This window comes from Actinomycetota bacterium (genome assembly GCA_040757835.1).
Classification (GTDB): Bacteria; Actinomycetota; Geothermincolia; order Geothermincolales; family RBG-13-55-18; genus SURF-21.
The window spans coordinates 1-57,291 of the sequence record JBFLWJ010000012.1; the positions used below are offsets into that span (position 1 = coordinate 1).

Annotated in this window: 51 protein-coding genes and 2 pseudogenes (1 of these 53 only partly in view); 16 read left to right on the top strand and 37 right to left on the bottom strand. The window is 63.0% G+C overall.

The window, feature by feature from the left end; translation table 11 throughout:
• Positions 1–91 precede the first annotated feature (91 nt).
• Both AB1384_10275 and AB1384_10280 read left to right on the top strand, forming a co-directional pair.
• Complete coding sequence (locus AB1384_10275) at positions 92–214, top strand: nucleotidyltransferase domain-containing protein (GenBank protein MEW6554658.1); 123 nt, start codon at positions 92–94, stop codon at positions 212–214.
• 144 nt (positions 215–358) lie between these two features.
• Positions 359–679: pseudogene (locus tag AB1384_10280) on the top strand (DUF86 domain-containing protein).
• A 25-nt stretch (positions 680–704) separates the two neighbouring features.
• Here AB1384_10280 and AB1384_10285 read toward each other — a convergent pair.
• Both AB1384_10285 and AB1384_10290 read right to left on the bottom strand, forming a co-directional pair.
• A complete protein-coding gene (locus AB1384_10285) occupies positions 705–1,049 on the bottom strand; it encodes a DUF86 domain-containing protein (protein ID MEW6554659.1) in 345 nt (114 codons plus the stop codon).
• Positions 1,046–1,339 carry a nucleotidyltransferase family protein gene (locus AB1384_10290; GenBank protein ID MEW6554660.1) on the bottom strand — a complete coding sequence of 98 codons (294 nt, stop codon included), beginning with the start codon at positions 1,337–1,339 and terminating at the stop codon, positions 1,046–1,048. The genes AB1384_10285 and AB1384_10290 overlap by 4 nt, the downstream gene beginning before the upstream one ends.
• 207 nt (positions 1,340–1,546) lie before the next feature.
• On the opposite strand from AB1384_10290, the gene AB1384_10295 reads away from it, so the two are divergent.
• The 5 genes from AB1384_10295 to AB1384_10315 all read left to right on the top strand — a co-directional run bounded on the left by AB1384_10295 (position 1,547) and on the right by AB1384_10315 (position 4,991).
• A complete protein-coding gene (locus AB1384_10295) occupies positions 1,547–1,840 on the top strand; it encodes an AbrB/MazE/SpoVT family DNA-binding domain-containing protein (GenBank protein MEW6554661.1) in 294 nt (97 codons plus the stop codon).
• Entirely contained in the window at positions 1,837–2,229 is a 393-nt protein-coding gene (locus AB1384_10300; protein MEW6554662.1) for a type II toxin-antitoxin system VapC family toxin, read from the top strand. The genes AB1384_10295 and AB1384_10300 overlap by 4 nt, the downstream gene beginning before the upstream one ends.
• A gap of 295 nt (positions 2,230–2,524) precedes the next feature.
• Positions 2,525–3,367: a pirin family protein gene (locus tag AB1384_10305; protein MEW6554663.1), complete on the top strand. Its 843-nt coding sequence runs from the start codon at positions 2,525–2,527 to the stop codon at positions 3,365–3,367.
• A gap of 217 nt (positions 3,368–3,584) precedes the next feature.
• The gene (locus AB1384_10310) at positions 3,585–4,499 is read left to right on the top strand and encodes a hypothetical protein (protein ID MEW6554664.1); all 915 of its coding nucleotides are present in this window, start codon (positions 3,585–3,587) and stop codon (positions 4,497–4,499) included.
• Between the two features lie 9 nt (positions 4,500–4,508).
• The gene (locus AB1384_10315; GenBank protein ID MEW6554665.1) at positions 4,509–4,991 is read left to right on the top strand and encodes a peroxiredoxin family protein; all 483 of its coding nucleotides are present in this window, start codon (positions 4,509–4,511) and stop codon (positions 4,989–4,991) included.
• 132 nt (positions 4,992–5,123) lie between these two features.
• On the opposite strand, the gene AB1384_10320 is transcribed toward AB1384_10315, so the two are convergent.
• Positions 5,124–6,221: a hypothetical protein gene (locus AB1384_10320; GenBank protein MEW6554666.1), complete on the bottom strand. Its 1,098-nt coding sequence runs from the start codon at positions 6,219–6,221 to the stop codon at positions 5,124–5,126.
• Positions 6,222–6,571: 350 nt separating this feature from the next.
• Here AB1384_10320 and AB1384_10325 point away from each other — a divergent pair, with 350 nt between their 5' ends.
• A complete protein-coding gene (locus AB1384_10325) occupies positions 6,572–7,657 on the top strand; it encodes a hypothetical protein (GenBank protein MEW6554667.1) in 1,086 nt (361 codons plus the stop codon).
• 62 nt (positions 7,658–7,719) lie between these two features.
• On the opposite strand, the gene AB1384_10330 is transcribed toward AB1384_10325, so the two are convergent.
• The 12 genes from AB1384_10330 to AB1384_10385 form a co-directional block, all read right to left on the bottom strand.
• Entirely contained in the window at positions 7,720–8,901 is a 1,182-nt protein-coding gene (locus tag AB1384_10330; GenBank protein ID MEW6554668.1) for a lipid-transfer protein, read from the bottom strand.
• Positions 8,902–9,100: 199 nt separating this feature from the next.
• Positions 9,101–9,664 (bottom strand): SCP2 sterol-binding domain-containing protein, encoded by a 564-nt coding sequence (locus AB1384_10335; GenBank protein ID MEW6554669.1) that lies wholly within the window; start codon positions 9,662–9,664, stop codon positions 9,101–9,103.
• 200 nt (positions 9,665–9,864) lie between these two features.
• Positions 9,865–11,001, bottom strand: a complete 1,137-nt coding sequence (locus AB1384_10340; GenBank protein ID MEW6554670.1) for an RnfABCDGE type electron transport complex subunit D — start codon at positions 10,999–11,001, stop codon at positions 9,865–9,867.
• Positions 11,001–11,687, bottom strand: a complete 687-nt coding sequence (locus AB1384_10345; GenBank protein MEW6554671.1) for a hypothetical protein — start codon at positions 11,685–11,687, stop codon at positions 11,001–11,003. The genes AB1384_10340 and AB1384_10345 overlap by 1 nt, the downstream gene beginning before the upstream one ends.
• A 206-nt stretch (positions 11,688–11,893) precedes the next feature.
• Entirely contained in the window at positions 11,894–13,300 is a 1,407-nt protein-coding gene (locus tag AB1384_10350; protein MEW6554672.1) for an SEC-C domain-containing protein, read from the bottom strand.
• Positions 13,301–13,480: 180 nt separating this feature from the next.
• Complete coding sequence (locus AB1384_10355) at positions 13,481–14,581, bottom strand: hypothetical protein (GenBank protein MEW6554673.1); 1,101 nt, start codon at positions 14,579–14,581, stop codon at positions 13,481–13,483.
• Positions 14,582–14,776: 195 nt separating this feature from the next.
• Positions 14,777–15,214, bottom strand: a complete 438-nt coding sequence (locus tag AB1384_10360; GenBank protein MEW6554674.1) for a peptidylprolyl isomerase — start codon at positions 15,212–15,214, stop codon at positions 14,777–14,779.
• Between the two features lie 147 nt (positions 15,215–15,361).
• The gene (locus tag AB1384_10365; protein MEW6554675.1) at positions 15,362–15,859 is read right to left on the bottom strand and encodes a C-GCAxxG-C-C family protein; all 498 of its coding nucleotides are present in this window, start codon (positions 15,857–15,859) and stop codon (positions 15,362–15,364) included.
• 2 nt (positions 15,860–15,861) lie between these two features.
• Complete coding sequence (locus AB1384_10370; protein MEW6554676.1) at positions 15,862–16,380, bottom strand: hypothetical protein; 519 nt, start codon at positions 16,378–16,380, stop codon at positions 15,862–15,864.
• A gap of 68 nt (positions 16,381–16,448) precedes the next feature.
• The gene (locus AB1384_10375) at positions 16,449–17,570 is read right to left on the bottom strand and encodes a glycoside hydrolase family 3 N-terminal domain-containing protein (GenBank protein MEW6554677.1); all 1,122 of its coding nucleotides are present in this window, start codon (positions 17,568–17,570) and stop codon (positions 16,449–16,451) included.
• Positions 17,571–17,576: 6 nt separating this feature from the next.
• Positions 17,577–19,022 (bottom strand): radical SAM protein, encoded by a 1,446-nt coding sequence (locus AB1384_10380; GenBank protein MEW6554678.1) that lies wholly within the window; start codon positions 19,020–19,022, stop codon positions 17,577–17,579.
• 112 nt (positions 19,023–19,134) lie between these two features.
• Entirely contained in the window at positions 19,135–19,806 is a 672-nt protein-coding gene (locus tag AB1384_10385; GenBank protein ID MEW6554679.1) for a GNAT family N-acetyltransferase, read from the bottom strand.
• A gap of 176 nt (positions 19,807–19,982) precedes the next feature.
• Between AB1384_10385 and AB1384_10390 the strand changes: the two genes are divergently transcribed.
• On the top strand, positions 19,983–20,993 hold the full coding sequence (locus tag AB1384_10390; GenBank protein MEW6554680.1) for a glycosyltransferase family 2 protein: 1,011 nt from the start codon (positions 19,983–19,985) through the stop codon (positions 20,991–20,993).
• Here AB1384_10390 and AB1384_10395 read toward each other — a convergent pair.
• Complete coding sequence (locus AB1384_10395) at positions 20,990–21,658, bottom strand: GNAT family N-acetyltransferase (GenBank protein ID MEW6554681.1); 669 nt, start codon at positions 21,656–21,658, stop codon at positions 20,990–20,992. The genes AB1384_10390 and AB1384_10395 overlap by 4 nt on opposite strands.
• Before the next feature lie 225 nt (positions 21,659–21,883).
• Here AB1384_10395 and AB1384_10400 point away from each other — a divergent pair, with 225 nt between their 5' ends.
• Positions 21,884–23,224 carry an acetyl-CoA hydrolase/transferase C-terminal domain-containing protein gene (locus AB1384_10400; protein MEW6554682.1) on the top strand — a complete coding sequence of 447 codons (1,341 nt, stop codon included), beginning with the start codon at positions 21,884–21,886 and terminating at the stop codon, positions 23,222–23,224.
• Positions 23,225–23,296: 72 nt separating this feature from the next.
• On the opposite strand, the gene AB1384_10405 is transcribed toward AB1384_10400, so the two are convergent.
• Positions 23,297–25,855: a cation-translocating P-type ATPase gene (locus tag AB1384_10405; GenBank protein ID MEW6554683.1), complete on the bottom strand. Its 2,559-nt coding sequence runs from the start codon at positions 25,853–25,855 to the stop codon at positions 23,297–23,299.
• A gap of 135 nt (positions 25,856–25,990) precedes the next feature.
• Entirely contained in the window at positions 25,991–26,344 is a 354-nt protein-coding gene (locus AB1384_10410) for a metalloregulator ArsR/SmtB family transcription factor (protein MEW6554684.1), read from the bottom strand.
• A 235-nt stretch (positions 26,345–26,579) separates the two neighbouring features.
• Between AB1384_10410 and AB1384_10415 the strand changes: the two genes are divergently transcribed.
• Both AB1384_10415 and AB1384_10420 read left to right on the top strand, forming a co-directional pair.
• Complete coding sequence (locus AB1384_10415) at positions 26,580–27,440, top strand: methyltransferase domain-containing protein (protein MEW6554685.1); 861 nt, start codon at positions 26,580–26,582, stop codon at positions 27,438–27,440.
• Positions 27,441–27,674: 234 nt separating this feature from the next.
• Positions 27,675–28,040, top strand: coding sequence for a cupin domain-containing protein (locus AB1384_10420; GenBank protein MEW6554686.1), 366 nt, complete (start codon positions 27,675–27,677; stop codon positions 28,038–28,040).
• A 286-nt stretch (positions 28,041–28,326) separates the two neighbouring features.
• On the opposite strand, the gene AB1384_10425 is transcribed toward AB1384_10420, so the two are convergent.
• From AB1384_10425 to AB1384_10435, 3 genes are all read right to left on the bottom strand, one after another.
• Positions 28,327–30,078 (bottom strand): DUF2207 domain-containing protein, encoded by a 1,752-nt coding sequence (locus AB1384_10425; protein MEW6554687.1) that lies wholly within the window; start codon positions 30,076–30,078, stop codon positions 28,327–28,329.
• A gap of 214 nt (positions 30,079–30,292) precedes the next feature.
• On the bottom strand, positions 30,293–31,537 hold the full coding sequence (locus AB1384_10430) for a 2-hydroxyacyl-CoA dehydratase (GenBank protein MEW6554688.1): 1,245 nt from the start codon (positions 31,535–31,537) through the stop codon (positions 30,293–30,295).
• 145 nt (positions 31,538–31,682) lie between these two features.
• Positions 31,683–32,816, bottom strand: coding sequence for a 2-hydroxyacyl-CoA dehydratase family protein (locus tag AB1384_10435; GenBank protein ID MEW6554689.1), 1,134 nt, complete (start codon positions 32,814–32,816; stop codon positions 31,683–31,685).
• 321 nt (positions 32,817–33,137) lie between these two features.
• On the opposite strand from AB1384_10435, the gene AB1384_10440 reads away from it, so the two are divergent.
• Positions 33,138–34,952, top strand: coding sequence for an IPT/TIG domain-containing protein (locus AB1384_10440; protein ID MEW6554690.1), 1,815 nt, complete (start codon positions 33,138–33,140; stop codon positions 34,950–34,952).
• Between the two features lie 244 nt (positions 34,953–35,196).
• On the opposite strand, the gene AB1384_10445 is transcribed toward AB1384_10440, so the two are convergent.
• From AB1384_10445 to AB1384_10505, 13 genes and pseudogenes are all read right to left on the bottom strand, one after another.
• Entirely contained in the window at positions 35,197–35,808 is a 612-nt protein-coding gene (locus tag AB1384_10445) for a 4Fe-4S dicluster domain-containing protein (protein ID MEW6554691.1), read from the bottom strand.
• On the bottom strand, positions 35,796–36,704 hold the full coding sequence (locus AB1384_10450; protein ID MEW6554692.1) for a 4Fe-4S binding protein: 909 nt from the start codon (positions 36,702–36,704) through the stop codon (positions 35,796–35,798). The genes AB1384_10445 and AB1384_10450 overlap by 13 nt, the downstream gene beginning before the upstream one ends.
• Positions 36,701–37,687 carry a DUF362 domain-containing protein gene (locus AB1384_10455; GenBank protein ID MEW6554693.1) on the bottom strand — a complete coding sequence of 329 codons (987 nt, stop codon included), beginning with the start codon at positions 37,685–37,687 and terminating at the stop codon, positions 36,701–36,703. The genes AB1384_10450 and AB1384_10455 overlap by 4 nt, the downstream gene beginning before the upstream one ends.
• A 166-nt stretch (positions 37,688–37,853) precedes the next feature.
• The gene (locus tag AB1384_10460; GenBank protein ID MEW6554694.1) at positions 37,854–38,315 is read right to left on the bottom strand and encodes a 4Fe-4S binding protein; all 462 of its coding nucleotides are present in this window, start codon (positions 38,313–38,315) and stop codon (positions 37,854–37,856) included.
• 242 nt (positions 38,316–38,557) lie between these two features.
• Positions 38,558–39,190: a response regulator transcription factor gene (locus tag AB1384_10465; protein ID MEW6554695.1), complete on the bottom strand. Its 633-nt coding sequence runs from the start codon at positions 39,188–39,190 to the stop codon at positions 38,558–38,560.
• Positions 39,191–39,244: 54 nt separating this feature from the next.
• Positions 39,245–40,501 carry a PAS domain S-box protein gene (locus AB1384_10470; GenBank protein MEW6554696.1) on the bottom strand — a complete coding sequence of 419 codons (1,257 nt, stop codon included), beginning with the start codon at positions 40,499–40,501 and terminating at the stop codon, positions 39,245–39,247.
• Positions 40,502–40,722: 221 nt separating this feature from the next.
• Positions 40,723–42,057 (bottom strand): NAD(P)/FAD-dependent oxidoreductase, encoded by a 1,335-nt coding sequence (locus tag AB1384_10475; protein MEW6554697.1) that lies wholly within the window; start codon positions 42,055–42,057, stop codon positions 40,723–40,725.
• A 24-nt stretch (positions 42,058–42,081) separates the two neighbouring features.
• Entirely contained in the window at positions 42,082–43,191 is a 1,110-nt protein-coding gene (locus AB1384_10480; protein MEW6554698.1) for an FAD-dependent oxidoreductase, read from the bottom strand.
• A 9-nt stretch (positions 43,192–43,200) separates the two neighbouring features.
• The gene (locus AB1384_10485) at positions 43,201–44,328 is read right to left on the bottom strand and encodes an NAD(P)-binding protein (protein ID MEW6554699.1); all 1,128 of its coding nucleotides are present in this window, start codon (positions 44,326–44,328) and stop codon (positions 43,201–43,203) included.
• Between the two features lie 970 nt (positions 44,329–45,298).
• A pseudogene (locus tag AB1384_10490) lies at positions 45,299–45,412 on the bottom strand (FAD-dependent oxidoreductase).
• Between the two features lie 312 nt (positions 45,413–45,724).
• Entirely contained in the window at positions 45,725–47,368 is a 1,644-nt protein-coding gene (locus tag AB1384_10495; protein MEW6554700.1) for an FAD-binding oxidoreductase, read from the bottom strand.
• A 4-nt stretch (positions 47,369–47,372) separates the two neighbouring features.
• Positions 47,373–48,593, bottom strand: a complete 1,221-nt coding sequence (locus AB1384_10500) for a (Fe-S)-binding protein (protein MEW6554701.1) — start codon at positions 48,591–48,593, stop codon at positions 47,373–47,375.
• Between the two features lie 3 nt (positions 48,594–48,596).
• Entirely contained in the window at positions 48,597–49,997 is a 1,401-nt protein-coding gene (locus AB1384_10505) for an FAD-binding protein (GenBank protein ID MEW6554702.1), read from the bottom strand.
• Between the two features lie 270 nt (positions 49,998–50,267).
• Here AB1384_10505 and AB1384_10510 point away from each other — a divergent pair, with 270 nt between their 5' ends.
• The 3 genes from AB1384_10510 (at position 50,268) to AB1384_10520 (ending at position 54,457) form a co-directional block, all read left to right on the top strand.
• Positions 50,268–51,326: an FAD-dependent oxidoreductase gene (locus tag AB1384_10510; protein ID MEW6554703.1), complete on the top strand. Its 1,059-nt coding sequence runs from the start codon at positions 50,268–50,270 to the stop codon at positions 51,324–51,326.
• Between the two features lie 157 nt (positions 51,327–51,483).
• Positions 51,484–52,986 (top strand): NAD(P)/FAD-dependent oxidoreductase, encoded by a 1,503-nt coding sequence (locus tag AB1384_10515; GenBank protein ID MEW6554704.1) that lies wholly within the window; start codon positions 51,484–51,486, stop codon positions 52,984–52,986.
• A 376-nt stretch (positions 52,987–53,362) separates the two neighbouring features.
• Entirely contained in the window at positions 53,363–54,457 is a 1,095-nt protein-coding gene (locus AB1384_10520) for a hypothetical protein (protein MEW6554705.1), read from the top strand.
• 121 nt (positions 54,458–54,578) lie between these two features.
• On the opposite strand, the gene AB1384_10525 is transcribed toward AB1384_10520, so the two are convergent.
• The 3 genes in view from AB1384_10525 to AB1384_10535 are tightly spaced (at most 17 nt apart) and all read right to left on the bottom strand, a layout consistent with a single transcriptional unit that may run on beyond the window.
• Positions 54,579–56,399, bottom strand: a complete 1,821-nt coding sequence (locus tag AB1384_10525) for an aldehyde ferredoxin oxidoreductase family protein (GenBank protein ID MEW6554706.1) — start codon at positions 56,397–56,399, stop codon at positions 54,579–54,581.
• Between the two features lie 17 nt (positions 56,400–56,416).
• On the bottom strand, positions 56,417–57,253 hold the full coding sequence (locus AB1384_10530) for a methyltransferase domain-containing protein (GenBank protein ID MEW6554707.1): 837 nt from the start codon (positions 57,251–57,253) through the stop codon (positions 56,417–56,419).
• Between the two features lie 8 nt (positions 57,254–57,261).
• Positions 57,262–57,291, bottom strand: partial view of an SCP2 sterol-binding domain-containing protein gene (locus AB1384_10535; GenBank protein ID MEW6554708.1) — the end only. Its footprint extends 405 nt past the window's final position; only the last 30 of its 435 coding nucleotides appear in the window; its start codon lies beyond the right edge, outside the window; its stop codon occupies positions 57,262–57,264.

A 57,291-nucleotide genomic window follows, 5' to 3' on the forward strand; every position in this document is an offset into this window, starting at 1 on the left:
TCGACGGAAACGTTATCGAGAAAGTAGAGAAGGAGGTGAAGGAGCTCATACCGGCAGCCGTTTAGGCTGCCACCAAGAGAGGGATGGTCCGATGGAGCTTAATACACCACTTGACGGGGCTTGGCCGTCAGGGGTCAAGAAGATCGCCCTATTCGGCTCTTTCGCCAGATGCCAGGAAGGTCCTGAAAGTGACATAGATATTCTCGTAGTTTAAAAATAGTGTAAGCCTCCTGGGTCTTGCAAGACTAGAGAGGGAGTTATCAGATAGGCTGTCCTCGCATGTTGATTTGCTTACACCCGCTTCTATCAGCCCATACATAATGGAGAATATTAGGGATGAGATGGAGGTTATCTACGAGTGAGCAAGGATGAAACCGTTTATATAAGGCATGTTTTGGATGCCATCGCCAGGATAGAGCGCTATCTGGCTGGAATAAGCTACGAACAGTTCGATGAGGATACATTGATTCAAGACGGTGTCATACGTCAGTTAGAGATTATTGGAGAAGCGTCCAAGAGGATATCAAATAACACCAAGGCCAGCCATGAAGATATTCCTTAGAAGGATATTACGGGGATGCGGGATAAATTGATCCACGACTACCTTGGGACTGACATAAGGGCGGTCTGGGACACGGCAAGAGATGATATTCCTAAACTTAAGAGAAATCTAATGTGAAGCCCCGGGGCGGCTGGTAATCTGGTTAGCTTTCCTTGTCCATTATCTCTTGTATTTGGTCTTTCAACGGGGGTATGTCCTCATGTAGAGTCTGCCAAACCGTATCAATATCAACTCCATGGTATTCATGAATCAGTTTGTCTCTCATTCCGGTCATCTTCCTCCACGGAACCTGTGGATATTGTGCTCTGATCCCTTCAGGAATCTTCCGCGAAGCTTCTCCCATCACCTCGATACTTCTCAGAACAGCATTAATCGTCTTCTTATCGGCGGCAAAATCGCCCAATGACATCCCTTCAACGAAGTCGCTGATCTCATCTATGGAATCAAGGATATCTTGCAGGTAATCAGCAATATTTCTATCCCTCATACTGCTACCAGCTCGCTTAGGATGTTCTTGCCGATATTGGGCTTTAATGCTTTTCTGGAAACAAGGTCTACTTTTAATCCAAGAATATCCGAAAGGTGGTCTTCAAGATCTATAAACCTGAAGAAACCGATCGGCTCCGAGAATTCTACAAGGATATCGATATCGCTCTCTTCAGCTTGCTCGCCTCTTGCAAACGAACCGAATATCCCGATCTCCTTCACTTTATATTCTTGTTCTAGAAATGGCTTATGCTCCAGCAATTTCGCCTTAATTGACTCTATGCTTTCCATCGCTATCTCCATGCGTTTCTATACTGACCATATGAAGAATTATAGCTTATGCAGATGACCTTTACTCCATTCGGCCATAGGTGGGATGGATAACAATAGCTGGCAATACGATGCATTGAGATGGTATCAAGCTCTTGCTACCGACAGTTGATAGTATTACTATAGATATATAGTAATACTATTCTATATTAGAAAGGATATATTCAAATGTATTACTCTACCATGAGCAAGAGAGCGCGATCCAATTCGCGGGTCACCCAGAAGGGCCAGGTTACCATTCCAAAAGAAATAAGAGACAGCCTGGGGATCAAAGAAGGAAGTGTTCTACATTTCTTCGCGGATGGAGAAAGGGTCGTCGGGGTGAAGATCAATGATGATCTCGAGAGCGTATACGGAGCAGTGGAGCACAAGAAGGGGCCAATAGATTTCGGGGAATTGAGGAAACGGACGAAGGGAGCGGTAGCAAAACGGGTGGTAAAAGACCTTGAGGAGACCAAATGAAACTCGTCGATGCGAACGTGCTCCTGAGATATCTGACGAAAGACGATAAGGCAAGGGCAGAAAGGTGTAGGGATCTACTGGTTGCATCCGGTGAAGAGCTCCTGATAACGGACCTTGCTTTGGCTGAGGTGGTGTGGGTTCTGGAGAGTCAGTATGATATGACGCCAGAAGATATTTTCAAGGTCGTGTCGCCTATTGTCTCCGCACCACAATTAACCATTATAGACAGGGATATCCTCCTTGATGCCCTCTACCTGTATAAGGCTAATGACGTTGACTTCATTGATGCTTACCACGCAGCTCTCGGTAATTGGATAGCAGCAGAGCCGATCTATTCATACGATGAAAAAGACTTCCCGAAGCTTGGGTTCCCGAGGGAAGAGCCATGACGGGCAGCCAGCTATCCTCTTTCTGCAGAATCCTCAACAGCCAGGTCGTGTAGTACAGATGACCACAGGATAGACGCCCTTTCGGCCGCCCAAGGCTTTTCTGAGATTCCTTTAGTCTAGTTGATCATACCCTCTGGCAGCGGATACCCCTTGCAAGTGGACATGATGGTTCGGTAATCCACATCATTGTGTAAGCTGACCTGGTAACACATGCTGAGCTAGAGGGAAGAATGATCCCTGTAAAGGCAGCTCAGCAATGAAAGCCGGAGGCTCGTTGAATCGGGAGGTTAGCGCAATGGCCACCGTAAGAAGAATAGAGACAGTACTGGAGAGCAGGTACACCATGGAGGGCGCGGGGGTGCGGCTGCGCCGCGTCTTCGCCAACAGGGAGGCGCGCCTTATGGACCCCTTTCTGCTCCTGGACCATTTCGGCTCCGCCAACCCGGATGATTATCTCGCCGGCTTTCCCTGGCACCCCCACCGCGGCATCGAGACCATAACCTACATGCTCGAGGGCGAGGTGGAACACGGGGACAGCTTGGGCAACCGCGGCACCATCGGTTCGGGCGACATCCAGTGGATGACCGCAGGGAGCGGCATCATCCACCAGGAGATGCCCCAGAGGTACGAGGGCACCCTGCGGGGGCTGCAGCTGTGGGCCAATCTCCCCGCTGCGCAAAAGATGATGTCCCCCCGCTACCGGGACATCTCCGCTGCACAGGTGCCGGAGGTCGACCTGGGGGGCGCCCGCATTAAGGTGATCGCGGGTGAGATCCAGGGTACCCGTGGTGCCGTGGGCGATATCGTCATCGACCCCACCTATCTCGATGTGGATATGCCGCCGGACACCTCGCTGGACCTGCCGGTGAAAGAGGACCATAACGCCTTCGCCTTCGTCCTCGAGGGGGAGGGATTCTTCGGGGGTGCTCAGCCGGTGAGCGCAAACCACCTCGCTCTCTTCGTGGACGGCGACACGGTCTCCGTCTCCACCCGCTCAAACCCAGTGCGCTTAATCTTCGTCTCCGGAAAACCCCTGCGGGAGCCCATCGCCTGGGGTGGGCCCATCGTCATGAACACCGAGGAGGAGCTGGAGCAGGCCTTCCGAGAATACCGTGAGGGCACCTTTATCAAAAGCTGACCCGCTTACGCAGAGGGCTCCGGCTTTGCCTTGATGATGTAATGGTCGGGGCCGGAATCCCTGATCGATGCGACCATAAATCCCGCGTCCGCGATCAACCTGGATGCCGTATCCTCGTCGAAGCGGATACCCAGGGGCGCAGACCCTCGGTTGAGGCGTGGGCACAAACGACCGATACAACAGTGGATAAGTACGTGTTCAAGATAAAGAGGAGAGGATGGTGCTTTCTCTGAACACCCCCCGCTTGGTGGCGTTGACGGTGCTGGTTGCGGCCGTCGCCCTGCTGGTGCCCCTGGTGGCCGGCGGCTGCGGCTCGGAGACGCCCGCGCCGGAGCCGCAGGCCGAGCCGGTGGTCAAGAAGGTGGACCACGTCACCATTATGTGCGCAGACCCGGCGGCGCTGTTCAACACCTTCACCCAGACCCTGGGGCTGCCGGCGGCCTGGCCCCTCTCGTCCTACCCCGGCTTCACCACCGGCGGCACCTACGCCGGCAACGTGAATATCGAGACGCTGCGGTTCGGCGAGCCTGGGGACGCCTCGGGCGGTGCTCCGGATTTCACCTTCATCTACGGCATCGTCTTCGAGTCCTACCCCCTCGACCAGGTGATGGACGAGTTCCAGCAGCGCTGCGCGTACCCCGGCGAGCCCACCGACCAGATGCGCGAGATGAACGGGCAACAGGTGAAGGTATGGACCAACGTCACCCTCAACGCGCTGTGCACGGATGACTACATCGTCTATCTCTGCGAGTACACCGAACAGATGGAGCAGGCCCTGGCCGAGCGGGCCCAGGCCAGCCCCGTGCCCCTGGGCGGGATCGGCCTCGTGGGGGTGAAGGAGATCACCGTCCTCGGCACGCAGTCCGACCAGACGCTGGACCTGTGGGAGACGGTCTTCGCCCCCGTGACCGCGACCGATGACGGCGCCCTCGCCTTCGGGTCAGGCCCCGCCGTCATCATCACCGACGGAGACATGGACGTCATCGCGGGGCTGACGCTCGAAGTGGAGAACCTGCAGGTGGCCGAGGACTTCCTCGCAGTCAACGGCATGCTGGGCGAGGTGGGCGACGAGGAGATAAGCATCGACCCCGCCGCAGTGCAGGGGTTGGACATAAGACTCGTCGAGAAGTAGGGTTATGGTATGTCCAGAGAGAACAAGGTCCTGAGCGTAGGCGACAGGGCCCCCGATTTCGAGCTTCCGGAAGCGGTTACGGGCAAGCCGGTGAAGCTGGCCGACCTGCTGGGGCAGCCCCTGATGATCTACTTCGGCCGGGGCACCTGGTGACCGCACTGCCGTGAGTATGTGGGCCACATACGCGACATGTACCAGGAACTGGAGAAGTGCAACACCAGGGTGGTGGTGATCCTGGCGCAGAAGCGGGAGCCCATCAGGGAATACGTGGAGGCGCACGACTTCCCCTACCCCTTCCTGGCTGACACAAGGCGCCAGGTGGTCAAGGACTACGGGGTCTATGTACGGGCGAACTTCGAGTCGGTGCACATCGCGCGGCCGGCCCTCTTCATCCTCGACGCGGAAGGCATCATCAGGTACAACCATATCGCCAGCATCCAGACGGAGTACCCCAAGGACGCGGACATCTTCGCCGTCCTCAACACCCTCTAAGCGGTACGGGCCGGGGTTAGCCCCAGCGTGCCTCCGCCGCCCCCAACGCCAGCGGGGAGAAGAACGAGGGCCCCCTTTCCGGGGGGCCCCTCACTATCTCCGCGGGATGATGCGCAGCTTACATCCGGTTCTCTATTTCTTCGGGGTGACCTGGATCTGCAGGTCCCCTTCCTGCGAGAGCTCCCACTCCACCTCGGAGTCGACGCCGCGGGCCAGCTCGAAGATGCCCTGCATCAGGCCCACCATCATCAGGTAGCAGTCGGCGTTCTCTATGCGCATGCGCAGCCCCTCCGGGCCCAGCTCCAGCTCGCGCAGATTGCCCATGCCCTTGAGAGCAAGCTCGGCGCGGAAAGCGTCGAAGTCGCGCACCTCGTCTACGGAGTAGAAACCGCTCTTGACGAAGCGCCGCTGTGATTCCACCACCGCGCGGGGGATGGCGTCGCCCAGTTCCTCTTCCAGTTCCTTGAAGAGGGGGTCCATCACGTACGGACCGACTCCGACCATGCGCCTCCCCTTGCGGGTATCGGTGATGGTGCCCTGATCGTCGTCCCACTTGTATGCGGCCAGAGCCCTGGGCAGCCCGCAGGTCGAGCACGGCTCGAGCACGATGTCCCCTTCCCGGTAGTCGTATGCGTGCGCCTCCAGTCTCTCGCCGCTCTCTATCGCATGCTCTCCCACGCTGATCTTGATGTCGTAGGTGTTTGCGCCTGTCTCCTGGTAATCGGCCCTGAAAGGCAGCCCCGTCACCGCCTCGGTGGCTCCGGTGAAGACGCCCACCACCGGCGCTATCGAATAAGGGTTCTCTATACGCAGGGTAACGAAGTCGCCGGCGTGGGCTTCCAGGCTGAGCTCGGCGCCCGTGTCGTAACGGAGGCCGACCTGCTCGCATCTGCCGTATCCGGAGACCTCGGCGGTGGCCAGGAGGACGGCGATGATCGGCTCCAGCGCCAGCGACCCGTCCCGTACCGCCTCCTGGATCTGTGGCGGCAGTATCCCGCGCACGTAACGCCCTCCCCCCTTGCGCGTGCTCTCGACGATGAGGTTGTCTATGGGGATGCCGATGATCTCCGCGATCCCGGCGTAAAGCGGCCCCAGGTTCGCCGACTCTATGAAGCCCGTGCGCTGCATGATATTGCCGCGCTGTACCACCACGCCGCTGTTGAGCCACTGGCGCTCGACGGCTATCTGCTCCGGCACCCCGCATTCCTCGCACCGCTTGAAAGTGGCCATCTCTTCAATACCCTCCATTTTTTCTTGTCCATCCGGCGCTAAGCACTCTCTCAAGAATAGAAATCGACATCAGCGCGGAAAGGCTTAATAAGTTGAGGTGCCCGCGGGATGATCGCGTGCAACGCTTCAAGCAAGCACTTACCGCACTTTTTTGTACACTGCAAGCAAGGCATGTATGGATACGGCTGGATAAAGTGCACCTTTACCCAATTAACGCTAAAGTCCGCCGACCAGATATCGATAGAAAAGTATACTCGGCTGAAGGCTGCATCAGCTGAAATATGAAGGCGCGAAAGCCTGCTCTCGCGCGAACGGCGTGGGGCGGCAAGCACGAGAAGCGAGGTGGCGACATGGCAGAACACATGCTTTGCCCCGAGTGCGGGGTGCCAGGGGACTTCAACCGGGAGCACGCGTGGCTGGACAACGGGGACCTGGTACAGTCCAGGGACCACGGCCACCGCCTCACCTTCTTCGAGAGCGACAACCTCGACCCCCTCTTCGCGGGCATCAGCTATATCATCGGCATGTCCATCGAGCCCATCATAATCGAGACCGTGCGCAGGAACCTGCGCCCTTACCTCAAGCGTTTCGTGACCGATGATGTGCGCGAGAGGATCCGCGCAAAAAAACTGGACCCCATGGATATAGACCGCGGGTTCATGTCCCTCGCCAACCAGAACGGGTACGGCCGCTACGAGGTGGTGGAATCCCGCTTCGAGGACGACCCCGACGACTATTTCACCGTGAGCATCACCGAGCCGTTCTCCCTTCCCATCTGCGCGGGAACCCACTGCGGTGCCATGGAGGCCATCCTGGGGCACGACCACGCCGTCACTTATACCAAGTCGGGACCGCAGACCTACAACATCGTTGCCTACCCCTACCAGCAGCCCCGCGCCTTCGTGGGACGGCTGCCCGCTATCCGCTACGAGCCTGCCGCGGGAGACCTGGTGCTGGAGCGTTGCCCCTCCTGCGGGTGCCCCAGGGCACTGTCGGAGTGCGAGTGGCACCTGGAGCGCGGGGTGGTCATGAACCGACGCCTGGGCCGGCGCATGGCCATGATCGGGCAGATGGAACTCGACCCTATCTTCGTGGAGCTGGAGAATGAACTGGGAGACACCATCCCCCAGACCGTGGTCGAGGCCCAGCGCCGCTTCTCGAAGACCGGCTTCTATTCCATCCGGGACATAAAGGACGCGGGCCGGTTCCGCACCGCCCTGGCCATGCGCGGCCTGGGCAACCTGCGCGAGCTGAAAATAAACCGGCGCGGCCTGCACATGCTGGTGGAGAACGCGGCCCTGCCCCTGATGGTGGTGGGAATGATGCAGGGCATCTTCGAGATGGCCTTCGACCTCGATACCGACGTGGAATGGGAGATGTCCCGGGGCAGCCTGCGCATGGAACTCATCCCCCGCACCGTCGCCATCTCGGCCTGATATAATGCGGGTCCCCCGGGCCGCAGGTCAGCCTGTGGCCCGGTTTCTAATGCCTCACGCGATCAGTTCCTGCCGTACATGGTAACGACCACGCATCCGCCTAGGCCGATGTTGTGCTGCAGGCCGATCCTGGCCCCCTCCACCTGGCGCACTCCTGCCTCCCCGCGCAGCTGCCACACCAGCTCGGCACACTGGGCGAGCCCCGTCGCCCCCAGGGGATGCCCCTTGGAGAGCAGGCCGCCGGAGGGGTTGGTCACGTACTTCCCGCCGTAGGTGTTGTCGCCGTCCTCGATGAACTTCTCCGCCGTACCCTCGGGTGTGAGCCCCAGCCCCTCATAGGTGATGAGCTCGTTGGCGGTGAAGCAGTCGTGCAGCTCGATAACGTCCACGTCCTCGGGCCCGATGCCGGAGGCCTCGTAGACCTCTTTGGCGGCGGCGGCGGTCATGTCGTAGCCCACGATGCGCATGGGGCTGTTGCCCTCGAAGGTGCTGGAGAAGTCGGTGAGCATGGACTGGGCGATTATATATACGGGGCTGGCGATGTTGTGCCTGGCAGCGAACTCGTCCGAGCATACCACCGCCGCGGCTGCGCCGCAGGTCGGCGGGCAGCATTGCAGGCGGGTCAGGGGCGGAGCCTGCGGGGGCGAGGCCAGCACCTCCTCCACCGTCAGCTGGTCGCGGAAGATCGCCCGCTCGTTGTGCTGCGCGTGCTTGCGCGCCTTCACCGAGATCTTGGCGAAGGTCTCGGTCTTGGTACCGTACTTCTCCTGGTGCTCCAGGCCCGCGCCGCCGAAGAGCTGTGCCGCGGGGGCCGCGCCCGGCACGGGTGGGGTGAAGTTCCACAGCTTCTCGAAGAAGGTGAACATGGGGATGGGGCGGTCACTGAAGACGATGCCCAAGGCTCCCGGCGACATCTGCTCGAATCCCACGGCCAGCGCGCACTCCACCACACCGGTGGCCACGGCCTGGCGGGCCAGGAAGAGGGCGTTGGAGCCCGTGGAGCAGTTGTTGTTGACGTTGAAGACCGGGATGCCGGTCATGCCCAGGTCGTAGAGGACCTTCTGGCCGGCGCAGCTGTCGGCATAGACCCAGCCCGCATAGGCGTGCTCGATCTCCGAGTAGTCCACGCCTGAATCGGCCAGGGCGTCCTTCACCGCCTCCTGCCCCATCTCGGTGTAAGGCCGTAGGGCTTTAGGGGAAGTGAACTTGGTCATCCCGACGCCGGCTACGTTTGCTCTCCTCATCTCGCCCTCCCCTTCGCTCGCGATCCAAATGGGCGCTCCCGTATAAAAGCCCCCGGCTGGATCTTGATTACTCGCATTCCCCATGCACTGTGACTATGTCACCTTGTGGCACGCTTGGTGTCAGCCCTTCAGCGTGACGCTCAGCTCCGCCGGACGCGGCACGGGTCGGGGTCGACCCTCCAGTATGCCACGGCCACCCTCAGAGCTCGTATTCCTCGCGGATGAAGGAAACCCAGGGCTTGAAGGCCTCGACTTCCTCGGCGTCCATCTCGTCCAGGAAGATGGTGTTGATGGTGGCCACCAGCTCCACCAGGCGCACCGCGGCCTTGTTGTAGCGCACGATGGTGGGGAGGTTCCCCTTGAGCTTGATCTTCCCCTGCATCAGGCCCTTGACCACGTCCAGCTCGCCGGTCATCACCTGCTTCCAGCGGTCGTAGCTGGCGGTGAGGACGTAGTCCCCGTTCTCCCCCGCATCCGTGGGCACCAGCCGCACTCCCCTGCAGTCCCCATGCCAGAGGTCGATGAGCAGGAACATGTCCTCTTCCAGGCCCACGGCGGGGTCGGCGGTGATGTGGATGACCACTCCGCCCTCCCACCCCTGGGCGAGCTTCCTGTATTCCGCATCGTTCTGGATCAGGGATTCGTAGGTGGCGATCCAGGAGGGCGTGCCCAGGATGTAAGGTTCCCTCTCGGAATCCAGCAGGTCCTGCATGAGAGTGGTGAACGAATCCTCCCACTCCTTGGTCCCATAGGTGTAAGTCATGTTACCCCCTTCCAATGCAATCCTCCACAACAGCCCGCATGCGAGCACGATTATAGCAAAGGGGGAAACGGCTTGCTGACAAAACCGGGCGTTGTATGGTTTCGCTCCGGCCGAGGGGTCACGCCCGGAAATCGGCCCGACCGAGCGGCCGAGGGGTCACGCCCGGAAATCGGCCGTTAAGAGGCCGGGAGCGAAGAGGCCTAGACCCAGTTGGGCTTGCTGCGGGGCAAGGCCTCCAGTTGGGGCTTCTTCGGCAGACGGTTGAAGAGGCGCCAGCGCGATTCGCCAAAGCGCGGTCGCGCCACGTAGCGGTCGATGGCCAGGGTAAAGAGGTTCCAGTTGAGGATGGCGACCGCCACCGCCTCGGCATGAAAGCCCACCACGCGCAGGAAAGCGACGGTCAGCCCGATGCCCGCGGCGTAGATCCAGACGCCCCGGTTGGCCATGGGGCTGGTAACCCAGTCGGTGGCCATGAAGAAGGCTCCCAGGAAGACAGCGCCGCTCAGCAGCTGGTACAGGGGGGAGTTCCATGCTGCCAGGTTGAAGAGGGTGAAGGCGGCGATGATGCCCACGGGGATGCGCCAGTTGATAGTCCCACGCAAGATCAGATAGAGGCCGCCGAGCAGCAGCGCCAGGACCGAGACCTCACCGATGGAGCCGGCCTTCAGCCCCAGGAATAGCGAGAGCGTGCTCGGCCTGCCCCCGGAGGTGAACCAGGTGGCGCCCACCGGAGTGGCGCCAGCCACGGCGTCCCCCACCTTGCCGGCGTGCAGCAGCGAGAGGGGAGTGGCGGCGTTTACCGCGTCCAGCCTCAACCCCCCCAGGGTCTGGTAGGCCACGCTGCCCGCGGCGCGGTCGATGACGCTGGTGGTCACCGGGGTGAAGAACCCCACCTGTTTCCAGAAGAAGGGCCGTACGTATTTAGCGGTGTAGAGGGAGAGTGGCGTGAACATGAGGATGACCCTGGCGAGCAAGGCCGGGTTGAAGACGTTGTTGCCCAGGCCGCCGAAGAGTTCCTTGGCCACCGCCACGGCGATGAAGGCGCCGATGGCCACCACCCACAGGGGCGTGGTGGGCGGGAGCAGGAACGCGAAGAGCAGGCCGGTCACCACGGCGCTGAGGTCGTAGAGGGTGACCTTGCGGCGCATGATCACGCGCACGAAGAACTCGGAGAGCACGGCGACGACGATGCTCACGGTTACGATATAGACGACGTTCATTCCGAAGACCAGCACTCCTACGGCCAGTGCCGGTATAAGGGCGATGAGCACGTCCAGCATGCCGCGGGGGATTGATCCTCCTGCCCGGTGCAGATGCGGAGGCGCCGCCGCCTCCATCAATCTTCCTCCCCGCGGCGTCGCGCGAATGTGCCCAGTCCCAGGACGGTCATCCCGAACATCGCCAGGGGCGCGAAAATAAAGAGCAGGTTGAACGCCTCGTCCTCTTCGTCTTCGTCCTCCTCCTCATCATCCCCAGGCGGCGGATTCGTACCCGGGTCGGGGGCGGGTGACGGCTCGGTTATGACATCGGGAGGCGGGGTCGTGCCGGGGTCCGGAGCGGGTGACGGCTCGGTTATGACATCGGGAGGCGGGGTCGTGCCGGGATCCGGAGCGGGTGACGGCTCGGTTATCACGTCCGGCGGCGGGGTCGTGCCGGGGTCGGGAACGGGCGAAGGTTCGGTTATCACGTCCGGCGGCGGGGTCGTGCCCGAATCCGGGACAGGCGAAGCTCCGGTAGTGGAATCCGGGGAGGTATAGGTCCCGGTCCCGTCAGCTAGAGGTGATGCCGCTGTCGTCACGTCCGCGCCCTCTTCTCCGGGGACACCACCGTTGGGCGTAGCCGAAGTGACGGCGTCGCTGTTGGCGTCCCAACCTTCCACGGGAGACGCCGACGCGGTGGCGTCAGTGGTCTCACCCGCGGGCTTATGATAGCGCCCTCCGAAAGCGAAACCGAAGGTTACCGCGACGATGATCACATAGACCAGTAGGCCCGCTAAGAATCTCGCGTTTGTAAACCTCTTCACGCTACTTCCCCTACTCCGCTCATGTACTACTGTTTTACTTTCGTCATCTTCCGCCATTTTCAGAATGACAACCGTCAACCTCCATATGTTTCAGATCACTCCTTTCTGGGAAACGGAAAATGTTTGGGGTTGGAAGATTACATCCTCCAAAGGAGCGCCCGTAGCATGGCGAGCACTTCGAGGTTGCCACTTGCGTTCGCCTGGGTTCAGGCGCCCCAGTCGGGGCCGGTCTCCCTCTCCGCTCCGCGCTCCAGTAGCATCTCGCGCATCTCCAGCAGCCTCGGCTGGCAGCAGTTCCTGAACTTCTTGCCGCTTCCGCAGGTGCAGGGCTCGTCCTTTTTCGCTCGCAGGCGCTCCTCCACCTCGGAGAGGTCGGGCAGGTCGCCCAGCATGGCCTCCCTCAGGGCGTCCTCGCGCGCCAGGGTTAGGGTGCGGCGCTTCGCCGCGATGTGCGGGGGCGGGTAGAGGTCCAGCAGGTCCCGCACGTCCTCGGCGAGGACGTTCGCCAGCAGCGACCCCGCCTTGGTGCGGTCGCGCTTCTTCAGGTATTGCATGGTCAGGAAGATGGTGCGGGTGTCCAGGTAGGCCCGCTGCTCCTCCAGCGCCGCGTCAACGGCGGCGTAGCCCTCACGCAGCGACGACGAGAGGATGGCGGAGACGAGGAAGGTGAAGACGTCGCGGTGGAAATCGTCCTCGGTACCTAGGCGGCCGAGCTCCTCCATGAGGAACTGCAGGTTCCCCGCCTGCTGCTGCAGCATCCCCAGCACCTCGATGGCCGCCAGCCTGGTCTCACCCTTGTCGGGGTTGATGACCAGCCTGCGCAGCGCATCGGATACCTGCTCGGGATAGGCCGATCCCAGCTTGGCCAGGGCCAGCACCGTCTCGTGCAGCGGCAGGCTGACACAGCGGTCCAGCCCCGCGAGGAGGACCGGCAGGGCCGCTATGGGCCTGGTCTCCCCCAGTATGCGCAGCAGGAACACGAAGCCGGCCGGGATATCGCTGGGCCTGGCCTCTTCCAGCAGCTCCTGGAGCGTGTAGATGATCACCGGCGTAGTCTGGGGGCTCCTCTCGAGGGTGAGCTCCAGGACCGCCGGGTCCAGGCTGGCCTCGCTGGCCAGTACTTCCTCCACCAGCAGGTGCTTGAGCAGGTGCTCGCCGCCGCCGTAGATATACGTGAAGGCGGAGTAAGGGTCCCTGTCCGCCTGCTCGATGCGCTCGAGGCGTTCCGTGAAGACCTCGTCCAGCCCCGCGATGAAGTCCTCACCGGTGATCTCTTCCCGGCGGTCAGCCTTGGCCCTGATAAGCGCGGTGTAGCCGTCGGCCTCGAGTTCGTCGCCGCGCTGCAATGCGTAGGTCATGCACATATGGAAGAAAAAAGGGTGCCCGGGGTGGAGGTCCGCCTGCTCCCGTACCTCCTTTTCCGCCTCCTCCAGGGTAATCTCGCCAGCGGCGAACCTGCCGATGCAGGCGGAAACGAGGGCAAAGGAGTCCAGGAGCGAGCTGGGCAACGCGGCCTCGAGCTCCTGCGTGTATTCGGTGATGGATGTCTCCCCCGCCTTGAGGTCCTCCAACATCTCGGAGAAATGATCGCTCCCCCGCTCATCGTCCATCATGCCGTGACCCCCGGTGCCGATCGGATATGATGTGCCGGCCCCCGCCCTTAATGCCTGGCGCCGGACGCCCCGCGTTTAGCATATCGGAAAAAGGGGGGAAAGGGGTAGCGCGGCCCGGGATGTGATCCTGTCCCGCCGCGGTGGCCGCCAGGCCGGCGTGAGTGCCCGGCGTCCCCGCGCTCAGGCGGTCGCTTCCTTCTCGATCTCGAAGGTGAAGTCGAGGGGCGTGACTTCCACTTCCAGCTCTCCGCTGTCTTTGAGTTCCCACTCCAGGTGGGTGTCCACGTTGAAGGCGTACTCATAAAGGCCCTGCACCAGGCCGACCACGATTAGGTGCAGGAACGAGTTCTCGATACGGACGGACAGCCCCCGCTCGTTGGACCTGAGCTTGAGGATGTTGCCCAGGCCGCGCACGGCCAGTTGCTCCTTCATGCCGCGGGTCCCCAGGCCCTCGATATCGTAGAAGCCGGTGCGCACGAAGCGGCGCTGGGCCTCGATGACCGCACGGGGGATGATATCGCCCAGCTCGCTCTCCAGCTCGGTGAAGATGGTGTCCAGCTCCATGCCGGTGAGCACCATGCGCCGGCCGGTGGTGCGGTTGACGATGATCCCCCGGTCAATATGCCAGGCGTAGTCGGAGAGCGCCACGGGCGCCCCGCAGGTCTTGCACCTCTCGAAGTGGACGTCTCCCTGCTTGATCTCGACCTCCTTGAAGCGCAGCCTGCCCCGCAGCTCCTCGGGATGGCTGGCCACGAAGGCCCTGATCTCGTATAGGTCCTTCTCGACTTCCTTATACTCCACACCGAGGTCGCACCCGAAGAGGATCTCGAAGGCGGCGACCATGTCACCGCATGCCAGGGGCACGCTGTAGGGTTCCCTGATGGTCTCGATTATGAAGTCGTCCACGTCCTGCTCGTGCCGGTAGTCCACCACCTGGTACTTGCCGTAGCCGGACATGCCGGCCGTGGCCCGGAAGGCGTCGTTCACCGGCTGCCAGTCTATCTCCCGGCGGCGCAGCATCTCCTTGGTCATTTCGGGCATGAGGCTCCCCAGGTAGGCCCGCACCGCCTTGCGCTTGGCGGCCGTCACCACGTGCTCGATGGGCATGCCAATTATCTTCTCGATGCCGCGGAAGAGGGGGTCTAGGTTCTCGCACTCCATGAAGATCATGCGGTTCCTGCTGTTACGGCTCTGCAGTATGGCGCCGCCGTTCATCCAGGTGTGTTCAGACGAAATGTGCAGAGGAACCAGGCATTCCCTGCAAACCTCGAGTCCCGCCATCTGCGTGTCCTCCTCCAGCCGGCCAGAATGCGCGCCTGGTAGATATCACCTATGCTTCTGCATCGGCGGGTGGGGAGGAAAGTTGAAAACAAAGCAAAGTGCACATGTATTCTTTTTACCGCGGGTAAATACCGCTTTCGTTCGCGGCGGCAATGGGTTGTGCGCCGCGGTGCTGGGCGACTGCTCGGCTGAGGTCTATGCGCTTCCTTCCCGTACCTCCCTGATGGTCACCTGGAAACGCAGGTTCATCCCCGCCAGGGGATGGTTCATGTCGATCTCGACGCTCTCATCGTCCATGCCGATGATGAGGAAGTTGATGACCTGTCCGCCCTCAGTGCGCCCGGTGTAGGAGGTGCCTACCTCCAGGGCGGGGCCTTCCGCGAAACTCTCCCGGGGAACCTGCTGCACCAGCTCGGGGTCCCTCAGGCCGTAGGCGTCCTCCGGCCTTACCGTGACCTCCTTGCTCTCCCCGGGCTCCATGCCCTCCAGTTCCCTCTCCAGACCGGGGATGATACTCCCCTCGCCAAAGACGAACCCCAGGGGCTGGCCCTCTGTGCTGCTGTCGATCATCAGGCCGTCCTCGTCATATAGACGGTAGTCGAAGAAGACGTTCATGTTCGGGCCTACCTTCATCACGGTCCCCTTTCGTCCCGACTCGGCACGTATAAGACAAAAGGCCCAGGCTTAAGGCTTGGGCCGCTTCTTGGACAGCTTCTCTACAAACCTAAAAATTACCTGCACCCACTATAGCACATCGAGGCAGGCCGTCTCGCACCGCGGTCACTGGCGCCTGGCCTCCATGATCAGACGGCCGGCGATGCGCACCGCCGCCGCCACCGGCACTCCGCATCTCTCGGCGGCGCCGGCCGCGGCGAACTCCTGTATCTGCTGCGGGTCGGTGAGGTTGAAGCTGCGCCCGAAGAGGCGCTCCTGGACCCCAGCGCAGGAGCAGCTGCCCAGCTCCTCTTCGAAGCTGCGGCAGAAGCGGCTTGCCAGCTGCAGTGTGAGCATGAGGGCTTGCGTGTCCTCGGGCCTGTCGCGTCCGAAGGCCAACCCCAGGGCCATCACCGGGCCTATCACCGCCCCGCAGGTATCGCCGCGCAAGGCCACACCGGGCATGGCGGTGGCCGCCTTGAGGGTCTCGGCGCTTTCCAGGCCGAATTCATCCTGCAGGGCCTTGAGGGAGCTCTGGGCGCAGCTGCCGTAGGCCATCAGGTGTTCCAAGGCCCGTCGCTCGAGGCGGTCCAGGACCTCCCTTTCGGATGCTTCCTCTCCCATGCTCAGTCCCCCAGCTCGACGCGGAAGCGGCAGACGGGGTCCCCTTTGGTGAGCAGCTTCGAGAAGCCCTCGGTCTTGAAGCGGGGGTTGAGCTCCTCCGCCATGCCTTGAAGCGACGCCCCCAGCATGACCTCGCACAGGTCCGGCTCCTTGGACCAGATGCGAGCCACCGGGCAGGTCTTCAGCTCCTTCTCGAAGGCCTGCGGGGTGTTCTCGACATAGCCGTCCCAGAAATTGCCGAAGGTGTCGTCGATCTTGTCGTGCAGCCTGGGCAGGCCGAGGCAGTCCACGAAGTCCTCGGGCCTGGCGCCGGAGAGGGCCATCCACAGGGCCGCGCCCTTCTTGCCGTCCTGGTAGTACTTCTCCCTCAGCCTTTCCACGAAAGCGTCCCCGCCCACTTCCTTGCCTATGCGGTAGAGGGTGACCACCTGGCGGGCCAGTGCTTCCGTCCAGTTGCGATAGCGCTTGCCCATCTCCTCCTCGCTGACGGGGTAGTCCTCGTATTCCGGTACGTCCGCCATCTTCAACACCTGCCTTCCTGTCGGGTTTTCACGCCGCCCCCTTTGCCGTCACTCCCATTATGGAAAGATCACGGGGATAGCTCTTCCTTGAGTTGCAATATCCCGCTCACGCGCCGGTCTATCTCATCCTCGGAGATGGTGCCGGACCGTACCGCGGCGGCGAGGGCGGTGAAGGCCGCCTGCGCGTCCCCCGCCTCGTGGCCGGCGACGAGCAGGACGTCCACCCCTGCCTGGGCCGCCCGGGTCACCGTCCCCTCGAGTCCGTATGCCTGTTTGAGCACCGCGGTTGCGAGGTCATCGCTGACCACCAGGTAATCGCCGCCGAGGTTGGTCCTGAGATAGGAGATACACGTGGGTGAGAGGGTGAAGGGCAGCTCAGGGTCGATGTCTTCGTAGATCACGTTGGCGGTCATGACGAACTCCGGGCCTGCCTCCGCCGCCGCCTGGAACTGGGTGATCACGGGCAGTCCCGGCAACACCGCGAGCCTCTCGTTCTCGGGGTCGTAGGTAATACCACCGTAGCCGGGGAAGTGCTTGGCGGAAGAGAAGACGCCGCCGTCGCGCTGGCCTGAGATCACGCTGGCTCCCAGCTCGCCCACCTGCCGTGTGCTGCCGGGGAAGGTGCGGCCGTAACGGGTGAGGAAGTCCCCCGGCTGGCCCATGTCCAGCACGGGTGCCAGGTTGAGGTTTATGCCCAGGCCGGATAGGCCGCGGCCCCGCGCCAGGGCGAGGTCGTAGGCCTGCGCGGCGCTTTCGACCTGTCCCTGAGGCGTGCCGTCACCCAGCCAGCCGATGCGGACGACCTCACCGCCCTCCTGGTCCACGGCGATGAAGAGGGGTAACCCGCTGTCGGCGCGGGCCAAGCCCTGCAGGTCTTGTATGAGTCGCTCGAGCTGGGCCTCACCCTCGATGTTCCTGCCGAAGAGGATCACCCCGCCTGGGTGGACGGCAGTGAAGAGCTGCTGCAGCTCCGGGGTCACCGCGGTGCCCTCGAAGCCGACCAGGAAGAGCTGGCCAACCTTCTGCTCCAGGGTGAGGCCGCGCAGGGGATCGCTGTCGCCGTTGCCGTCGCCGTCCTGTTGGGAGCGTGCGCAACCAGCGGCGGTAAGGACCAGCGCCATGAGAAGTACGGCCACGACAGCCGCCCTGCTCTTTCCGCTCCGCCGCTTTTTCCTGTCCGGGGAAATCATGGCGGGTCACTCCTTTATCCGCGCCAGGTATTCGGACTCCCAGATGAGGCTGGAGATCTCACGCATCTCTCGTCCATACCGCAATAGGTTATCGTAGAGTCCGTCACCGGAAAAGCACAGACCGCTGGACTCGTCCTGTGGTTCAGGCCCGTGCTCATCGATCATGGCCCTGAATGCCTGGTGGTGATCGCGTGCCGGGCAGGGGGCAAGCCAGTTCCCGGTTGAACGGGTTCCATCGCTGCCGTAGCGGTACTCGCGCTGCCAAGCCCGGATGGCCCGGAAGAACGGGGCCTCCCAGATGTCGTTCAACGTCCCGCCCCGCTCATATATATCCAGGATGTTTCCGCCCGAGTATGGTGCGAATACGCAGGGCATTACCTTGCCGTTCCAGTCGACGTGCATATATCCGCGCTCTCGTCCCGCCGCGATGCAACCATGGACCATGGTGCCGTGATTCCAGAAGTCGAAGAGGAATACCTTGCGGGTTTCCACGATCTTCCAGGAACGCCGCCACAGCCGCAAGCGCTGGGCGGGGGTCGGCATCCTGCCCGGATCACAGTTCCTGCCCATCGGCATGTATTGGAAGAGGAAACCATAGAAGGCGCCCAGTTCATCAAAGAAGAGATCGACGAACGGGTCCGAGAGCAGCTCCTCACTGTTGTCGTGGGTGGCAGTGACGGAGATGCCTGTCGGGACTCCCGCTTCCGCCAACAGGCGCATGGCCTCGATGATGCCGTCGAAGATACCCGTACCGCGCGCAGCGTCCGTGCGCTCCCGCAGGCCTTCCACCGATAAGGCCGGTGTGAGGTTGCCGGTCCTCCCGAGGCGGCGCGCCGTGGCGGCGTCGATGAGGGTGCCGTTGGTGAACGTCAGGAATAGCAAGTCGGTGTGTTTCTCGGCCAGGTCGATGATGTTCTTGCCCTCGGAACGGTAGGCAAGGGGTTCGCCCCCCGAGATAACCACCAGGTTAATCCCCCATAATCCCTTCGCCTCCGTCAATATGCGGTCCAGAATCGGCCATGGAAGGCTGGCGTTACTGCCATCCGATGCCGAATAGCATCCCGGGCAGCGCAGGTTGCATGCGCGTCCCGGGCTGATGGCGATGAACCATGGAGGATCGCAGCCGCGCTCCTCCCGGAATCGCATCACCGCTGGCCTAGCCTCCGCTGGAGCGGTGAGCGCACGGCCCCATAGCTCCGCGATCACCCGCAGCAGGTGCGGCGAGATGGCTTTTCTGGCGATGAGCCGGTCCACCGTGTCCAGGATGGCCAATGCGGTCAGTAGGTGTTCTTCGTTTATCCTGACGTTAGCGGAAGGGTCGGCGTCCCGCCCTCGCAGGTAAGACTTAAGCCAGCGTTCGGCGCCGTGGAAGAGGAGGGGCCGCAGGCGGTCTGAGCGCAATAACCACACCAGCAGGTCCAGCACGGGATCGCCAGCCCTGCCGTTGAGCAATCTTGCCGCCGCATCTCGCGCATCGATGGTAAGTGCCGTCCTTTCGGATTAAGGTCGTCCAGGGTCCCTGCTGTCATTATTGACGGTGAAGGCGGCAAAGAAACCCGGCCACTCAGCCGAAGGCGGGGTTCTGCCAGAACAGGTGATAGACCTTCACCGTCCCCAGGTCATTTACACACAGGGTATCGAAGCCGAGGTTCTCGTAGAAGGCCCGGTTCTTCTCGCTCGCCGTGTTCAGGTAGACGCCCGAGACCGCCGCGTCATCCTCCCCTCTGGCCTGAGCCGCGCGGATGAGCGTGCCCCCCACTCCCCTGCCCTGGCAGCCGGGGTGCACCCCCAGCATCTCGACGGTGAAATAGGGCCTGGTAAGTCCATCGGGGTGTCTCGTCGCTGCCATGATGCGCAGGGAGCGCACGGGCCGGCAGGCCATATGGGGCAGGATGCTGAAGAGGTTCTGGATGATAAGGACTGCTATGCGGCGCTTGGATATGACCTTGCGGGGATCTCTCAATATGATCACGCCCTGGATGTCTTTATCCGACCGCGCCGCCAGGACGGGGCGGCCGGCCTCGAGGAACATCCGCATTAAAACGCCGTAGATGAGTCCCATGCGCCGCAGGGTCGAGGGCCGGCTCGTGTCCAGGTGATAGTTGGCTGTCTCCTCGCTCTTGAAGGCCTCGACGAGCGTAGAGGCCGCCCGTTCGACCATCACGGGCTCCAGCGCGACGACCTCGAACTCCGGGGCCGTTCCCCCATAGACCATATTGCCCTCAGCACCGGCCATATCCCCACCTCTCCTTAGCGCCTTCGCGGTTTCCCATTCTATCATTATTTCACTTCCGGCGGCGGTGGCGGCGGCGCTCAGCTGTGGGGAAGCGGGCGGTATGCCGGCGCGGGAGCCCGGTCCCCGATGTGGGTGATAGAATATGTCGCTGAGGGACGATCACGGAGGGCAGAGGTTTGGCCTACGACATATCGGTGGTGACGCTGAACTACAACACCCGCGACCTGCTTGAGGCGTGCCTTACCTCGCTGCGGGAGCACGGCGGCGGCCTCAGGCTCGAGCTGATCGTGGTGGACAACGCCTCGGGCGACGGCTCGGCGCAGATGGTGAGAGAGCGGTTCCCGGAAGTGCGGCTGGTGGAGAGCGCCGTGAACGTCGGCTGCGCGGCCGGCGACAACCTGGGGATCGAACTCGCCAGCGCCCCTTACGTGCTCATCTTCGACGCGGACACGGCGGCCAGGCCGGGCGCGATAAAGACCATGCTGGAGTATATGGAAGGCCGCCCAGACGTGGGCATGGTGGGCCCCAGGCTGGTCAGCGAGGACGGCACGTACCAGCAGAGCTGCCACTACTTCACCGTCTTTAGGGCCCGCTACGCCCTGCTGCTCTTTCTCACCCTCATCGGCAGCCGGGGCTGGGGGCGATTCGGGCTCTACACCGATCCGTCGCGGGACGGCAGCCGGGAAGCCGAGGTCGACTGGGTCTATACCGCCTGCGCCCTCATCCGCCGGGAAGTCTTCGACACCGTGGGCCTGCTGGACGAGTACCTCTTCTTTGGCGGAGACGATCTGGACCTCTGCTACCGGGCCGCGAAGGCGGGCTGGAAGACCGTATACCTGCCTCAGGCGGAGATCATCCATCACGGCAGCCGGTCCAGCGTGCAGGTATTCGGCGACTTGCACGGCCTGGAGAGGGCGAGGACGCGCGCGGCTGCCCTCGATCATTTCCAGAGGAAGCATTTCAGCGCCGCCCACTCCTATGCCATGCGCGGCATGCTGGCCCTGGGGTCTCTCGCCATCTCCCTCCTGCTGCGGACCCGGCTCCTCTTCGTTCCCGCCGACCGTGAAACGGCCATGCGGGCGGAGCGTACCTGGTACGCCGCCAGGGCTTACCTCTCCAGCATGTTCGCGGGGAGTTCGCGGCCGGGGATCCAGGCCGTGGACCGGGACGCCAAGCTTTCGCGCTAGCCCCGGCTCCGCTGGAAGGTGGGGTTCGTCCAGAACATGTGGTAGACCTTGACCGGTCCCAGGTCGTCGATGCGCAGGGTATGGTAGCCGTGGCTCTCGTAGAAACCCTGGTTCTTGGCGCTCCCCGTGTTCAGGTACATCCCCGAGATCGCGGCTTCGGCCTTGATCCTGGCTTGTGCTTCGCGCATGAGGGCGCTCCCAACCCCCTGCCCGTGATAATCGGGGTGGACCCCCAGGGCCTCGAAGGTGAAGTACGGCCTGGTGAGGCTCTTGGGCGGTTGCGCGGTTGCCTCAACCCGTAATGCGCGCAGGGGACGGGGCGCGAAGAGGGCCGCGAGCGGCACCAGGTTGCGCAGGACGAGGGACGCCACGCGCCGCCTGGACAGGGGTATGCGCGGGTCGCGCAGGATGCCCACGCCGACCACTTCCACGCCTTTCATCGCCGCCAGGAGAGGGCGGCCAGACTCCAGGTAGAGCTGGAGGTATATGCCGTCGAGGGTGCCCATGCGGCGCAGGGCCCCCTGCCGCGACGTATCGATCTCGTAAGAGGTCGCCTCCTCGTTCTTGAAGGCCTCCACCAGCACGGCTACCGCCCGCTCCGCGAGTTCCGGCGTGATACGCACGATCTCGATCCCTGCGCCTGTTTCCAGGGTGTTTTCCGCCACGGCGTTACCTCTCTTCTCGGTCCGGCAGCTTCACATTCTATCATCATTCACACGTGGCCGCGCTCCGCCCCGCCTGCTCACTCCTCCCCGGCACGACCACCAACGGAGCACCGTCTCGCAAGTAAGTGTATGTGTACGGGAATAATGATCAGTGTGTGATGATGGATTTGACGAACGGGCAGGCAGAACCAACATGGTCCGCCCGTTGAGGCAAGGAGGAAGAAGATGAGCGGCAAGTGGCAGGACATGTACAAGGCCAAACTGACCACGCCCGAGGACGTGGCGGCACAGGTAAAAAGCGGGGAGCACATCTTCGCGAGCGGCGCTTCATCCACCCCCGTGGCCATCCTGGAGGCCATCTTCGACCGCGCCGTGGCCGGGGAGTTCGAGGGCGTGCAGCTGGGCAGCTTTATCATGCTGGCAAACGTCTTCAAGGTGCTGCAGCCGGAGCTGCAGAAGAACCTGCTCATCGACAACTACTACGCGTCGCCCCTGGACCGCAAGGCCCTGGCGGACGGGCTGATGACCCACACCCCCTACCATTTCCACCGCGTCACCAGGCAGGCGGTGGACGATTCGGGCTACCGTAAGCTCATGGTTCAGGCCGGTCCCATGGACGATCACGGCTACCTGAACCTGGGACTCTTCGCCAACTACCTGGACGTGGTGGACGAGCTCGACGCCGTCTACGTGGAGGTGAACCAGGAGCAGCCCATCGTGCACGGGCCCAACTGGCTGCACATCTCCGAGGTGGACAAGGTGGTGGAGAACAGCCATCCCGTCTTCGCGCTCCCTCCCGACCCCATCACGGACAAGGACCATGCCATCGCCGAGAACATCATCGACCTCATCGATGACGGCTCCACCGTGCAGCTGGGGATCGGCGGCACCACCAACGCCATCGGCGAGCTGCTGGTGCGGAAGAAGCGCCTGGGGTGCCACACCGAGATGATGGGCGACGCCTACATGAAGCTCTTCGAGGCCGGCGCCCTGGACAATACCGCCAAGAGCTTCCACCCACACCAGATGCTGTGCCACTTCGGCCTGGGCTCGCAGGAGCTCTACGACTGGATGAACGACAACCCCATGATCTACCTCTCCCCCATCAGCTATAACAACGACCCGTGGATAGTCGGGCGCAACAACGACCTCGTCTCCATCAACACCACCCTGGAGATAGACATCACCGGCCAGTGCGCCTCCGAGTCCTTCGGCCCCATCCAGTACACGGCCACGGGCGGTCAGGTCGACTTCACCCGCGGCGCCTGGCTCTCGCGGGGGGGCAAGGCTTTCATCGTCACCCATTCCGCCGTCGAGGACAAGGAGGGGAACCTGGTCTCCAAGATCGTGCCCCAACTGCTGCCGGGAGCGGTGGTCACCCTTACCCGCACCGACGTCATGTACGTGGCCACGGAGTACGGGGTGGTGAACCTGCGCGGCAAGAGCCTGCGGCAGCGCGCGCAGGCGCTGATCAGCATCGCACACCCCGATTTCCGGCGGGAGCTCGCCGACTACGCCAGGGAAGTGAAGTATTTCATCCTGCCGGAGCACGATCCCCTGTCCTGAATGGGGCCGTATCTTCACTCTTCACTATTCCGACAGACAATCGACAAATCGAGGAGTGAAGACACAACCCCATCAGTGGGGTGGTTTCTTCCGGTGGGTGAAGTACTTCAGTACCTCGAACCATACCACTGAGAGGACGCCGGCGGCGAAGGAGATGGCCACGTCCAGCGGGCTCAGGTAAGCGAACTCGAAGAGGTCGCGCATGAAGGGCGCATAGAGCACGAAGGCGAGCAGCGCCAGGGTCCCCCCCAGGATCCACCACAGGGCGGGGTTCGGCTGCCGCCGCGTCATCCAGATGGTATGCTCCCAGGAGCGGTTGGTGAGGATGAGCCCCAGGTTCGCAAAGACCAGGGTGGTGAAGGTGAGCGCCCGGATCTCCATCTCGTCCATGCCCCGCAGGTGGCCGGAGGAGAACACCCCAGCCACGAGCAGCAGCACGCTCAATCCCTGCAACAGGCTGATGACCACGTTGCGCTTGTTGAAGATGCGCTCGTCGGGTTTTCGCGGCGGCCGGCGCATGATGTCGTCCTCCTCGGGCTCCGCCTCGAAGAGCAGGGAGCAGGCGGGGTCGATGATGATCTCCAGAAAAGCGATGATGATGGGAGAAAAGACCAGGGGCAGCTTGAAGAGCACCGGGATGATGGACATGCCCGCGATGGGCACGTGGATGGCGATGATGTAGGACATCGCTTTCTTGAGGTTGTCGTAGATGCGGCGGCCCGACCTCACCGCCTTCTCGATGGAGGAGAAATCGTCGTCCAGCACCACCAGGGCCGCCGACTCGCGCGCCACGTCCGTGCCCCTCCCGCCCATGGCCACCCCGATGCTGGCCGCCTTGAGCGCGGGCGCGTCGTTGACGCCGTCTCCGGTCATGGCCACCACCTCGCCGTTGGCTTTCAAGGCCCTCACGATGCGCAGTTTCTGCTCCGGCACCGCACGGGCGAAGATATTCACGTCGCGGATGCGCCCGGCAAGCTCCTCGTCGTCAGTGGCGTCAAGCTCGGGCCCGGTGATGACGAGGTCCCGCGGTTCCAGGCCGATCTGGCCCGCGATGTGCCGCGCCGTGCCTGGATAATCCCCGGTGATCATTATCACCCGTATCCCGGCCGCGTAACTCTCCCGGATGGAATCACTGACGGTGGGGCGCACCGGGTCCAGCAGGCCCACCAGCCCCAGGAACTCGAAGACGAAGTCGTGCTGGTCCCCGGGGAGAAGATCGTCCAGGGTAAAGGAGGCCCTGGCCACCCCCAGCAGGCGCAGGCCCTGGCCCGCGAGGTCCTCGATATGCCACCACAGCGCCTCCTTGGCGGCATCGTCCATGTGGCAGAGGTCGGCGATGGCCTCGGGAGCGCCCTTGGCGGCGATGACGTATTCCTGGCCGTCCGGCGACCTCCATACGTGCGAGAGGGCCAGCAGCTCCGCCGAGAGGGGATATTCCCGCTCCAGGGTCCAGTCGTGGTGGAGGTGCTCGGTATTGTCCAGGGCGCTTTCCCCCAACCGGGTGATGGCCATCTCCACGGGGTCGAAGGGGTCCCGCTGGGAGGCGAGGATGCTGAACTCCACCAGCTCGTGGAACTCCTCCGGCAGGGCGCGGGGGTCGTCCCCGTCGATCTTGTAGGTGCTGTCTCCGGCCATGATAGTGGAGACGGTCATGCGGTTGAGGGTAAGGGTGCCCGTCTTGTCCACGCACAGCACCGTGGCCGAGCCCAGGGTCTCCACCGCGGGCATGCTGCGCGTGAGCACCTGGTTCTTAGAGATGCGCCAGGCGCCCAGGGTGAGGAAGACGGTGAGCACCACCGGGAACTCTTCAGGCAGGATGGCCATGGCCAGGGCGATGCCCACCAGCAGCCCCTCCAGCCAGTCGTTCCGGGTGGCGCCGTAGACCACGAATGCCAGGGTACAGAGGACTAGGCCCAGCAGCGCGATGTTCAGCACCACGCGCCGGGTCTCTTTCTGCAGCAGGGTTGGCTCCGGCTCGATCTCCTCCAGGGCGCGCCCGATCTTGCCCATCTCCGTAGCAGCCCCAGTGGCCACGACCTGGGCTGTGCCGTGGCCCTTCACCACCAGGGTGCCGGCGAACACCGCAGGAAGGTCATCGCCCCCGGGGGGATGCATGAGCAGCGGCCCCTCGCAGGGGAGCTTGCGCACCGGCACCGATTCGCCGGTGAGCAGGGATTCGTCGATGGTGAGGTTTGAACAGGCCAGCAGCACCGCGTCGGCAGGGACGCGGTCGCCCTCGGCGAGGACGAGGATGTCCTCGCGCACCACCTCGACGCCGGCGATGCGCACCTGCCTGCCGCCGCGGATGACCAGGGCGCGCGGGCTGGAGAGGTCCCTCAGGGCGTCAAGTGCCCGCTCCGTCCTCTGTTCCTGAAAGAAGGTGATGCCCATGACCAGGACGACGAAGCTCATGAGGATAAGGGCCTCCTGCAGGTCCCCGAGGATGAGATAGATGGCCCCCGCCCCCACCAGGAGCAGGAACATGGGTTCCTTCGCTATATCCAAGGCGATACGGAAGACGGTGCGCTTCTTGCCCGAAGGCAGGCTGTTGGGGCCCTCTACCTTCAGGCGGAGGGCCGCCTCAGCGTCGGAAAGACCTTCCATGCCCGCCAGGTCATGTTCATCGACCATACAGCTCTTTCCTTTTCTTTTACGCCCGAGTTGCACATCATTCATCGCCCCGCGACGACCTCACGCGAGGATGGGGCCCGCCGTGGTTCCAGGTGTCATCGCCTTGCCCCCGTGAAACCATCTTCCGGTGCGGCCCTATTCGCTGACGTGCGCCAGGCTCTGCTCGAGTATCCTCTTGAGGTGTTCGTCGCTGAGGGAATAGAGGGTGAGCTTTCCCTCCCTGCGGTGATCCACCAGGTCCATGTTGCGCAGGGTGCGCAGCTGGTGAGAGACGGCGGAATCACTCGCCCCCACGACGAAGGCCAGATCCCCTACGCATAGCTCGTTTCCGGACAGCGCAAGTATGATCTTTACCCGCGTAGGATCGGACAGCACCGTGAACAAACCCACTGTCTTACGGATGATGCCTTCGGGCGGCATGCTGGCGGTGATGCCATTGATCTCCGCCTTGCTGATGTGGAGCCTCTCTTTCTTGTCCCGTACCAACACCTTGCTCCTTCTGATTTATGAACGTTTGTTCATATGAATATTAATACATACAGAAGAGGAGCGCAAGCCTGGGATGAGACACCAGCAGTGGCCCCAACACTGCCTTTCCCGGGTACCTCCGCTCCGCACTTCCTAACTAAAAGAGGTGTTTCCGGGCCCGAGCGGTACCAGTGTCTCCGGTCTCCGGCCTTTGACCTCGGACCTCTGATAGAATGGTGCCAGCAGGAGGTGCGAAGTGGATGTCTATGGGGGGATCACCTGGAGCGAGATCGCTGCTCTGGTGCCGAGATCACATGACTACGCGTGGAAACTGTATGTCACCGAACCTTTCAGGAGAACCTATCTGCGTGCGGCGATAGACGCGCTCGGCCTGCCAACGGGGAGCCGGGGGCTGGATGCGGGCTGCGGCATCGGCCTGCAGAGCATGCTCCTGGCAGACGCGGTGGGACAGGAAGGCAGCGTTACCGGGATGGATATCTCGCGGGAGCTACTCGACTGCGCCGCGTCCATAACACAAGCGGGCGGTTATAGCGGCAGGATCGCTCTCGTGGAGGGGGACATCTGCCGCCTCCCCTTCGCGGACGACACCTTCGACTGGCTGTGGAGCGCCGACTGCGCCGGCTGCCATACGCGCGATCCCCTGCCCCTCGTGCGGGAACTGGCCCGGGTGGTAAGGCCGGGTGGCACCGTGGCTCTTCTTATCCATACCTCGCAGCAGCTGCTCGCGGGATATCCCCGGCTGGAGGCGCGCCTCAACGCCACCGCCTCCGGGATAGCCCCGTTCACGAAGGACATGGCGCCCGAAGCCCACTACCTGCGCGCCCTGGGCTGGTTCGGGACCGCCGGGTTGGATGATAACCGCGCCCGCACCTTCCTCAGCGAGTTCCAGGCGCCGCTGGACCCGGAGGTCCGCACGGCGCTGCTGGCCCTGGTGAAGATGCGCTGGCCGGGCGTGCGGGCCGAGTTAGTGCCGCAGGAATGGGAGCTTTTCCGGCGGCTGTGCGATCCCGCCTCTCCCGACTTCATCATGGACAGAGCGGGTTATTACGCCTACTGTGCGGCCACCCTCTTCACCGGCAGGGTCCCTACCGTGTAAAGACCGGCCAGGCCCTGCCCCTCAGCATCAGGCATATAATCTGTACCGGCACGTCACAACAGGACCTTATCGTGGTTTAGGTCCCCGGGATGCCCCCGGATCCAACCCGGGGGTCCGGCCGCCACGGCGAGGGGATGCTGAGCGACGTCATACCATTTGTTTCCAGTAAGTGAGACGTTGAGATTGAGAGTGCCGGTACCGCGGGGGGACGCGGTTTGAGGGGAGGTGTTGGAGATGAAGACAGAGGAGTTGACGCTGCAGCGCAAGCGGTTTGACCACCCGGACGACTCCCACGCCAGGGAGGGGCAGCTATTAGAGACGCTGGAACTGGGAGGTATCGCGCTCACTAAAATCACCATGCAGCCGGGATGGAGGTGGTCCAAGGACGCCAAACATCGCGAGAAGACGGATTGGTGCGAGCATACACATATCGGATATCAACTGTCGGGCCGGCAGCATATCCTGATGGCCGACGGCAGCGAGCTGGAGACCGAGCCCGGCGATTTTTTCCTGGTGCCGCCGGGACACGACGGCTGGGTGGTGGGAGACGAACCGTCCGTCTTCCTGGCCATCGGGAATCCGTCGCATGAAATGGGATAGGCCTCCAGTGTTGAAAGGGCTGCGTCGAGTCGACAATAAAGGCCAGAGCTCATTTGTTGAAGAAATCAGCACTTGAACCCTGACCCAAGGGCTGCCAAACGGACAGCTCCAAGAGCATGCGCAACGCTCGTTCTTTCTATTGCGTTGGATGTCGTTCTGCTTTCATGGCTCCATCCACTCAGAACTTGGAGCCTACAGGAAAGTCGGGGAGGTTAAGTTCGGTATGCGGCACGGGCACGGGGCTGACCCCAGGTGTGCCATTGGCACGGGCCGGGGTTGACCCCAGTCAGCCGGCGGAGGAGCCGCCGCCGCCGAAGCCCCCGCCCGATGAGCCGCCGCCGAAGCCTCCGCTGCTGAAGCTGCTGTGGAAGCCCGATCCCCCCGAGCCGCTGGAGGGCGTGCTGCTGAGCATGAGGGTGGTGCCCATGCTGCGCATGCTGGAGGTAAGGCTGGTGGTGCTGAAAGTGCCGGAGCCCTCGTACCAGTCCGGAGACGTGGTGAGGATACCGGCGAAGAGGGCGGCCCACTTGTCCGCCAGGCCCAGCGCCATGGCGTAGGGCAGGTTCTCCTGGAAATTCTCCAGGGTCATGGACTCAGGCTCCCCCGCCTCGGCGGTCTTCAGGTACTCCTGGAAGGCCATGGCCTGCCAGTACACCCTGGATCCGAGGGCAGTGCGTCTGGGCATGGCATGCCCGATGATCCAGACGACAATACCCGCGGGAACGGTGCCCACGAGCAGGAGCCACACGTATCCCAAGTCGGTGAAGAAGCGCAGGATGAAGAGGGCCGCCAGCGGTACGAGGATGAGAAGCAGGGCCCAGTGGAAATATCTCCTCACCGTCTTCTCCGGGTCGTCGTAGAAGTACTTGCCCTTCTTCACCTCCTTCCTCACCCCGTTCAAGATGGTCAGGAGGCGGTCCCCCACCCTGATGTCCTCCTCGTCCACGCGGTCCTCGTCCTTCTTCACGAAGATGCCCGCCATCACCGCACGCTCGTAGGGCAGCAGGTCCTTGGTGTTCTTGTCCTTGCGCTCGAAGGCGAACTCGGATGACGACGACGGGTCCAACTCCCCCTCGTTTATGATGCGCAGCTTACCGCGCACGGCCAGGTCCACCACCGTCGCCCCGATGTCCTCCATCTTCGGCTGCTGATGGACCAGCGCCGCCATGACCGCGGGCCTCATCTCGCGCGGCGGCTCGTAGGCTACGCCGGGGGATGGGCCAGCGTAGGTGTCCCTGCCCTTCCAGAACCACAATCCGAACATGAGCAGGGCGGCCGCGAGAAAGATGCCCAGCGCTATGAGGAGTATGAGCCACATGGTGGAGGTGCGGTAGGGCCATGGCTTCCGCACCGTACCCTTGGGGAGGGAGACGTCCACGGTGAAAGTGGTGTAAGGGTAGATGTTCTCCGCCTCCCACCACAGCACGTTTCCGTCCCTGCCGCTGCCGTGCGTGCCGCCGGTGGGATCCATGTAGTAATCAAGGCTCTCCACCGCGCGCATGTCGGCCCCCTCGGGGAGGGTCACGGTCATGCGCGAATGCTTGATGGGCACGGCACGGTCGAGGGAGACCATGTTCCAGTAGAAACGGTCGTAATCGTCGGCATAGATGATGGCCCCCTTCATGCGGTACTCGATTATCCATCCCATCTGCTCGTCCTGGGCCTGGAAGTGGATGGTGATGAGCTCGCCTCTGTTGTAGGAGTCGGCCTCCCACTTGCTGCCGTCGTAGGGGGTGCCGTCGAGGTTGTACACCTCGACGTCCTTGACGCGCACCTTGCCGTAGGTCCTGCCTTCATCGAAACCCGCCATCTGGGTGCTGATATCGCGGGTGATGAAGGAGAAACTGCCGGTGAAGTTGACCACCTGGGTCTCGCGCACGGTGAAGGAGCCGTCTTCGTGGATGGTGACATCTGAGTCGAAGCGCTCGAACTCCCAGCTCTTGACCGGGGTTTGGGCCTGTCCGGCGGCCAACGGGACCAGGCAGAGCAGTACGGCGGCAAGGACCAGGAAAATATATGCCCCTCTACCTGAGTGCATCCCACCTCCTACAGCGGTTGATCCACGGAATGCATGAGTTTCGTGACGGGATCTCAATCAGCATTATCTCATAGATGCTCTTCTGTAACACTTAAGCTTTCCATGGGGGTCAGCTTGGGGTCAGCCCCTGACATGTGACATGTTCACGATCCACAGCGGATTACGTGCTTGTCTTGCGGAAAATGTCACATGTCAGGGGCTGACCCCAAGCTCCTCATACGCTGACGCTCTCGCCCAGGAGGTTCTCCACGAAATCCCGGATGCGGTTCTCCACCTGGGCGCGGTCGTACCAGCGCGAGTCGGTATGGTCGGCTTCTATGATCAGGGCCGGCTTGCCGGTCCTCTTCGCGAACTCCCTCGCCAGGTCGTACTGTCCAAGGGAGTAGGGCTTGCAGCTGCGGTTGGAGTGCATGAGCATGCCGTCCACGCCGTAGCGCGTGGCCAGGCTCTCGATCTTGTCCGCCATGCGCTCCAGGTTGATGTTGAGATAGACCTCGGTGTAGATCTTGGACATGCTCTGCAGCGGCTTATCCACGTCAACGCCCTCGAAGGTCCAGGCGCTGGTGTAGGTGTCGGCCACCAGGCAGGTCTCCAGCTCCATGAACAGGCGCCCCAGGTTGCGCATCTCGTACCATACCGGGATATTGTCCCAGATCAGGCGGTACCTCTCGGAAGGCAGGATGCCGATGCCCTCGTCGATGCGCTGCTTCATCTCGTCCAGCAGCCCCTGGTAGAAGTCCACCACCTCCTGGGTGCCGCGCAGGGTGACGATGGGGGCCATCATGATGAAGGCATCGAAGCAGGTCATGGGCGCGGGCTTGTGCTCGTTGCAGGCAAGTACGTCCTTCCACAGGGCGGAGGCGAAGAGCGATTTGGCCGCCACCTCCACGAAGTGCGGCTCGTCGTAGGGCCTGCCTGTGACTTCCTCCAGGAAGCCCATGTACTCCTCCATCTGGCGCAGGGCGTAGTCGGCGATGTGCCGGGGCAGGTCGCCGCGGACGAAGGGGGTGTCGTAGATGAACAGGGGGACGTCGAAGAAGCGCGCCAGCTCCTCGTACCACTTGAAGACGGTGTTGCAGATGTTGTTGCATGCCACCAGGAAGGTGGGGCGGGGCAGGCCGCCGATGGGACCGCCCTTGGTCATGGCGCTGCCGATGTCGCCGCGGGCGTAGGAGCAGAGGTCGCGGGAAAAGCCGCGCCCCTCCGCCACCTCGCACAGCTCCACGTTCATATGCGAGGCGCCGCACATGGCGCCGTGGTTCTCGGGATAGACGGGGATGACGTCGAAGGCGATGAGGGGCTCCACGGGCGCGCCGCTGGTGATCCAGGCGATGTGGCGGCCGGTACCCTCCGCCCCCTTGGCCTCGGTGTAGTACTTGACCATCATGTCGCGCATGGTATCTGCCGATTTTATCCTGCGCCGCTCCTTGTCCGCCGCCCTGGCGTTATCCTCACCCATCTCCTCCTCCTTTAATCTATGGGGTCAGGTCTTGGATCTTGGATACCACGGTATGTTAAACGAAAACACGCAATATACCCCCTTATATGCAGGGACTTTGCCTCCGTTCCCATATCCTGCCATCCAATATCCAAGGCCTGACCCCCTATACTCCACTGATGGTCTCGATGAAAGCCTGCAGCCGGGTGCGCAGCTGGCCGCGGGAGAACGACTGCAGCTCCGTCTCCAGCACCAGCGAGGGCACGTCCAGCTCGTCCTGCAGGCGCTCTCTCAGGTAAGGCACGTCGAAGAGGTGCGGCTCGCAGAAGGACTGCAGGAAGAAGACCACTCCCCTGGCGCCGCTGTCCTGCACCTGCCGCAGCATGTGCTCGGCGCGGTCCTCGATGCACTGGTGCTTGGCGGGGCAGTTGATCCTCCCCCACATGCGCCGGGCCAGCGCCTCCTCCGGGGTGTCCGCCTCGTCCACGTAGTTATCGAAATAGCGGTGGCCGCTGCAGAGGTCGTCGTCCACCACCTCCGCCCCCAGCTCCATGAGCAGCTCCATGAGGTCCGGGGTGGTGCAGGTGCTGCCGCTTACGAAGAGAGGGGTCTTTCCGTTACCCGCCGCCTTGCCCGTGTCCAGACCCTCCAGCAGCTCGTGCAGCATCTCGTTGTGCTTCTCGCGGCGCATCCAGAACCCGGCGGTCACGACTGCGGTGGCCGAAAGACCGTCGATGGCGCCGGGGCTCGAGGCGCGCAGCTTGTAGAGGCGGTCGGCCAGGCGCCGGTTGCGGTTGTAGATATGGATGCTCTCCTCCAGGGCGTCGTCCCAGATGGACTCGCCGGTGTACTCTTCCACGCTGTGGCGGAAGCGCCGCACCTCCTCCTCCAGGAAGGGCAGGGAGACCTCCTCTCCCATGCGGATGGGGAGAACCAGGTCGCCGTGGAAGGGGAAGTCCGTGTTGCGGCGCCAGATGTCCGAGAGGCGCATCATGGTGTCGCAGGTCTGCACGAAGACCGCGCCCTCCAGGTAGTCCAGCTCGCCGGCAAGGGCCATGTCCAGGTCGGTGCGGGCCAGGGAGCAGCAGTAAGCCTGCAGGTGGGCGTCGGCATGGGTGATGGTGCGCACCGAACCCATGAGGCGCACCGGCGTGAACCCCGCCGCGTGGATGATCTCCTCCGGGGTGTAAGAACAGAACACCGCCATGGGTTTTTGGCCCTCGTCCCTGAGCCTGGCCAGGTGCGGGTAAGGGTCCCGCCACAACTCCATGCACTCATCGATTATGGCCTGGACGTCCATGACGCTCCTTTCATAAACGCTGGCGCTTACGGTCGCTTGATTAATACGTCTATTCTATCCATTGCCGCCCGTATATTACAGTGCCGGGTGGCTACACAGAAGCGGGCTCGTCCGGTCCCTCCAGACCCCCAGGACGGGCACGGGGATCCATCCCGCCTCGAACCCGGCTTCTGGTATGATCCCCAGACTTGAAGGGCTTACAGCGATGCATGGGATGCAGAACCGGGACTAGCATTTCAAGCCGGATTGTCTGATATACTTTTCGCAGCACGAAGGGCGTGTGGGAAGTACAGTGCACCAAGGATGCAAGGGGGTTTGGGGATGAGGAAGAGTACCTTCACTGGCCGCGTTCGTATCCAGAGGAACAGGGGCACGATACCTTTCCTTGTGCTGTTTGTTTCCCTGGCCGCGCTCATCATGCCCATGGCCTATAACGTTCCAACAGCCCGGGCGGCCTCCTCAATGGCTGTCCCCCACATCGATAGCATCAACCCCGAAAAAGCGACGACCGGGGAAAAGGTTGAGATAACAGGGTCTGGGTTTGGCCCAACCCGGGGGACGGCATATGTGCAATTTGGCGCTTATCAGGCACTCCAGTATGTGAGCTGGTCGGATACACGAATAGTGGTAAAGGTCCCCAACCAGGTATTGAGCGATACGAACGCCAGGGAGATAGATGTCAGGGTCTATCGCGATGGATACTCCAATGCAGTAGAGCTAAAGGTCCTCCCGCATGGATTGGGACTCGCGGAAGGTTACACTGGTAATGGCTTCCAGGAATTCCTCTGCATAGGTAATCAAAATGATTGTGGTGCCCTGGTCGAGGTCTATTACTTCTTCCCGGACAACACCTATCTGTTTGAGACTTTCACTATGTCCACGATGTCGCGCAGGACCATCAACGTCAACGCTTCTATCAACCCTTACTTCGAAAACGGCAGCGAGGTCTCCGTGGTTGTCTATTCAAACGTAGAAGTGGTGGTCGAGCGCCCGATGTACTTCATCTATAACGGATACTGGACCGGGGGCCATGACGTCGTGGCCTCACCTTATCTGAGCAAGTTCTGGTTTTTCGCCGAAGGCTATACCGGTCCGGGATTCGACGAATATGTGTGTGTCCTCAACTATAATGATGCTCCCAGCAATCTCACTTTCCATTTCCAGACTGCGCATGATGGGGAGATAGACAAGACAGCTAGTGTACCAGCGGCCTCGCGGCGCACCTTCCGAGTGAACGACCTGCTGGGACAGGGCTACGAATGCTCCCTGCTACTTGAGTCCGACCAGTATGTGGTGGCCGAACGCACCGTGTACTTTGACTACCTGGGGACAGGCAACCATCATTGGGAGGGCGGCCACTGCGTGATGGGTCAGCCGTTCGTCTCGAAGGAATACTACTTCGCGGAGGGCACCACCCGCTCTGGCTTCGAGGAATGGATCACTATCCAGAACCCCTTCACCGACACGATAACGGTGAACGCCACCTACCAACTCGGCGAGGGCCAGGGGGAACCTGTGAAGCGTAGCTACACCATTCCGCCGGAGACCAGGCACACCATCTACGCCTACGACGTGGTGGGAGCGGAAAAGGATGTCTCAGTTAAACTGATATCCGACTCCTATTTCCTCGCCGAGCGCCCCATGTACTTCAGCTACACCGCCGGTGGGGCTCCTTGGGAGGGGGGACACTGCGTCATTGGCGCCGACATACTCTCCACGGAGTGGTTCTTCGCCGAGGGCTACACGGGAACAGGTTTTCACGAATGGATCTGCTTGCAGAACCCCGGTAACGAGGATGCCGATGTATTCATGGTATTCCTCAACCCTTCAAGCGATTCCGCAATCAGAGAAGTCATGGTCCCCGCCAGAAGCAGAAAGACCATCTTCGTCAACGGCGGTATCGGATACAATCAGGAGCTATCATGCTGGCTGTTTGTTGCTTCTGGCCCCCCGATTATGGCCGAGCGTCCAATGTATTTCAATTATAACGGCTGGGACGGCGGACACGACGTGGTTGGGTACAACCTCGACCCTCCGCTGGCAAGTTCCTCGAGCTTCAAGACAGCCGGCCTTGCACAGACCAAACTCCTGCGTGACCACGCATGGGAACCGGCAGGATTGAGGCGTAATCCATAAGAGCCAGTCGTGCTCGCTCAAGACCGTATGCCTTCACTGGCCAGCGATGAGGATGTGATGACATCATCCACAGATGCGCTTGCGGCGTTTCGGGCTTGTTGGGATCGCCACGCTTCGCTCGCGATGACAGGACTTGGAGCCATACAGATAATGGGGTCATCCTGCTGACATGTGACATCCTGACTGCATTGATTACCAGGGCTCTCCTCGCATTTACAGACGATGGGGTCAGGGACTGACCCCATCAGTTGCCTTGCTTGCCTCCGCCGCCGGATCCGGTGGGGGCGGTGCCCGGGGGATAGACCACGATGGCAGGGTCGGGGCAGGTGACGCAGGTGTTCTGGCAGGCGCCGCAGCCGGTGCACTTTTCCGCGTTGACGCGCGGCCTGCCCCGGGAATCGACCTCGACGGCGCCGTAGGAGCAGCGCTCGTAGCAGACCAGGCACTCCTTGCCCTCATTCCAGGCGATGCATTTCGAGCGGGTCACCGCCGCGGTGCCGATGCGTACGTCCTTGTCGGCGGGCCGGCTTATGGCGCCAACCGGGCAAGCCTGCGCGCAGGCGCGGCCGCACAGCTCGAACTCGCACTTGGCCAGGGCGGGACTGAAGCGCGGCGTCCACAGCTTGCTGGTGCCGAACTCGCGCGGCGCGGGCTCGAGGCACTGCGTCAGGCAGGCGCGCACGCATTCCCCGCAGCGCATGCAGCGCACGGTGAAATCCACCTCGTCCTGGGCGCCCGGTGGCCGCAACAGTATGCCGCCCCCCTGGTCGCGCAAAAAGCCGTAGGCGAAGAGGGCCGCTGCCCCGCCCACGCCCAGGGCTAGGAAGTCGCGCCGCCCTATCTTCAGGTCTCGCATGTCAGCGCCCCCTCCAGCTCGTCCTGTCCATGACGCGACGTGCCCGATCCCAGCACCCGCGCCCCCATGACGCGCAGCGACAGCGCTCCCTCCACGGGGCACGCGGCAACGCACTCGCCGCACAGGGCGCAGTCGGCGATGGCCAGGCGCCCCGTCTTCGCGCTGTCCGCCACCTCCGGGATGCCGAAGGGGCAGGCGCAGGAGCACTTGCCGCAGTGGATGCAGGCTTCCTCGTCCTTGACCAGGGCCAGGGGGCTGGCCTTGGCCGGCAGGCGCGAGCCCGCCATGCTCGCCAGCGAGAGGCATGCCCCGAGCGGGCACATCTCCTGGCACCAGAAGCGAGGTCCCACCACCACCGCCAGGACCACCAGGGCGATGAACAGGAATGGCACGCTGCCGAAGAGCACGAAGAGCACGGCGCGGTTGGCGATGACCAGGGGATCGAAGATCCAGATGGCGTTGATCCCGAGCACGTAGAGGAGCAACAGTATCCCCAGGAAGATATATTTCAGGCGGATGCGGCGGTCATCGGCGCCGATGGTGCGGCCGAAGATGTCCTTCGGTCGCAGGCGCGACATCTTCCTGGGGCGCCGGTCCTCGAGGGATGGGAGCATCTCCAGGCCGGACCCCAGGGGGCAGACCCAACCGCAGAAGAAGCGGCCGCTCAGCAACGTGAGTCCCAGCAGTATCCAGGCGGGTAGCAGGTAGAGCCAGATCCCGCTCTCCCACGCCGCCGAGAAAGCCGCCAGTGGGTCGGTGCGCAGGAAGAGGTTCTCCACGGGCCTGCTGCTGGGCGGATAGGCCGCGGCCCACGCGGAGGCGATGAAGAGAGCGATGAAGGCTGCCTGCACCCCCCTGCGGATCCAGTGCACGCCGCGGCGGCAGCCCTTTTTCACGCGCTCACCTCCGTGACCCCCAGGGAGGCGAAGTCGGTGGTGCCCACGCCGAGCTGCTGGCCGTAGGTGAGGTAGCCTATCTCCGACGGCGCCCTGTTGAAGAGGGAGCAGCAGTAGGAGTCGGCGGCAACGGGGTCGGTGGCGATGACGATCAGCCCCGGGTTGGCAACCGTGCCCGGGCCGCCGGGGCCGTGGTCCAGAAGTATGTTGGTGGCGTCGGAGATGACCAGGGCCGGCCTAACCACCGTGTTTATCTCGGCGATGGCCCGCTGCAGTTCGATATCGTGGAACCTCCCCATGGTCTGGGTGATGCCGATGAAGTTCTTCATGGCCATGGAGAGCTTGGCCCCGCTGTGGTGTTTGACCTTGGGCATGTTGACGATGACGTCGGCCTCGAATATCTCCTCCAGGATGCCCGCGGACGGGAGGGCGGTGGCCCCGGGGATGGGCACGATGCGCGCCGCGCCAGGCTTCTTCACCGCGTAGATGACCAGCTCGGCCCCTGCCGCCTTCGCCGCCGGACCGATGCCGTTCTTCTCCACTGTCTGGTCGGGGAGGTCCTGCAGGATATGGTCGAAGACGGTGACCCTGGAGGCACCTGCTGCCAGGAGTTGCCGCACCGCCTCCGCGACCAGTTCCGGGTTGGTTGTGGTGGCGTCCTCGGGGGCACGCGCGAATGCCGCGTTCACCTTTATGAGCACCTTCTTGCCCGCGAGACCCATGGCCGCCATGCCTCCCCATGTCTCCAGGCCCCTGCGCAGCATGAGCGAGGGATCGCTTCCCTTCGCCACCACCAGGCCCTTTGCAGGCGCGGTAGCGGCGGCCGGGGCCGGGATCTCCCCGGCAGTGGCGGCGGGCCCCTCGTCCACGGGACAGGTCTCGTTGGTGCCGTTCCCACAACCGGGAATGGCGGAGACGATATAGAGAGCCCCGAGCCCGGCTGCAACGCCTCCGGCCTTACCCAGGAATTTCCTTCTGTCCATCTCCTGCAAGCTCATCACTCCTCGCGGTGATTATCTCACCCGCGCTCGCTGCTGTCTTTGAGCGGCGTCAGCATGGCCCGCCGTGAGCGTTTGTGCTCCGTTTACTACTGATACGCGATTCGAACCGCTCATGTTCACCGGTAAAGGCTCGCGGGCATGATATGCATCATGCCGCCGCGGCCTTGGCCGCCGCCGTCACGGGGTAAGGGGCGGCCCGGGATGAAGAGACCCCGCCCGTGAGTTGGATGGCGTTCCTGGGGCAGTAGCTTATGCACCTGCCGCAACCGTTACAGGAAGCCCCGATCACCGCCAGGTCGCCGATTATGGAGATGGCATCGTTGGGGCAGATGCCACGCGCGCACTTGCCGCAGCCGATGCACCGCTCGCTCACCACCACGGCTACGCTGGCGGTCCCGGTGCTCTGCTCGCTGCCGGCGGCGCTGTCTTCGTTGTTCGGGTTTTTGTCGGCTGTGCCGGGGTCAGCGCTCTGCCCGCCGCCGTAGGCGCTGGATGTGGTGGCATTGTCGTCTTGAGCGCTGGAGCAAGAGATGAGGTTACCCGCGAGATAGAGCGCTCCCGCCCCCGCGGCCCAGCGGCAACTCTTGATGATGAATTCCTTGCGGTCCATCTTCTGCAACTTCATCCCTCCCGATATGCTTCCTTATCACGTAGCTTACCGGTCATGTGATTCTGTTAGCCCTAATCTGCATCAGAACGGTTAAGTTTCCGTGGGGATCTCGTAGAGAACCGGTAAATTCTTTCACTTCACGTCCCTGCCGTGGATAGACCCCAAGCCTGCACCTCGACCGCCGATCGTGGCACCGAACGGGGTCGGGTCTAAAGCGTTCCCCAAGCTTGCCGGGGTGCAGGTCAGTCGATGATCTGGTTCTTCACCGCGTAGTGCGCCAGCTCGGTGTTGGTGCGCATGCCCATCTTTCTGAGCAGGCGCTCTCGGTAGGTGCTGACCGTCTTGTGGCTGATGCCCAGCTGGTCGGCGATCTCCTTTGACTTCATGCCGCCGGCGATCATGCACATGACCTGGAACTCGCGGTCGGAGAGGGCCTCGTGGGGCATGCCGTTCGGTGGCCGGTCCAGCTCCTCCGCGAGCTGCTCCGCGACCTTGAGGCTGATGTACTTGCGGCCGCTGACCACGCGGCGGATGGCGGTGACCAGTTCGTCGGAGACGCTCATCTTGTTGAGGTACCCCGCGGCGCCCGCCTTGATGGTGCGCGTGGCGAAGTGCTTCTCGTCGTGCACGCTCATTATGAGCACGGGGATGTCCGGGTACATGGCGCGGAGGTCCTTGAGTACGTCCAGGCCGCTGCGGTCGGGCATGGTGATATCCAGGATGATGACGTCGGGCCTCCGCGACCGCAGCAGCTCCATGAGATCCAGGTAGTTGCCGGCCTGCCCGCCCACCCGCATGTCGGCCTCTTCCTCCAGGATCCTCTCCAGGCCTTGCCTGACAATGGGGTGGTCATCGAGCACGAAGACCTCGATCATGCACTCATCCTCCGCAACAGCACCGTGGCCGCGACCCCCGCCTGACCGTATCCCCTACAGGGGCACTCGTACCACGACCATCCTTCCTTTACCGCCCGAAGGTATTATTCCCACCTCGCCACTGAATTTCCCGATGTATTCGCGCATGAAGTCGAGGGAGAGGGGGTCGGCGCGCTGGAGGTCCCGCTCTTCTATGCCTTCCCCCCCGCCGTCCACCGTCATCACCAGCATGTCTCCCTGCGGCTTCGTCTCCACCTCCACGCGCTGGACCCCCGGCCGCAGCGCCAGGTTGGCCAGGATCTCCTGGAGGATGCGGAAGACTGCCGTGCTCTTCTCGAGGTCCAGCGATACCTCTCCCAACGCCTGCTCCACGCGGCTGGGGATCCCCGTCTTATCCTGGAAGTCCGAGCACTGCCACTCCATGGCCGCGCCCAGTCCCGCGTCGTCCAGTATGGGCGGCCGCAGCTCCTCGGAGATGGTATTGACCAGCTCCAGCAGTTGGTCCATGATGCCGTAGACCTGCCACATGGCTTCCACGGCACCCTCGCCCTCCAGGTAGTCCTTCTCCACGTTCTTTAGGGCCATCTGCAGCACCGTCAGGTTCTGGCCGATCTCGTCATGGACGCGATAGGCGGATCGCGACCTCTCCCTTTCCCGGGAGGACTGCAGGAAGAGCGAGAGCGCCTGCAGGCGGCGGTTGGCCGACTCCAACTCCACCTCGCGCCCTTCCCCCACCTCTATCTCCCGCTGCAACCGCCGGTTGAGCTGCTCCAGGCTCAGGGTACGCTGCCTCACAGTCTCCTCCAGCTGCTCCTGGCGGCGAACCAGTTCCCTCTCCATGAGCACGATGTCCGTGATGTCCGTGATCGCCGAGGCCAGACCGTTGAACACCCCATCATCGTCGAAGAGGGGCTGGGCATTCACGGAGATGGCGATCCAGTGCCGGTCAGGCCGCCACACCATGAGCTTCTGGTCGTAGAGCGCCTGCAGGCTCCGCTTGACACGATGAAAGATGCGGTCCTGGGGCGCCAGGGGATTGCCGTCCATATCGGTGATGTGCCATTCAGGCGAATGAGAGTAACGGCGCGTGATCTCGTCGAAGCTCAGTCCCAGGATCTCCTGGGCGCGGCGGTTCGCATAAACGTTGCGCCCCTCGCTGTCGACGACCTGTATGCCGGTGGGAATCAGCCACAACATCCTCTCCAGGCGCTTGATGTTGTGTATGTCGTGGGTGAAGCCGGGATCGCCAGACGACGTCTCGGCCATCGTGGTCTCTTGCCTCCCTTTCCGCCAGCCGTGTCCCGTCTCCATCTATTCCTCCCACCGCAGGTTATGTCCTCTGGTCCGTTCGGAGCGCGCGAATGCCTCCGCGCCTTATCATCCTGATTCCCCTGTGGAAAGCCCGACTAACGGGAAGGAGCGAGATCGCCCCAGGTGCCGGAAACGGCCGTTATGTCATCCTCACCCGGGACGCGGCAGGGCGCCGGCGTCCCGTCCGCACCGGATACGTCGGGGTGTGTCGTAAAAGCCTGTCAGCGCGCGGCCTCGGTGGCGGCCTCGATACCGCTGCGCAGAGCGCCCTCCACGCAGGAGATTAGGTACATGTACTCGCCGGCCAGGTACAAGCCCTCCACGTCCCGGTAATTGTTTTTGCGCATGTCGTGGATGGCCCGGGCCTGTCCGGGCGGGTCGAGGCAGATGGCCTCGTCCCAGCGCACCGCCTCTGTCATGTAGGGCTCGTCCGGCATAGTGGGGATGATCTTCTGCAGGTCCTTGATCATCATCTGCTTCAACTCTTCCAGGGGCAGTTCGTTCAAGGCCTTCGCCCGCCTGCCCCAGGTGAGGCTGTGCACCAGGCCGGCTCCGGGAGGCGAGAAGTACGGGGACTTGCCGCCCGCGTCGGCGAAACCCGGCTGGATGGAGCCCTCGTTGCGCGAGAAGGTCACCGCGTACCATCCCTCGGGGAGCAGCCTTTCCTTGAGGGCGAAGATGAAGTGGATGCACGAGCTGTAGGTCACCGTCTCCAGGGGCTTGCGCAGGGTAGGGGGGAGGTCCGGGATAATTCGCATGGCGGTGGTGGCGGTGGTGGTGCAGATGACCGCGTCCGCATCCATAAAGCCTTCGTCGGTCTCCACACCCCGGGCCTTGCCTCCGTCCAGCACCACCCTTTTCACCGGGGTTGAGAGGCGGATGGAATCCTTACACTCCTCGTAGAGGGCCGCGGGAAGGGACCCGATGCCGTACTTGAGGAACTTCAGCCCCGGCATGAGCCCCATGAGCAGGGCCAGGATATGCGCGGCCCCCACCTGGTCCGGCTCCCCCAGGGTAAGGGACGCGGTCATGGGCTGGAAGACATAATCCAGGGCCACCTGGCCGCCGTAACGCATGACGTATTCCTCGATGCTGATGTCGCTCAGGTCCAGGACCGCCTCGGGGTCCATGCTGTCGAAGTCGAAATCGCGGCGCCGTTTGATCATCTGGTAGCCGACCTTGGCCATCTGGGGATAGCCCCTCCAGGGAAGGCCGCGGAACCCGAGCATATCGCGCCAGTGCTTAAGCGCCTCCCGCGGGTTGATGGTGGCCGGGATGGGATATAGCTTGCCGTCGCGCCACATGGCCCCCATGAAATCGAAGTCCTGCACGGCGTCCTCCATGCCCAGCTCGTCGCAGAGGCGGAAGGTGGTGGTGCAGAGGTTGGCGGAGAACTGCGCCCCCAGGTCGAACTGGTAGCCCTCCTTGTTGTAGCCGCGGGCGCGTCCGCCCGCCACGTCCGTCGCCTCCAGGCAGAGGACGTCGGCGCCCCGCTTGCGCAGCTCGTAGGTGGCCGCGAGCCCGGCCGGCCCCGCCCCGATGACGATGACTCTCATTTCCCTTCCTCCTGGGGTCAGCTTTTACTTCTCCGTACCCAACCTGCCGTATCCGGTGACGTTTGCCATGAAGGACGGCCGCAGCATGAAGCGGTTGAGCAGCAACGCCAGCGGCAGCGCCATCCGCATGGGGTACTTCACCAGCAGGTCCTGCGGGCTGCGGTTGATGATGCGCTTGGCCGCCAGCAACGGGTAAAAGGTCCAGTTGAGGCGCCTGAACTCGTCGTAAGCCCCCGACGGGTCGGTGTAGGCCCGCGCCGCTATCTTGCCCGAGAGGAAGGCGCCGTGCATGCCGAAGAAGAGCACCGGGTCCATCACCCCCGCCAGGGTGCCGGCAAGGATGAGGTCTCCCTGGAAGAGGCGCGGGTTGGTGAAGCTGGCGATGGGCGCGGCCGCGGCCCCGCCTTTGGCCCCTCCCCCCAGGGGGAAGAACTTCTTGAAGGGGTAGCCGTCCTCCAGGGTTGCCTGCTCGGCGAACTTCTCCATCTCCCACTTCGCCACCGGCCGCTCGCGGTTGAAGATGAGCGCGAAGGCGATGCCGTTCACCGAACAGGTGAAGGCATAGTCGGGGGAATAGTCGTCGAAGCAGAAGGACACTCGCGGCTCCATCCACGGCACCCGGCACTTGGCGAAGTAGCCGTAGAGGCCCTTGTATGGCACGTTTGCCGCCTCGAAACCATCGGCGTGCAGCCCGGTGGCCATGATGGTCCCCCGGGGGAGGTCGCGGATCTGTTTGTCCGAGGCTATGCGCTGGTCGAACTCGAACTTCACCCCTTCCTCCACGGCGATGCGGTAGAGATAACTGTCCATGGACGAGGCGCGCGGGCCGCGCTCTATCATCCATGCCTGGCAGTTTGAGGGGAACTTCATGTTGTAGCTCTTGCCCCAGACCTTGAGGATACCGTCGGTCATCTGCACCATGCCCGGCTTGAGGTCGATGCCGGTATAGCGGGACATGGCATCGGCGTCCATGGGGGTGCCGTGCGGGGACGGGTTGTATACCGAAAGCCCCCCTACCCTCTTCCCCTTCTCCAGCACGATGACCTCGTGCCCCTCCCGTGCCAGGTTGATGGCTGCGACGAGACCGGCCAGTCCGGCTCCCACCACATGAACGGGTCCCTTGTCCTTGGGCATCACGACCTCCTAGATGTTTATATATCTTGAATATCTGTCCATGTTCTTCAATAGCACGTAGCCGGGGATCATCCTGGTCATCCCGCCCAGGACCATCCTGCCCAGCGCCGGCGTCTTCGCCACCTGGCCCAGACCTATTCTCATGCCGATGGCGCGCATGAAATCAGGCTGGTAGTTGATGGCCACGCGGCGCTGCACCCACATGAGGTTGAAGCTGCGGTTGCAGACGTCGAACATCTCCTGGGCCGTCGCCTTGTCCTCCAGGGCGATGGCCGCGATCTTGCCCGAGACCATGGCCCCGTGGCAACCGAAATAGGTGCCGGGGTCCTGTGCTCCGGCCAGGGTGCCGGCCAGGATCTTGTTGCCAACGAAGAGCCTGGGCTGGTTGGGGTAGCGGGAGGCGAAGTATCCCTGCTCCGGCCACCACTTCTTGAACTCCATGCCCTCCGTCTCCCTCACCTGCTTCTCCCAGGTGGCGCGCTGCTCCTCGCTGATGGGGCGGCGGGCGAAGAAGAGCCCGGCGCAGATGCCGTTGGCCGTGGGCAGGTAGCAGTAGTCCTTGGTGTAGTAGTCGAAGTATACGGCACAGTGACGGACGAACGACTTTTCCTTCCCCCAGGGCTTGTACGGCGCGCTCATGACGTATCCGCCCGCGACCTGGTAGGGGATGTTGAGGGCCTCGAAGGCCTCGATATAGGGACCGGTGGCCACGATGGTGTTGGGTGGGAACTGTGCCAGGTCCTTCTGGGTCTTCACCGGGTTCCCCCACTCGAAGGTCACCCCCATGTCCAGGGCGATATCGTGGAGGTAGCGGTCGATGGCCGTCCTGCGCGGCCCCCTCTCCACGTTGTACAGCTCGAAATGGGCGGGGTCGAGTTCGCACTTCTTCCCGAAGGCGTAGATGGGGAAGGTCTCAACCCTCCCCACCTGGGGCTCCCCGATGGGCACGCCAAGGAAGCGCGACATCCGTGCGGGGTCGAAGGGGGTGGCGTCCACGAAGGGGTGGGCGCCGGGCATACCCCCGGCACGGTTGTACTTATCGACGCAATGCACTTCGTAGCCCAGTTTGCGCGCGGTGATGGCCGCACACAGGCCGGCCAGTCCCGCTCCGACTATGTTGACTTTCTTCTCAGCCATTTGAGGTGCCCCCAGAAGATCTCTAATACCTGCCGAAGCCGGGCAGGGATTTCAAGGCGATATCGATGAGTGGTTGCAGCAGCCCGCGCTGCTTCAGGTACATGCCGAACCCCAACCGCAGGCCAAGGTTGCGCGCGAAATGCGGCTGGAGGTCGAAAAACTTCTTGTAGAGCCAGGAATACTTGCGCGCCGACGTGAAGGCATGGAAGAGCCTCCAGGCCCGCTCCTTGTCGTCGATGGCGATGGCCGCGATCTTCCCCGAGACCAGCGAGCTCTGGACCCCGAAAAGGAAGAAGGGGTCCTGCATCCCGGCCAGGGTCCCGGCCAGGATCTTGTCGCCGCAAAAGAGGCAGGGGTCGGTGGCCTTCTTCGTCGCCACCACTCCCTCGTGGGGAAGCCACTGCTCGAACTCCATGCCCTCCCAGTCTCGCAGCTGCCGGTCCCAGGTATCGCGCATGGACTCGGAGACGGGCCTGCCGTCGAAGCCGAGGGCGAAGGCCACCCCGTTCACGTTGGCGCAGTAGTTGTAGTACCTGGTGTAACGGTCGAAGAAACCTCTGATATTCGGCGGTCCCTCGTAGCGCATCTTGCCTATGAAGCCGTAGACTTCGACGTAGGGCCGCCGCAGGGAAAGGAACGGCTCGATGTGCAGGCCGGTGGCCACGATGGTACTGGGGGGGAGCTGGGCGAAGTCTCCCTGTGAGTCGACGGACACCCCGAACTCGAACTCGGCCCCCGCGGCCAGCGCCGCCTCGTAGAGCAGGGTGTCGATGGAGGTGGAACGGGAGCCCCTCTCCACGGACTGCAGGTAGAGCTGCCAGCCGGGGATGACGTGGGGCTTGCCGTAGACGTAGATGGGGAACTCCTGCGTGGGCGTTACATATGGGGGTTCGAGCTCGATGCCGACGAAACGCCCCAGCCGGTCGGGATGCATGGGCGTGACGTCCACCGCGGGACGGATGTAGGGATCTCCGCCGATGCGGTCGAACTTCTCCAGCACCTTCACCTTATGACCGGCGCGCGCGCAGTTGACCGCCGCCACCAGGCCGGCCAGGCCCGCTCCAACGATGGTAACCTCTGCCATGGTCCCCCCTTCGTGTCCTGCCCCCTCCGAAAGTGACCAGCTCGACACCGGGTTGAGCCGCCCGCCGGTCCCTGCGGCCGGCCGGCGGCATCATTTTACCCAGAAACGCCGTTTTCCGGCCTCGCCGGGATGGGGCTCGTTCCGGCGACGTGTCCGCGCGCCGCCATGGTCCGCTGTCCCCGTTTCCCGGACCCGTCAACCCTCTATGGAACCACCTCCTCCGCTCCCTGCCGGCCGCCTAGCCGGCACCGCCAGGCCCGCCGGCCCGGCTTCGCCATCCTTGCCGGACGCCGCGCCGGCGCCCGTCTTTACTTACAGGCTGAGCTTCTTGCATAGCCCGGTATCGTAGTCCCACCTGCGCGCGGCGATGTTGTTGGGGTCCACCGCCATCTTGAAGGCCACCATGGCGTCGGTGAAGGCCGTCGCGTTGGGCATGGCGAGGGTCATCAGGTCGTCCAGGGTGGGCATGCCCTCTGGCAGCGGCAGGGCCATGCCCTTGTTGAGCGGGATGGCGCCGCAGGCGAGCACCAGGCCCTCGCCCAGGATCCCGGCCATCATGGCCCGCATATAGGTCATGAACATGCGCATGTTGTCGTCCTTGTCGCCCTGGTTGGAATAGAGGTCGTACTCCATGTACGCCGAGCGTCCCATGTGGTAGGGCTGCAGGTAGGTAGAGGCGTCATCGGGCGGCAGGTTGTCCTCGGTGTGCCCGGTCTGGTTGGTGGTCTCTATGCGCATCCTGCGCTCGGCCTCCAGGAAGTTGTCCAGGTGGCCGATGAGGGCGCCGATGAGGAAGGAGCCGCGCACCCGCATCACGCGCACTGTGACGTTGAAGAACTTCTGCCAGCGGTCCATGTTCACGCTGCGCAGGTCGCCCACCAGGTCCTCCATGGCGTCCACGGGGAGGAACTCCCAGCTGTCGTCTATCTCCAGGATGACCTTCTTGAAGACCTCTGCCTTGAGCATGGCCTCCTCCATGGTCGCGCCGGCGAAGATGGAGAAGAGGTTGTTGCGCGGGAAGGCCCCCGCCAGCGCGCTGGCTTGCTGGTTGGTCGCCCCCACGAAGATGCCGAAGAATGAGTTCTGCATGTGGGCCAGCTCCAGGGTGAGGTTCTCGTTGGCCACCTTGTAGAGGACGTCGATGACACACTGCAGGTCGTCCTTCTCGTAGGCGGGGAAGATCTGGTAGATATGCTCGGCCTCGGGGTAGATGCGCAGGGTCATCTCGGTGACCGTGCCCAACTGCCCGAAGGCGTAGCGGAAGAGCGAGGCCATGTCCGGTCCCGGCCCGGGCACATGGGCCTTCACCGCACCGTAGGCGGCCGGCCCCGTCCTGAGGATGGTGCCGTCTGGCATTACCATGGTCATGTCGATTATGTTGTCGATACCGAAGCCGTACTTGGAGGCCAGGGTGTTGATGTTGCAGAAGGCGTGGTTGGAGATGACCCCGGCCGTGGCCGCCGTCGAGGGGTTGAGCACGCGGCATCCCACCTTCTGGGCCTCCACCTGGGCTACCAGGTAGTTGACCCCGGGCTGGATGATCATATAGCAGTTCTCACCGTCGATCTCCAGCACCTTGTCCATGCGCCGCAGGTCCATGATGATGCCACCGTAGAGGGGGATGTGCAGGCCCATGGTGGTGAGCCCGGTGCCCATGGGGATGACGTCCACCTCGCATTCGTTGGCGATGCGGTAGACCTCCGCCACCTCCTCGGTGCTCTCGGGCATGACCACGAGATGGGGATAGGTGGCCGGCAGCGGCCCCTGGTCGCGCGAGTACCCGATGAGGATCACCGGGTCGTCGGTCACCCACTCGGAGCCCAGTATCTCGCTGAGCATCTCCTTGGCGCGGGCTATGCTCTCCGGCCGGTTGTGCCGGGGCTCCACCTCGTGCTGCATGATGATGCCGGAGATGCGCCTTTCCTTGATCTCCTTGGCGATGTCCTTTGTCCACATATCCCTACACCTCCTTCCCCAGCGATTCCAGTAAGACCTCGGCCAGGTCGTAGACCTTCATCTTGCTCCCCGTAGCCTCCACCGCCTGGTTGAACATCTGCACGCAGTAGGGGCAGGTGGTGATGATGGCCTCGGCGCCCGTCCACTCCGCCTCGAAGAGGCGCTCCCTGGCCGTCGCCAGCGCGTAGTCCGGCATGGCGTAACGCACCCCGCCCCCGCCGCCGCAGCAGAGGGAGTTGAAGGTGGCGCGCGGGAACTCCAGCAGTTCCAGGCCGGGGATCGCCCGCAGCACCTTGCGCGGCGCCTCGTAGATGTCGAAGCGCCGCCCCAGCTTGCAGGGGTCGTGGTAGACGGCCTTCAGGGCCACTTCCTTCTGCGGCGCCAGGGCGCCCTTCTTGAGCAGGCGCGACAGTTGCTGGCTGATCTGGTAGACGGTGATGCCGGGGTCCAGCAGGCGCGAGTATTCCTCCTTGAACACCCAGGCCGCGTGGGTATCCGGGGTGACGATGGTCTTTACGCCCAGGGAGTTGAAGGTCTCTATGTTCGCGGCCGCGTATTCCTCGAAGAAATCGCGGTCGCCGATCATGAGCATGAGGGAGCCGTCGCTGATCTCGTCAGCGCCCAGGGTGCCCACGTCGAGGCCCGCCTCCAGCAGCGCCTGGGCCGCGGCGCGTACGGCGTGGCGCAGGGCGGGGTCGCTGGTGTAGGCGTCGCCGGCGTAGAAGAGCACCTCGGCCTTATCGCCGGGCAGCTTCTTCAGCGCCAGGCCCTCGGCCCAGTCGCCGCGCTTCCCCTTGTCGGCGCCGAAGGGGTTGTCGTTCTTCTCGAGGCTCTCGGCCAGGGCCGCGTGCTCGGGCAGGGGGCCCCAGCCCTCGCGCACCGCTTTTTCACGCATGAGCTCGAAGACGCGGGTGGGATGGAGCTGCTTCACCTCGTAGCACTGCTCCTGGCAGGACGAACACAGCATGCAGGTGTAGAGGATGTGCTGCATGGAGTCCGTGGGCTCGATCTCGTTGATGTGCAGGCCGCGGGCGATCTCCATCTTGCCCGAGGCGTAGTAGGCGTCCCAGCGGAAGCGGGTGCCGGACGGGCAGTTGCGCCAGAAGCGTGCCTCGGGGCAGAACTGCACGTGCACCCCCTGGCATATCTTGCACTTGGTGCAAATGAAGTAGTCCTGCTGAAGCTCGTGCAGCACCTCGCGGGGAGCGGTTATCCTCTTTTTCATCTCCTACACCCCCTCCAGCAGTTGCTCGGGGTTCATGAGGCCCGAGGGGTCGATGACGTTCTTGAAGGTCTTGAGGATCTTCAGGAAACCCGCGTCGGCGCGCCCGTAGACCATCTTCGCCGCCTCTCCGGTGGGACGGTCTATGAAGCTGCGCTCGTCGATGAGCTTGGCATAGGAGGAGCGGTAGATGTCCGCCGCCTCCGCCGCCTCCGCCTCGTCCGCGGGGTCGAAGTAGAGGTCGCTCTCGCAGTAGCAGGACGCTCCGAAGTAGGTGGGGATGAGCGCCTGGCCCACCTCGTCCGCCGCGTAACCCTTGGACTGCGCGATATCGCGCACCGCGGCCAGCAGGCCCGGAGCGCGCTTATAGAAATCATAATGCTCGATGAAGGTGGTGCGTCCCCTGAGGTAATCGCGGTCGAAGATGTACCAGGGTTTCTGGAACTTGTCGTCCATCATCTGCGCGAGTTCGCCGTCGATCTCCTTCGCCCCGGAGGACTCGGCGTCCGCGCGCACGTACTTCTCCCACAGGTCCACCAGTTCGGTGTGGTGCTCGATGCTGATGGCCGTGGTCCAGGGGGGGAGCTTCTCCCGCAGGGAGGCCGCCGCGCCCGCGTCCTTGCCGAGCAGCACCGAGAGGTAGCGGGAGTTGGCGGTCACGCACTCGAAACAGTGCTCTTCGCGGTTCACCTTGTAGGCCAGTTGCGCCGCCGGCTCCAGCTCGTCGAAGCCGAAGAGGAGGACGCGCCGCTTCTCCCTGATGGGGTAGATGTAGACGATGGCGTAGTAAGGGATGCCGAAGATATCTTCCGAGGCGCCGAAGAAGAGGGAGAACTGCGGCCCCTGGTCCTCGCGGAAGTCGGCGATGCCTTCGGCGGTCATCTGCTGCGAGCCGGACACCCAGATGCGCCCGTCCGAGAGCACGGCGTGAAAGATGGACAGGTTGGGGAAGCGGTAGACCGCGTTGCCGTTCAAGACGTCGCGGTCGAGATAGGAGCGCAGGACGGAGCGCGAGGTCGCGTTGGCGGGATTGAGCACCTTGCAGCCCATCTTGCGCAGCTCCTTGTCCAGCTGCTCGTAGGTGACACCGGCGAAGATGTGGGCCATTAGGTTGCGCCGGTCAAGTTCCTTGATGGAGTCCATGCGCGAGAGGTCTATGAGCAGACCCTTGCGGGAGGCGAGGCCGTTGTCCATCTTCTCCCGGCGCACCGAAAAGAGGGGCATCTTCGCCCTGTCCGCCGCGTCCGCCACCTCCGCCAGTTCGTACTCGTCCGCCGGCCTCACCAGAACCAGGCCGGTCTCCTTCACCGGGTCCGCGAAATAGGGCGCGAGCGCCGCGGCCCCCGTCTTGACATTGTCTTTGCCCACGAACTCCGCGAGTTCGCCGGTAATATCCGCCACTGCCATCGACCTACCTCCTTGCCTTAACCGCGGGCCGCTCCGCGCAGGGGAAGGGCCTCTCAAACAGTGTTGCCATCAAGCCGGATTTGCATACATTCCCGATATATTATATATGTTATAGTGAACGACTGGTCAGTCATACACAGCCGAATTGATTATATGGCCGACGGGGTCAGGTGTCAATCGGTCGGTAGCTGGGAAGTTTGTGTTTATCCAGGTAGAAGGCTATAATATATTTTCGACACGGAGTCAGAAACAGGGATGAGGAGGACAAAAATGGCTGAGGTGACCATCGTTGGGGGCGGGCTGGCGGGCATGACCGCCGCCATAAACCTGGGCAGGCGCGGCCATGATGTGGTTGTGCTTGAGCGGGAGGAGCGTCCCGGGGGCTCCGCTCTCTACCACCCATCCGGACAGGGCAGTCCCCTGCGACTGGAAGCGTTGCAGGAGTACGTGGGTTTCGAGATCACGCCGGGCGTGGAGCCCATCAGGAACATGAGCGAGATCGTGGGGGGGAGAGAGCTGAAGGTGGATGCCTCGCGCATCAACGGCATCTTCTTCGAGCGTGGTCCCCGCTCCACCAGCCTGGACAGCCATCTCCACGAACTGGCGAGGGAGACCGGGGTGGAGGTGCGCTTCGGGACGCCGGTGCAGTCCCGCGAGGACATGGCCCAGCTGCCGCCCAACACCATCGTTGCGACCGGGCTACATTTCGAGGGGTTCGACGCCCTCGGCGTCCCCTACCTCACCTCCCATCATTTCACCTACAAGGGGACCTGCGATCCGGACCTCAACTACGTACACATGTTCCACGACACCTACACCAGCGATTACGGTTACACCTCGGCCTTCCGCGGCATACGCTACGTGCACCTCTTCAACCGCCTGCGGCCGATATCCCTTACGGGCAGGGACCGTTTCGCGGAGCACGTGGCGAGCTTCGACGGCTTCGAGGTGCCGGAATGGAACAGCTTCACCTTCCCTGTACCGGCCGCGTCGATCCATACCCCGCGCATCTACGTCGGCAGCAAGATCCTGGCCGGGACCCTGGCCGGTGCCATGGACCCCGTGGCCTTCTTCGGTCTGCACGGGGCGCTGGTCTCGGGGCGCATCGCCGCCATGGCCATAGAGGACAAGGAGCGCGCCTGGCAGGAGTTTCGCAAGTGCGTCTCGGTGTTCCCGGTGGCGTACCTGCTCTCGCGCGCCATGCAGCTGCAGCCACGGCGCTTGAGCATGCTCGCGTTCTGGATGGCCTTCAAGAACTTCGAGCGCATAGGGCTGATTCCGAAAGTGATCAAGGAAGGCGTGCCCGGATACCGCTGCCTTCCCAAATAGAAGTGCAAGGGGTCAGGTCTTGGATTTTGGATACCGGAGTATGTATTTCCATTTTATAGCAATTTACCCTTCAATATGCAGGCCTTTTAGGAACGGCATCGAGTCTTGGCGATCAAAAAACAAGACCTGACCCCACAGATCAATGGAGGTGTGTGAGATGGCGGGAGAGGGAAAGAAGGTCCTGGTGATCGGTTCGGGACCAGGGGGGTCCAGCGTGGCCGCCCTGCTGCAGGCGCGCGGCTACAGCGTGACCCTGCTGGACCGCAACGAGTTCTATGGCGGTAAGTGCTGGTCGTTTACGCGCGACGGCTACGTGGTCGACTCCGGGGTGCACATGTTCTCCATGGGCCCATCCGGCCAGTTCGGCGACGTCAACCGCCTGGTGCGGGGCGACCTGGAGTGGTGTACCGCCAACCCCAGCGAGCACCTGCTGGTGGCGGGAAAATACCGCCTCAACCTGTACCAGAGCCTCTTCGACCCCCGCGCCGCCCTCACGAACCTCGCCACCAACATGCGCATCGCCAGGGACGTAATCGCGGAGAAGATCACCCCCGGTAAGATGAGCAAGGAGCTGGACCGCGAGGTATACCGCGCCGCAAAGAAGAACTCACCCCTGGAGACCCTGCGCGCGGTGGCGAAGATCGCCACGCTCAACCCCTCCTACCTGGCGGAGCTGGACGAGATCACCCTGCAGGAGTTCCTGCACCGCATCACCGACGAGACCTTCCCGCTGCAGGGCATCTCCGCGCTCTCCACCCTATTCACCGTGATCCCGTTCAGCGAGCTGAGCGCGGGCGAGTTCATGTGGTGCTTCGCCAACACCTTCCGCAAGCGGACCCTGGGCGTGCCCCGCGGCGGCTCGCGCGAGATACCCGGCGCGTTCCTGCGCGCTCTTGCGCGCAACGGCGGTGAGGTGCGCCTGGGCTGCGAGGTAACCAGCATAACCGTGCGCGACGGTAAGGTCCGCGGGGTGGTGACCTCGGAGGGCGAGGAGATAGCCGCGGACATCGTCATCTCCAACGCCGGCATCAAGCGCACCCTGGAGATGGCCGGCGAGGAGAGCTTCCCCGCCGACTACGTCTCCTACGTTAAGGGGCTCAAGTACTCCTACGCCTACATCACCACCAAGTACGGCCTGGACCGCCGCGTGGTCGACATCCCCGCGCCCGGCTTCTTCAGCATCCCCGCGGTGGACCCGGACCACATGTTCGACTACGTCGAGGAGGGCACGGTGCCCGACGACATCTTCCTCTTCACCCCCATCCCCTCGGAATGGGACCCATACGCGGCGCCCCCCGGCAAGCAGCTGGTCATCTGCGGGGTGGTGGCTCCCATCGAGGTAAACAAGGAAAACATCGCCCATTGCGAGAGGCTCCTGGACCGCGGGGAGGAGAGGCTGCAGGCGATCTTCCCACAGATGGCAACCCACATCGAGTGGAAGATGCGCACCCACATCGCCCACACCGCCTCAATCACCGGAAAGCCCACGGGAGAATGCATCGGCCTGGCCCAGTGCGTGGGCCAGACCGGAGTGCACAAGCCCAAGCCCTGGACACCGGTGAAGGACCTGTGGCTGGTGGGCACGGACGCGGGAGCGCGCGGCATCGGCACCGAGCAAGCCGCCGGGAGCGCCCTCTACGTGGCCAACCTCCTGGGCTAAGTAACCTGTCCTGGTGATGCGGCAACCCCGGGATCGCTGCGCTGCCCGCAGTCGATTCAAGTGACTGCCGGGGTGGCACGGACCGGGGTTGACCCCGAACGTGTCTCGGGCGTGATGTAGTGTAATCACCCAGGCGGAACGGCGTTATTGAGAGTGTGAGGCCGCAAGCTGCAGGGGCGATCCCGGGACATGCGGCGGATCCGGCTCCGTGGTTTGCCTCAAACGTACCGGTTCCCGAGAGAGGCTTACCGTTTCCCGGGAAAGTCTAAAGGTCGCGTCTTATATGCCGTAATTACAGGCGAGAGGAGTGCATCCGTCTCCATTGTGTCGTATAGGTTGGGGACGCAAACAGAGGACGCAAAGACAGGGAGGGTGAGTGAAGTACCGCCGCTGCAAGCTGTGCGGCATACCCCGCCGCATCAGCCGCATACACAGGTGGGAGACCAACGGCACCATCGTCAATAAACGCTTGCCCGGTGTCCGGCACGTGTTCATGGAGGCAGACTTCCTGCCCGAGCTGAGGCGACGAATCTCTAGTGGCCTGGATTTCCCCGTCAACCGCATCTTCTACGAGGCCGAGCGCAACTCGGTGCGCGTAACCGTCGAGGGTTTTCTCAAGGGCCCTTTCCTGAGGACGGTCGCACGCATCCCCATCTTCCGCAGGGCGGCGGTGCACTATTTCAACAACCTGGCGCGGGAGACGGGCACCGCCAACTCGAAGACGGTGGCTTACCACTCCGGCAGGTACGGGCTGGCACGCATGCACAACCCCTTCGATCTCGACCTCATGGCCGCGGTGGTGGCGGGAGCGTTCGAGGCCCTGGAGAAGAAGCCGTTCCGCTCGTTCTGGAAGAAGGAAAACGGGAGCTACCTGCTCAGGGTGGAGGTCGAGGAGGAGAAACCGGAGATCTCCGCTCGCCTCGAGATCAGGCGCGAACCTGTCAAGGGAGGGGATTTTCACCTGCACACCTGCCCGCGCTGCGGGCTGCCTGCCGAGCTGAGCCACCTGGAATGGCTGGAGGACGAGGGCAAGATCATCGACCGGCGCCGCGGCATCCGCGTGATCAACCTCGACGGCTCCACCGCCAGGCTGGTCATCCGGGAACTGATAGAGGAACTCGGGGAATCGGTGATCCCCATCATCGTCAACGCCAAACGCGACTACACCCTGGTGATGCTGGAAGACCTGGGCATGGAGCCCGGGCTCGACGAGGACAAGCGCGTCGAGGCGCTGCGGGATATGCTCTCCATGCTCCCCCTCTACGGCTGGGGGCTGGCCACGGACATGGAGTACGTGCCCGGCAGCACCCTACGGGTGTGGGTGGACAACCCCTTCGACGAGTACCTAATCGCCGGCAGGCTGGCGGCCTTCTACGAAGTCGCCGAGGGAAAGAGGGCACGCGTGGAGTGGAGGGAGAACGACCCCGCGAGCATCACCTACATCCTCTCCCCTGCCGGGGTCAGCCCCTGACATGTGACATTTTCCTAACGGCGTAATCTTTTCAGGTCTTTCTTTGCTGAAAATGTCACGTGTCAGGGGCTGACCCCCAGCTCTCTACCCAAAGAATGTCACATGTCAGGGGCTGACCCCATTACAGCTCGAGCTTGGAGGCGGGGATCCTGCCTTCCTCGTCCAGCCCCGCGAGTTCGTAAATCTCGGTGAGCATCCTCTCCATGTCGGGTACCGAGCCGGCGTTGGTCCCGTCCTCGGTGGGGGTCAGGGCCTTGGGCGGCAGCACGTCGTCGTTGCGCCCGGAACCACGCAGGTTGAGGATGTGCCGCTTCAGGTACCAGATGCGCCAGCCGCATTCCATGAGCTCGTCCAGGGTGAAGTCGAAGCCGGTGGCGACGCGCATCATCTCCACCTGGTCGTCCAGGTTGAGGAATGCTCCGATGAACTCGCACATGCACAGCGAGTTGAAGAGCTGTCCGATGGCCAGGCACTTCCAGGTCAGCTCCGCCTTGCCCTTGCTGGTCATGCCCTTGAAAGGCCCTTTCAGACCCACCTCGGGCCAGGAGCCCATGCCCCCCTCCGCCAGCAGGTTGACGGAGTTGAGGTGGCAGGCGCCGCGGGCGCTCATGACGTATCCCAGGCCGTAGCCGTGGTAGCCGCGGGGGTCGTGGGCCGGGAAGTCGAGGCCGCGTACGGTGACTGCCAGTTCCGGCGCACCCAGCTCAGTGGCCAGGGCCAGGGAACCCCGGGCCATGTTCTCGCCGAAACCCTCGCGGGCGGAGGTGAGGCGGATGGCCTCCAGGGCAGCTTCCATGTTGCCCCACGTGAAGTCCAAGCCGGTGCGGTCCGGATTCGCGATGCCTTTCTCCTGGGCCTCCATTAGCAGCGCGATGACCGCCCCCATGGCGATGGTGTCCATGCCCAGGCGGTTGCAGAGGTCATTGGCCTTGGCCACGGCTTCCAGGCTGGGGTTCATGATGTTGGTCCCCATCATGCACACCGTCTCGTACTCCGGCCCTGCGTGCTCGTGCATGGCGAAGGGCCCCTCTTCCACCTTGACCACACGCTTGCAGCGTACGCTGCATGCGTAGCATCCGATTATCTTCACGAGGATGTTGTCGTTGTAGTAGAAGGAGTTGAGGGTATCGAGGGCGTCCAGCCACTCCCCGACGCTCCAGTTCTTCACCGGCACGTCCCCCGAGAGCATGCCGGTGTCCAGGGCGCCGTTGGTCCCCATCTCGTGCAGGGTGCCGGCCAGGATGCCGCCCTTGAGCTTTTCGGCCAGGCGCTTGCTCAGCGCCTTGGCCGCCTCGGGGTCGGCGTATTTCATCTTGCCGCCGCCCCGCACCGCCACCGCCTTGAGGTTCTTGGAGCCCATCACCGCACCCAGGCCACAGCGGCCCGCGACGCTCCCGATCTCGTTGACGATGGCCGCGAAGCGCACTCCGTTCTCGCCCGCGGGCCCGATCTGCATGGTGCGCACGCTGCCGCCGCTCCCCTTCAGCTCCTCCTGCAGCCGCTCGTTGGTCTCGTAGGCGTCCATGCCCCAGAGGTGGGAGGCGTCGCGCAGCTCCGCCATATCGCCGTCCAGCCAGAACATAACCGGCTTGTCCGCTCTGCCCTTGAAGATGATGCCGTCGTAGCCGGCCAGCTTCACCGCCGCGCCGAAGGACCCGCCCACGTTGCACTCGCCCCACAGGCCGGTGAGCGGGGACATTGCCACCACCGAGGACCTGCCGCTGCCGGGAAAACTGGTCCCGGTGAGGGGACCGTTTATGAACATGAGAGGATTAGCGGGCGAGAGAGGGTCCACCAGGGGATCAAGCTCCTTTGCGAAGAGGTATGCGCCGATGCCCGTGCCCCCTATATACTTCCGGTAGACCTCCTCCTCGAGTTCCTTAATCTGTGTCTGGCCGCTACCCAGGTCGACCTCGAGGTAGCGTGTGGTAAAACCTTTCATCCCTTCTTTCCTCCCACTTACTGTTTGAAGCCCCAGATATACACGCACGGCAGGATGTCCCTGTAGGAGGGTTTGGCCGATTGTGCGGCCAGCCTCCTCGCCACCCTCAATATCTCGTCGCCGCTGGCGCCGTGCCGGTGCCAGCAAACCGCCAGTGACAGCTCCCCGGGGAGGCTGCCGGTGAGCTCTTCCAGGGCCTCCTCCTCCCCGCTGTAGCGGCGTGTCACGTCGGCATGCCAGGTGAAAGAGTCCACTTCCACGAAACCGGCTTCCCTTACCAACTCCACCATATCAGCCCGCCCGAAGTCGTACGCCGGGTGCTGTCTCGCGAGGATGCCTGTCAGCTTCCGCCACAGGTAGGAGTCATCACCCCAGTCCATGGTGAGCTCCTCCTCGGAGAGCACCGGCTCGAAGATGGAGATGGCGCCACCGGGACGCAGCACGCGCGCCGCTTCCCGCAACACCGCCGGACGGTCCGGGACGTAGCTGAGCACCGACCTCGCCACCACCGCGTCCACCGCTCCGTCCTCCAGGGGGAGCCTGGAGATGTCGGCTTGCAGGGTACGCAGGCTTGATAGACCCTTCTCTTCCGCCCTGCCGGCCAGCTCCCGCAGCGCGCCCGGACTGGAATCAACCGCGTATACCAGGCCTTGCGGCCCCACGATCCTGGCCGCTTCAAGGGAGAGAAATCCCAGGCCGCACCCGAGATCGACGACCCGGGAGCCCAGCGCGAGGCCGGCCTTGTGCACGACGCGGTCCCTCACCTGTGAGCGCAGGATGTGCAGTTGGCGGTCTATCGACGCGCCCTCACGCTCCGTCTCGTCCAGCCATTTCGCCCAGATGTCCGACGGCAATGTTTAGGCTAGTCCTCTTCATCTTCCTCGATGATCAG

What these genes read in the sequence shown, in the direction of transcription:
- AB1384_10290 (MEW6554660.1), bottom strand. Translation starts at nt 1,339, where the DNA reads ATGGAAAGCATAGAGTCAATTAAGGCGAAATTGCTGGAGCATAAGCCA.
- AB1384_10375 (MEW6554677.1), bottom strand. Translation starts at nt 17,570, where the DNA reads ATGATTTCCCCGGACAGGAAAAAGCGGCGGAGCGGAAAGAGCAGGGCG.
- AB1384_10500 (MEW6554701.1), bottom strand. Translation starts at nt 48,593, where the DNA reads ATGAAAAAGAGGATAACCGCTCCCCGCGAGGTGCTGCACGAGCTTCAG.
- AB1384_10430 (MEW6554688.1), bottom strand. Translation starts at nt 31,537, where the DNA reads ATGGGTGAGGATAACGCCAGGGCGGCGGACAAGGAGCGGCGCAGGATA.
- AB1384_10400 (MEW6554682.1), top strand. Translation starts at nt 21,884, where the DNA reads ATGAGCGGCAAGTGGCAGGACATGTACAAGGCCAAACTGACCACGCCC.
- AB1384_10370 (MEW6554676.1), bottom strand. Translation starts at nt 16,380, where the DNA reads ATGGCGGACGTACCGGAATACGAGGACTACCCCGTCAGCGAGGAGGAG.
- AB1384_10360 (MEW6554674.1), bottom strand. Translation starts at nt 15,214, where the DNA reads ATGAAGGTAGGCCCGAACATGAACGTCTTCTTCGACTACCGTCTATAT.
- AB1384_10505 (MEW6554702.1), bottom strand. Translation starts at nt 49,997, where the DNA reads ATGGCAGTGGCGGATATTACCGGCGAACTCGCGGAGTTCGTGGGCAAA.
- AB1384_10325 (MEW6554667.1), top strand. Translation starts at nt 6,572, where the DNA reads ATGGCAGAACACATGCTTTGCCCCGAGTGCGGGGTGCCAGGGGACTTC.
- AB1384_10455 (MEW6554693.1), bottom strand. Translation starts at nt 37,687, where the DNA reads ATGGACAGAAGGAAATTCCTGGGTAAGGCCGGAGGCGTTGCAGCCGGG.
- AB1384_10310 (MEW6554664.1), top strand. Translation starts at nt 3,585, where the DNA reads ATGGTGCTTTCTCTGAACACCCCCCGCTTGGTGGCGTTGACGGTGCTG.
- AB1384_10335 (MEW6554669.1), bottom strand. Translation starts at nt 9,664, where the DNA reads ATGACTTACACCTATGGGACCAAGGAGTGGGAGGATTCGTTCACCACT.
- AB1384_10435 (MEW6554689.1), bottom strand. Translation starts at nt 32,816, where the DNA reads ATGGACGTCCAGGCCATAATCGATGAGTGCATGGAGTTGTGGCGGGAC.
- AB1384_10460 (MEW6554694.1), bottom strand. Translation starts at nt 38,315, where the DNA reads ATGGACCGCAAGGAATTCATCATCAAGAGTTGCCGCTGGGCCGCGGGG.
- AB1384_10445 (MEW6554691.1), bottom strand. Translation starts at nt 35,808, where the DNA reads ATGCGAGACCTGAAGATAGGGCGGCGCGACTTCCTAGCCCTGGGCGTG.
- AB1384_10440 (MEW6554690.1), top strand. Translation starts at nt 33,138, where the DNA reads ATGAGGAAGAGTACCTTCACTGGCCGCGTTCGTATCCAGAGGAACAGG.
- AB1384_10510 (MEW6554703.1), top strand. Translation starts at nt 50,268, where the DNA reads ATGGCTGAGGTGACCATCGTTGGGGGCGGGCTGGCGGGCATGACCGCC.
- AB1384_10515 (MEW6554704.1), top strand. Translation starts at nt 51,484, where the DNA reads ATGGCGGGAGAGGGAAAGAAGGTCCTGGTGATCGGTTCGGGACCAGGG.
- AB1384_10465 (MEW6554695.1), bottom strand. Translation starts at nt 39,190, where the DNA reads ATGATCGAGGTCTTCGTGCTCGATGACCACCCCATTGTCAGGCAAGGC.
- AB1384_10300 (MEW6554662.1), top strand. Translation starts at nt 1,837, where the DNA reads ATGAAACTCGTCGATGCGAACGTGCTCCTGAGATATCTGACGAAAGAC.
- AB1384_10285 (MEW6554659.1), bottom strand. Translation starts at nt 1,049, where the DNA reads ATGAGGGATAGAAATATTGCTGATTACCTGCAAGATATCCTTGATTCC.
- AB1384_10320 (MEW6554666.1), bottom strand. Translation starts at nt 6,221, where the DNA reads ATGGCCACTTTCAAGCGGTGCGAGGAATGCGGGGTGCCGGAGCAGATA.
- AB1384_10330 (MEW6554668.1), bottom strand. Translation starts at nt 8,901, where the DNA reads ATGAGGAGAGCAAACGTAGCCGGCGTCGGGATGACCAAGTTCACTTCC.
- AB1384_10295 (MEW6554661.1), top strand. Translation starts at nt 1,547, where the DNA reads ATGTATTACTCTACCATGAGCAAGAGAGCGCGATCCAATTCGCGGGTC.
- AB1384_10475 (MEW6554697.1), bottom strand. Translation starts at nt 42,057, where the DNA reads ATGAGAGTCATCGTCATCGGGGCGGGGCCGGCCGGGCTCGCGGCCACC.
- AB1384_10485 (MEW6554699.1), bottom strand. Translation starts at nt 44,328, where the DNA reads ATGGCTGAGAAGAAAGTCAACATAGTCGGAGCGGGACTGGCCGGCCTG.
- AB1384_10480 (MEW6554698.1), bottom strand. Translation starts at nt 43,191, where the DNA reads ATGCCCAAGGACAAGGGACCCGTTCATGTGGTGGGAGCCGGACTGGCC.
- AB1384_10425 (MEW6554687.1), bottom strand. Translation starts at nt 30,078, where the DNA reads ATGCACTCAGGTAGAGGGGCATATATTTTCCTGGTCCTTGCCGCCGTA.
- AB1384_10470 (MEW6554696.1), bottom strand. Translation starts at nt 40,501, where the DNA reads ATGGAGACGGGACACGGCTGGCGGAAAGGGAGGCAAGAGACCACGATG.
- AB1384_10340 (MEW6554670.1), bottom strand. Translation starts at nt 11,001, where the DNA reads ATGGAGGCGGCGGCGCCTCCGCATCTGCACCGGGCAGGAGGATCAATC.
- AB1384_10275 (MEW6554658.1), top strand. Translation starts at nt 92, where the DNA reads ATGGAGCTTAATACACCACTTGACGGGGCTTGGCCGTCAGGGGTCAAG.
- AB1384_10350 (MEW6554672.1), bottom strand. Translation starts at nt 13,300, where the DNA reads ATGATGGACGATGAGCGGGGGAGCGATCATTTCTCCGAGATGTTGGAG.
- AB1384_10525 (MEW6554706.1), bottom strand. Translation starts at nt 56,399, where the DNA reads ATGAAAGGTTTTACCACACGCTACCTCGAGGTCGACCTGGGTAGCGGC.
- AB1384_10420 (MEW6554686.1), top strand. Translation starts at nt 27,675, where the DNA reads ATGAAGACAGAGGAGTTGACGCTGCAGCGCAAGCGGTTTGACCACCCG.
- AB1384_10385 (MEW6554679.1), bottom strand. Translation starts at nt 19,806, where the DNA reads ATGGCCGGTGCTGAGGGCAATATGGTCTATGGGGGAACGGCCCCGGAG.
- AB1384_10305 (MEW6554663.1), top strand. Translation starts at nt 2,525, where the DNA reads ATGGCCACCGTAAGAAGAATAGAGACAGTACTGGAGAGCAGGTACACC.
- AB1384_10355 (MEW6554673.1), bottom strand. Translation starts at nt 14,581, where the DNA reads ATGGCGGGACTCGAGGTTTGCAGGGAATGCCTGGTTCCTCTGCACATT.
- AB1384_10495 (MEW6554700.1), bottom strand. Translation starts at nt 47,368, where the DNA reads ATGTGGACAAAGGACATCGCCAAGGAGATCAAGGAAAGGCGCATCTCC.
- AB1384_10405 (MEW6554683.1), bottom strand. Translation starts at nt 25,855, where the DNA reads ATGGTCGATGAACATGACCTGGCGGGCATGGAAGGTCTTTCCGACGCT.
- AB1384_10365 (MEW6554675.1), bottom strand. Translation starts at nt 15,859, where the DNA reads ATGGGAGAGGAAGCATCCGAAAGGGAGGTCCTGGACCGCCTCGAGCGA.